Origin of the sequence: Mucilaginibacter sp. 3215, from assembly GCF_050433785.1 — a bacterium.
Classification (GTDB): domain Bacteria; phylum Bacteroidota; class Bacteroidia; order Sphingobacteriales; family Sphingobacteriaceae; genus Mucilaginibacter.
This window is the reverse complement of the sequence record NZ_JBNPWO010000027.1, coordinates 1-57,671: the sequence shown is the minus strand read 5'-3', so window position 1 is coordinate 57,671 and position 57,671 is coordinate 1. Positions and strand designations below refer to the sequence as shown.

The 57,671-nt window shown below is 42.1% G+C and carries 48 protein-coding genes (1 of these 48 running past the window's edge); 26 read left to right on the top strand and 22 right to left on the bottom strand.

Features of this window, described 5'->3' with window-relative positions; translation table 11 throughout:
- From ABIC84_RS26155 to ABIC84_RS26145, 3 genes are all read right to left on the bottom strand, one after another.
- Nucleotides 1–491, bottom strand: the 5' portion of a protein-coding gene (locus tag ABIC84_RS26155) for an L-threonylcarbamoyladenylate synthase (RefSeq protein ID WP_429265483.1). Its footprint begins 130 nt before the window's first position; 491 of the gene's 621 nt are visible here — the first part of the coding sequence; the start codon lies at nt 489–491; its stop codon lies off the left edge, out of view.
- Between the two features lie 122 nt (nt 492–613).
- Entirely contained in the window at nt 614–1,345 is a 732-nt protein-coding gene (locus ABIC84_RS26150) for a hypothetical protein (RefSeq protein ID WP_429265482.1), read from the bottom strand.
- Between the two features lie 196 nt (nt 1,346–1,541).
- Nucleotides 1,542–2,084, bottom strand: coding sequence for a YceI family protein (locus ABIC84_RS26145; RefSeq protein WP_090533071.1), 543 nt, complete (start codon nt 2,082–2,084; stop codon nt 1,542–1,544).
- 185 nt (nt 2,085–2,269) lie between these two features.
- Here ABIC84_RS26145 and ABIC84_RS26140 point away from each other — a divergent pair, with 185 nt between their 5' ends.
- Nucleotides 2,270–3,904 (top strand): FMN-binding glutamate synthase family protein, encoded by a 1,635-nt coding sequence (locus tag ABIC84_RS26140; RefSeq protein WP_429265481.1) that lies wholly within the window; start codon nt 2,270–2,272, stop codon nt 3,902–3,904.
- 138 nt (nt 3,905–4,042) lie between these two features.
- Here the strand turns inward: ABIC84_RS26140 and ABIC84_RS26135 are convergent, their stop codons facing one another.
- A complete protein-coding gene (locus ABIC84_RS26135) occupies nt 4,043–4,528 on the bottom strand; it encodes a nuclear transport factor 2 family protein (protein ID WP_429265480.1) in 486 nt (161 codons plus the stop codon).
- A gap of 319 nt (nt 4,529–4,847) precedes the next feature.
- Here ABIC84_RS26135 and ABIC84_RS26130 point away from each other — a divergent pair, with 319 nt between their 5' ends.
- The 3 genes from ABIC84_RS26130 to ABIC84_RS26120 all read left to right on the top strand — a co-directional run bounded on the left by ABIC84_RS26130 (nt 4,848) and on the right by ABIC84_RS26120 (nt 7,397).
- The gene (locus ABIC84_RS26130; protein ID WP_091174405.1) at nt 4,848–5,264 is read left to right on the top strand and encodes a hypothetical protein; all 417 of its coding nucleotides are present in this window, start codon (nt 4,848–4,850) and stop codon (nt 5,262–5,264) included.
- Nucleotides 5,265–5,315: 51 nt separating this feature from the next.
- Nucleotides 5,316–5,909, top strand: coding sequence for a penicillin-binding protein activator LpoB (locus ABIC84_RS26125; protein ID WP_429265479.1), 594 nt, complete (start codon nt 5,316–5,318; stop codon nt 5,907–5,909).
- 63 nt (nt 5,910–5,972) lie between these two features.
- On the top strand, nt 5,973–7,397 hold the full coding sequence (locus ABIC84_RS26120; protein ID WP_429265478.1) for a COG3014 family protein: 1,425 nt from the start codon (nt 5,973–5,975) through the stop codon (nt 7,395–7,397).
- Between the two features lie 335 nt (nt 7,398–7,732).
- Here ABIC84_RS26120 and phnN read toward each other — a convergent pair whose 3' ends face one another.
- Nucleotides 7,733–8,290, bottom strand: coding sequence for a phosphonate metabolism protein/1,5-bisphosphokinase (PRPP-forming) PhnN (gene phnN / locus ABIC84_RS26115; protein ID WP_426585987.1), 558 nt, complete (start codon nt 8,288–8,290; stop codon nt 7,733–7,735).
- Between the two features lie 89 nt (nt 8,291–8,379).
- Entirely contained in the window at nt 8,380–9,177 is a 798-nt protein-coding gene (locus tag ABIC84_RS26110; protein WP_429265477.1) for an endonuclease/exonuclease/phosphatase family protein, read from the bottom strand.
- A 277-nt stretch (nt 9,178–9,454) separates the two neighbouring features.
- Here ABIC84_RS26110 and ABIC84_RS26105 point away from each other — a divergent pair, with 277 nt between their 5' ends.
- Nucleotides 9,455–9,961, top strand: coding sequence for a GbsR/MarR family transcriptional regulator (locus ABIC84_RS26105; RefSeq protein ID WP_429265476.1), 507 nt, complete (start codon nt 9,455–9,457; stop codon nt 9,959–9,961).
- 71 nt (nt 9,962–10,032) lie between these two features.
- Nucleotides 10,033–10,404, top strand: a complete 372-nt coding sequence (locus ABIC84_RS26100; protein ID WP_426585993.1) for a hypothetical protein — start codon at nt 10,033–10,035, stop codon at nt 10,402–10,404.
- A gap of 77 nt (nt 10,405–10,481) precedes the next feature.
- On the opposite strand, the gene ABIC84_RS26095 is transcribed toward ABIC84_RS26100, so the two are convergent.
- Nucleotides 10,482–10,847, bottom strand: a complete 366-nt coding sequence (locus ABIC84_RS26095; protein ID WP_426585995.1) for a response regulator — start codon at nt 10,845–10,847, stop codon at nt 10,482–10,484.
- A 1,060-nt stretch (nt 10,848–11,907) separates the two neighbouring features.
- Nucleotides 11,908–12,264, bottom strand: a complete 357-nt coding sequence (locus ABIC84_RS26090; protein ID WP_274987560.1) for a response regulator — start codon at nt 12,262–12,264, stop codon at nt 11,908–11,910.
- Nucleotides 12,265–12,631: 367 nt separating this feature from the next.
- Here ABIC84_RS26090 and ABIC84_RS26085 point away from each other — a divergent pair, with 367 nt between their 5' ends.
- The 5 genes from ABIC84_RS26085 (at nt 12,632) to ABIC84_RS26065 (ending at nt 17,949) form a co-directional block, all read left to right on the top strand.
- Complete coding sequence (locus ABIC84_RS26085; protein WP_176628342.1) at nt 12,632–13,948, top strand: gluconate:H+ symporter; 1,317 nt, start codon at nt 12,632–12,634, stop codon at nt 13,946–13,948.
- Nucleotides 13,949–13,952: 4 nt separating this feature from the next.
- Entirely contained in the window at nt 13,953–14,774 is an 822-nt protein-coding gene (locus ABIC84_RS26080; protein WP_426585998.1) for an alpha/beta fold hydrolase, read from the top strand.
- A 106-nt stretch (nt 14,775–14,880) separates the two neighbouring features.
- Nucleotides 14,881–15,210 carry a hypothetical protein gene (locus tag ABIC84_RS26075; protein ID WP_426586000.1) on the top strand — a complete coding sequence of 110 codons (330 nt, stop codon included), beginning with the start codon at nt 14,881–14,883 and terminating at the stop codon, nt 15,208–15,210.
- Between the two features lie 176 nt (nt 15,211–15,386).
- Nucleotides 15,387–16,601, top strand: a complete 1,215-nt coding sequence (locus ABIC84_RS26070) for a hypothetical protein (RefSeq protein WP_429265475.1) — start codon at nt 15,387–15,389, stop codon at nt 16,599–16,601.
- 124 nt (nt 16,602–16,725) lie between these two features.
- The gene (locus tag ABIC84_RS26065; RefSeq protein WP_426586004.1) at nt 16,726–17,949 is read left to right on the top strand and encodes a multidrug effflux MFS transporter; all 1,224 of its coding nucleotides are present in this window, start codon (nt 16,726–16,728) and stop codon (nt 17,947–17,949) included.
- 241 nt (nt 17,950–18,190) lie between these two features.
- On the opposite strand, the gene ABIC84_RS26060 is transcribed toward ABIC84_RS26065, so the two are convergent.
- The gene (locus ABIC84_RS26060; RefSeq protein ID WP_429265474.1) at nt 18,191–18,598 is read right to left on the bottom strand and encodes a hypothetical protein; all 408 of its coding nucleotides are present in this window, start codon (nt 18,596–18,598) and stop codon (nt 18,191–18,193) included.
- 155 nt (nt 18,599–18,753) lie between these two features.
- Complete coding sequence (locus tag ABIC84_RS26055) at nt 18,754–18,912, bottom strand: hypothetical protein (protein ID WP_167516071.1); 159 nt, start codon at nt 18,910–18,912, stop codon at nt 18,754–18,756.
- Nucleotides 18,913–19,196: 284 nt separating this feature from the next.
- Here ABIC84_RS26055 and ABIC84_RS26050 point away from each other — a divergent pair, with 284 nt between their 5' ends.
- Nucleotides 19,197–21,086 (top strand): SPFH domain-containing protein, encoded by a 1,890-nt coding sequence (locus tag ABIC84_RS26050; RefSeq protein WP_429265473.1) that lies wholly within the window; start codon nt 19,197–19,199, stop codon nt 21,084–21,086.
- Between the two features lie 404 nt (nt 21,087–21,490).
- On the opposite strand, the gene ABIC84_RS26045 is transcribed toward ABIC84_RS26050, so the two are convergent.
- Together ABIC84_RS26045 and lpdA are read right to left on the bottom strand one after the other, a co-directional pair.
- Complete coding sequence (locus ABIC84_RS26045) at nt 21,491–22,330, bottom strand: MBL fold metallo-hydrolase (protein WP_429265472.1); 840 nt, start codon at nt 22,328–22,330, stop codon at nt 21,491–21,493.
- A gap of 113 nt (nt 22,331–22,443) precedes the next feature.
- Nucleotides 22,444–23,835 carry a dihydrolipoyl dehydrogenase gene (gene lpdA, locus ABIC84_RS26040; protein WP_426586012.1) on the bottom strand — a complete coding sequence of 464 codons (1,392 nt, stop codon included), beginning with the start codon at nt 23,833–23,835 and terminating at the stop codon, nt 22,444–22,446.
- A gap of 399 nt (nt 23,836–24,234) precedes the next feature.
- Between lpdA and ABIC84_RS26035 the strand changes: the two genes are divergently transcribed.
- Both ABIC84_RS26035 and ABIC84_RS26030 read left to right on the top strand, forming a co-directional pair.
- Nucleotides 24,235–27,576: a carboxypeptidase regulatory-like domain-containing protein gene (locus ABIC84_RS26035; protein ID WP_426586014.1), complete on the top strand. Its 3,342-nt coding sequence runs from the start codon at nt 24,235–24,237 to the stop codon at nt 27,574–27,576.
- 146 nt (nt 27,577–27,722) lie between these two features.
- Complete coding sequence (locus tag ABIC84_RS26030; protein ID WP_429265471.1) at nt 27,723–29,012, top strand: M12 family metallopeptidase; 1,290 nt, start codon at nt 27,723–27,725, stop codon at nt 29,010–29,012.
- Between the two features lie 68 nt (nt 29,013–29,080).
- Here ABIC84_RS26030 and ABIC84_RS26025 read toward each other — a convergent pair whose 3' ends face one another.
- Nucleotides 29,081–30,262, bottom strand: a complete 1,182-nt coding sequence (locus ABIC84_RS26025; protein ID WP_426586018.1) for an AIR synthase related protein — start codon at nt 30,260–30,262, stop codon at nt 29,081–29,083.
- A gap of 219 nt (nt 30,263–30,481) precedes the next feature.
- Here ABIC84_RS26025 and ABIC84_RS26020 point away from each other — a divergent pair, with 219 nt between their 5' ends.
- A complete protein-coding gene (locus ABIC84_RS26020) occupies nt 30,482–32,257 on the top strand; it encodes a chloride channel protein (RefSeq protein WP_426586020.1) in 1,776 nt (591 codons plus the stop codon).
- A 158-nt stretch (nt 32,258–32,415) separates the two neighbouring features.
- Here the strand turns inward: ABIC84_RS26020 and ABIC84_RS26015 are convergent, their stop codons facing one another.
- Nucleotides 32,416–34,590, bottom strand: coding sequence for a glutamine synthetase III (locus ABIC84_RS26015; RefSeq protein WP_091174334.1), 2,175 nt, complete (start codon nt 34,588–34,590; stop codon nt 32,416–32,418).
- A gap of 599 nt (nt 34,591–35,189) precedes the next feature.
- On the opposite strand from ABIC84_RS26015, the gene ABIC84_RS26010 reads away from it, so the two are divergent.
- The 3 genes from ABIC84_RS26010 to ABIC84_RS26000 all read left to right on the top strand — a co-directional run bounded on the left by ABIC84_RS26010 (nt 35,190) and on the right by ABIC84_RS26000 (nt 38,732).
- Entirely contained in the window at nt 35,190–36,797 is a 1,608-nt protein-coding gene (locus ABIC84_RS26010; RefSeq protein ID WP_429265470.1) for an ammonium transporter, read from the top strand.
- Between the two features lie 225 nt (nt 36,798–37,022).
- Nucleotides 37,023–38,063 carry a porin gene (locus ABIC84_RS26005; RefSeq protein ID WP_354484262.1) on the top strand — a complete coding sequence of 347 codons (1,041 nt, stop codon included), beginning with the start codon at nt 37,023–37,025 and terminating at the stop codon, nt 38,061–38,063.
- A gap of 72 nt (nt 38,064–38,135) precedes the next feature.
- Complete coding sequence (locus ABIC84_RS26000; RefSeq protein WP_429265469.1) at nt 38,136–38,732, top strand: DUF4468 domain-containing protein; 597 nt, start codon at nt 38,136–38,138, stop codon at nt 38,730–38,732.
- Nucleotides 38,733–38,872: 140 nt separating this feature from the next.
- Here the strand turns inward: ABIC84_RS26000 and ABIC84_RS25995 are convergent, their stop codons facing one another.
- The gene (locus tag ABIC84_RS25995) at nt 38,873–40,183 is read right to left on the bottom strand and encodes an ammonium transporter (RefSeq protein WP_426586028.1); all 1,311 of its coding nucleotides are present in this window, start codon (nt 40,181–40,183) and stop codon (nt 38,873–38,875) included.
- Between the two features lie 165 nt (nt 40,184–40,348).
- On the opposite strand from ABIC84_RS25995, the gene ABIC84_RS25990 reads away from it, so the two are divergent.
- Both ABIC84_RS25990 and ABIC84_RS25985 read left to right on the top strand, forming a co-directional pair.
- Nucleotides 40,349–40,471 carry a hypothetical protein gene (locus tag ABIC84_RS25990; protein WP_426586030.1) on the top strand — a complete coding sequence of 41 codons (123 nt, stop codon included), beginning with the start codon at nt 40,349–40,351 and terminating at the stop codon, nt 40,469–40,471.
- Between the two features lie 517 nt (nt 40,472–40,988).
- Nucleotides 40,989–41,825 carry an energy transducer TonB gene (locus tag ABIC84_RS25985; protein WP_426586032.1) on the top strand — a complete coding sequence of 279 codons (837 nt, stop codon included), beginning with the start codon at nt 40,989–40,991 and terminating at the stop codon, nt 41,823–41,825.
- Between the two features lie 516 nt (nt 41,826–42,341).
- Here the strand turns inward: ABIC84_RS25985 and ABIC84_RS25980 are convergent.
- On the bottom strand, nt 42,342–43,382 hold the full coding sequence (locus ABIC84_RS25980; protein WP_188832826.1) for a hypothetical protein: 1,041 nt from the start codon (nt 43,380–43,382) through the stop codon (nt 42,342–42,344).
- Between the two features lie 184 nt (nt 43,383–43,566).
- Nucleotides 43,567–44,049 carry a YybH family protein gene (locus ABIC84_RS25975; RefSeq protein WP_429265468.1) on the bottom strand — a complete coding sequence of 161 codons (483 nt, stop codon included), beginning with the start codon at nt 44,047–44,049 and terminating at the stop codon, nt 43,567–43,569.
- Nucleotides 44,050–44,265: 216 nt separating this feature from the next.
- Between ABIC84_RS25975 and ABIC84_RS25970 the strand changes: the two genes are divergently transcribed.
- On the top strand, nt 44,266–45,330 hold the full coding sequence (locus tag ABIC84_RS25970) for a cobalamin-independent methionine synthase II family protein (RefSeq protein ID WP_429265467.1): 1,065 nt from the start codon (nt 44,266–44,268) through the stop codon (nt 45,328–45,330).
- A gap of 190 nt (nt 45,331–45,520) precedes the next feature.
- Here the strand turns inward: ABIC84_RS25970 and bla are convergent, their stop codons facing one another.
- Nucleotides 45,521–46,387, bottom strand: coding sequence for a subclass B3 metallo-beta-lactamase (gene bla / locus ABIC84_RS25965; protein WP_429265466.1), 867 nt, complete (start codon nt 46,385–46,387; stop codon nt 45,521–45,523).
- Nucleotides 46,388–46,592: 205 nt separating this feature from the next.
- On the opposite strand from bla, the gene ABIC84_RS25960 reads away from it, so the two are divergent.
- A complete protein-coding gene (locus ABIC84_RS25960; protein ID WP_429265465.1) occupies nt 46,593–47,876 on the top strand; it encodes a serine hydrolase domain-containing protein in 1,284 nt (427 codons plus the stop codon).
- Between the two features lie 61 nt (nt 47,877–47,937).
- Here ABIC84_RS25960 and ABIC84_RS25955 read toward each other — a convergent pair whose 3' ends face one another.
- The 4 genes from ABIC84_RS25955 to ABIC84_RS25940 all read right to left on the bottom strand — a co-directional run bounded on the left by ABIC84_RS25955 (nt 47,938) and on the right by ABIC84_RS25940 (nt 52,267).
- Nucleotides 47,938–48,438 carry a hypothetical protein gene (locus tag ABIC84_RS25955; protein WP_429265464.1) on the bottom strand — a complete coding sequence of 167 codons (501 nt, stop codon included), beginning with the start codon at nt 48,436–48,438 and terminating at the stop codon, nt 47,938–47,940.
- Between the two features lie 186 nt (nt 48,439–48,624).
- On the bottom strand, nt 48,625–49,038 hold the full coding sequence (locus tag ABIC84_RS25950) for an Imm7 family immunity protein (protein WP_429265463.1): 414 nt from the start codon (nt 49,036–49,038) through the stop codon (nt 48,625–48,627).
- A 201-nt stretch (nt 49,039–49,239) separates the two neighbouring features.
- Nucleotides 49,240–49,677, bottom strand: a complete 438-nt coding sequence (locus tag ABIC84_RS25945) for a hypothetical protein (RefSeq protein ID WP_429265462.1) — start codon at nt 49,675–49,677, stop codon at nt 49,240–49,242.
- Between the two features lie 241 nt (nt 49,678–49,918).
- On the bottom strand, nt 49,919–52,267 hold the full coding sequence (locus ABIC84_RS25940) for an RNA-binding domain-containing protein (RefSeq protein ID WP_429265461.1): 2,349 nt from the start codon (nt 52,265–52,267) through the stop codon (nt 49,919–49,921).
- A gap of 693 nt (nt 52,268–52,960) precedes the next feature.
- Here ABIC84_RS25940 and purL point away from each other — a divergent pair.
- The 4 genes from purL to ABIC84_RS25920 all read left to right on the top strand — a co-directional run bounded on the left by purL (nt 52,961) and on the right by ABIC84_RS25920 (nt 57,467).
- Nucleotides 52,961–55,183, top strand: coding sequence for a phosphoribosylformylglycinamidine synthase subunit PurL (gene purL / locus ABIC84_RS25935; RefSeq protein WP_429265460.1), 2,223 nt, complete (start codon nt 52,961–52,963; stop codon nt 55,181–55,183).
- Nucleotides 55,183–55,572 (top strand): SMU1112c/YaeR family gloxylase I-like metalloprotein, encoded by a 390-nt coding sequence (gene gloA2, locus ABIC84_RS25930; RefSeq protein ID WP_429265459.1) that lies wholly within the window; start codon nt 55,183–55,185, stop codon nt 55,570–55,572. Before purL ends, gloA2 begins: the two co-directional genes overlap by 1 nt.
- A 624-nt stretch (nt 55,573–56,196) precedes the next feature.
- Entirely contained in the window at nt 56,197–56,919 is a 723-nt protein-coding gene (locus ABIC84_RS25925) for a tRNA1(Val) (adenine(37)-N6)-methyltransferase (protein WP_429265458.1), read from the top strand.
- Between the two features lie 56 nt (nt 56,920–56,975).
- Complete coding sequence (locus tag ABIC84_RS25920; protein ID WP_429265457.1) at nt 56,976–57,467, top strand: metallophosphoesterase family protein; 492 nt, start codon at nt 56,976–56,978, stop codon at nt 57,465–57,467.
- The last annotated feature ends 204 nt before the right edge of the window (nt 57,468–57,671 follow it).

The window sequence follows — 57,671 nt, the reverse complement described above, 5'->3', positions numbered from 1 at the left end:
TATTTTTCGTGGATCAGCTCCGGATCGGTTGAATACTCGATAATATCGTCGTCATCCCTGATAGATGTAGAAAGTATCGGATTGCCCAACACACGCACAATTTCGCGGGCTATATTATTGTCGGGCACCCTGATACCAACCGTTTTTTTGTTGGAGCTGAGCATTTTGGGCACCATATGACTGGCATTGAATATGAATGCAAATGGCCCCGGCAACGCTTTCTTGAGCACACGGAAAGTAGTATTGTCAATGGGTTTGATATAGTCAGAGATATGGCTCAGGTCATAGCAAATGAATGAGAAATTAGCCTTTTCGGGTTTGATATTCCTGATCTTGCAAATGGCCTCAATAGCGCGGTGATTGGTAATATCACAACCCAAACCATAAATGGTATCGGTAGGGTATATGATGAGGCCGCCTTTTTTTAACACCTCCACCACCTGCTCAATAGCTTTAGGATTGGGGTTTTCGGGATATATTTTAATTAACATAAGTATAAGAACAAATATAGCGCTACTTGGTTTAAAAACGAGGCTTGAACGCGCTTTAAATCATGTGTTTGCGATGATTATCTTATGATACTGAGAACTTAGTAAGTTTGGTATGAACGATATTAATAATTTGAGTACTGGAATGCCCGGGTCCTTTCCAGGTAAAAGTAATCAGTTATTAAATTGTCGAGTTCTTTTACTTTGTTAGATAACTCTTTTTTCAATTTGGATTTTTCATTTTCAGCAAAATCGTAGCTTGTGCTTAATTCATCCGTTATTTGTTGATCAAGAGCGCTGAGATATAATTTCTTTTGTTTAGTTATGTTATAAGTTCGCTCGTCGTAGCAATCATAAAAATCACCTAAACAGAGCGAGTATTCGGCATCTCCTAAAATGCGGGTATGCTGATGTCCGAAATAAGTGCCGCCCTGCGCTAAACCTCCAAAAATATAATTGATATCTCTGTAAATTCTGATCAACTTCTGTCGCCTAACTGTGTATTTTTTAGAGGAATGAGACTTACTCAGGAAGTAGGCATATAAAGTGTAATAAATGTCTTTTCCTAACTCACTATTAAAGTCGTGAGTCTTCCGATCGTTATAAGCGGTCTCCGGCGCATCGGGATATTCGCTTTCTTGAAATACGGGTTCTCGTTTATAAAGTTCCTGTAGTTCGTGTTTAGTAAACTTAAATTCGCGTTCGGTGTCTATAACAACGGTATCGTTATTTACTTTGAAAGGACTTTCAGCTCTACTTATATTTTTTGATTTGGCATACACTTTACTCTTGGGAGGCCCCGGTTTACATGCCGGTATAAGAAATAGTGATATTATCAATGCTAACAAATTTTTCATAAGGTTTAGCTACAGCTCTAAATTAACGATTTGTAAATATTATTCCCTTATAAAAACAAAGCCATCCCGATTAAATCAGAATGGCTTTGTTATTTAAATTTTAACCTGTTTGCCGTTTCAACAATGCCGTGTTGTTTGGATCCATTAACAACAGCGGCATTTTAAATGTTAAAACACAGCAACAGTATTAAAACAATTAAGCTTGTTTAGTAAACTGTATGTTGATTAACAATTTGATGTCTTCGCCAACTACAATTGAACCGGCTTCGGTTACGCCGTCCCAGGTTAAACCAAAATCTTTACGGTTAATTTTACCGCTGATTTCGAAACCTGCTTTGGTATTGCCATAAAAATCAGCAGCCGAGCCACCAAATTCTACGTCGAGCGTTACCGGTTTGGTTTGATCTTTAATGGTCAGGTTGCCTTTCAATTCATATTCTTCATCATCAGTTTTGGTGAATGAAGTTGATTTGAAAGTGATCTGAGGATATTTTTCAGCGTCAAAAAATTCGGCCGATTTCAAGTGCTCGTCGCGTTGTGTCTGATTGGTGTCAATGCTGTTGATATCTAAAGAGAAATCAATTTCAGCATTTTCAAAATCATCATTGTCAGTTAATAACTCACCGTTAAAGCTTTTGAAAAAACCACTCACGGTTGAAATAACCAGGTGTTTAACTTTAAATTGTACTTCTGAGTGCATAGGGTCAATAACCCATTTTGTTGCTGTTTCTGTTGCCATGATTTTTATTTCTTTTTTGTTGATACAAAGATAAGTACAAAAATAGATGTTTAAACATGTATTTTTACTTTGTGACTTTAAAACGACATTGAGTAAGTTTCTTAACCACAAATTTGCCCTATTGTTTAAATTATAAATCTATTTTTATCAAACTTAATAGCCGCTTCATATAAAATTAACTATCCATGAGAAAGCTCTTCGTTGTTTCGTTCTTTATCATATTCAGTATGCTTGCTTTGTGGACTGTCATCTGGCCACCCGCCGCATGGTCGTTCCTGTTCATGGGGCCGGTATATCTTATCGGCTTTTATGATATGGTACAACCCAAACATAGTATTGTGCGTAATTACCCGGTGTTTGGCCACCTGAGGTATTTGATGGAAGAGTTAAGACCTAAAATATACCAGTACTTTATTGAAAGCGATACCAACGGTACGCCTTTTAACCGTCAAAACAGGAGCGTAATTTACCAGCGAGCCAAAAAGGTTGATGACACCCGTCCCTTTGGTACCGAGCTTGATGTATATGATAACGGCTACGAATGGCTTAACCACAGCATCGCCGCTATTGATCACCATCAATTAAATATGGCTCCCCGCGTAAAGGTCGGCGGGTCATCCTGTACGCAGCCTTATATGGCCAGCGTATTCAATATTTCTGCCATGAGCTTTGGCTCGTTGAGTATGAACGCTATCCTGGCCCTTAACGGCGGTGCAAAACTGGATAACTTTGCCCATAACACCGGCGAAGGTGGTTTAAGCGATTACCACTTGCAACCAGGCGGCGATATCATTTGGCAAATAGGCACCGGCTATTTCAGTTGCCGCCATAAGGATGGTACTATGAACTACGATGCCTTTGCCGAACGGGCGGTGCTTCCACAGGTGAAAATGATCGAGATCAAGCTGTCGCAAGGAGCAAAGCCTGGTCATGGGGGGATATTGCCCGCTGCCAAGGTCACACCTGAAATTGCGCGGATCAGGCTGGTAGAGATGGGGGAGGATGTGGTTTCACCGCCATACCATACCGCATTCACCAATCCATTGGAGCTGATGGTATTTATTCAAAAGCTTCGGGATCTTTCAGGCGGCAAGCCAATCGGGTTTAAATTGTGTGTTGGCCATAAAAGCGAGTTTTTAGCTATTTGCAAGGCTATGGTCAAAACAGGCATTACTCCCGATTTTATTACTGTTGATGGGGGCGAAGGTGGCACCGGCGCTGCCCCGCTGGAATTTAGTAATTCGGTGGGGATGCCGTTGCGCGAGGCTTTGGCTTTTGTTTATGACGCACTGACCGGGTTCGATCTTAAAAAACACATCAAGCTTATAGCATCGGGAAAAGTAGCCACGGGTTTTGACCTGGTCAAAAATTTTGCCCTCGGTGCCGATATGTGCAACAGTGCCCGTGGTATGATGTTCGCCCTTGGCTGCATCCAGGCGCTGGAATGCAATACGAACACCTGTCCAACCGGTGTGGCTACACAGAATAAAAGCCTGATGAAAGGCCTGGTAGTGGATGATAAAAAGGTACGTGTGGCTAACTTCCACCGACAAACGGTGAGCAGCGCCATTCAGATGATAGGTGCCGCCGGTTTAAGCAAACCCTGCGACCTGCACCGTATGTATATTTACCGCCGTGTTAACCACAGTCAGATCCTGACTTATGGTGAGTTGTTCCCTTACATCCCCAAAGGCAGTTTGTTGAACACACCTTATCCGGCGTCGTTTGAGTTTGATATGGCCATCAGCAGCGAAAATACGTTTATGCCTGATTATAGCGGCATTACAAATGTTGACTATAGCAATGTGAGCTCGTATTGAAGAGATTTGAGGCTTGGTGATTAATCAAAAATGGCGCGATTGCCGGTTTAAGCACGAACGCCTGAACTGGCGGGTTATATTGCGAAAGCCCCACGCTTGGATAGGGATTGAAAACTCTTAACGGATCTGTTAGCATAACTAATGTCCTACACTTACCACCCTTGTCACTTTCCACAGCCCGTCCTTATACTGCCAAATGTGTACAAATTTAATTAGGCCGATTACCGGTTGTCCGTTTTCGGTACGTGTGAAACGATGCGTACCCATTTCAATAGCGCCGAAGCCGGGCACGGGGTAAACCTCAAGCGTTTCTTTAAGCAGGTCGCGGCGCAGGTCGGCGGCTTGTTTGTTCTCGAAAATTCCTTTAAAGCCGGCCATGGTGCCGTCATAGCCGGTTAAGCCCTTACCGTCATTATAAAATTCAACATCGGGTGCAAACAGTATTTTCAACACTTCTAAATCACGGCTGTTAAAGGCGTTGAACATTACACTATCCATGTGTGCGATGGTGTTAAATAACTGCTGGTCTTTGGGTTTAAAGGGCTTGGTTTGCGCGTTGGTAACGGAGGCAGATAGTATCGCAGCAAAGCCAATAATAAACAGGGTATAGGTTGATTTTTTCATGATATGATAGAGCGTCTAATAATTAATTTACGTGAAATAATTAAATAATGTCAATAGCAGAATGTAAGCTTTAGGCTTTGTGCGTTCTGCTTTTAGCTTTATATAAATGTATTTGAATATATCATCATGACGCGCCATGATGACCGATAGTGACAATAATAATACAGCCCATTTTCATGGTGAAAAAGCTGTATGGTGCTACTGCAGTTCATAATTAAGTAAAAATGCTCCCGATTAACATAATTTAACGGTTTATGCCCGGTGCCTCTGTAATATTTGGAGTGCATTTTACGTAACTTTACTTATTAAATTAAGCGCAATGAAAAGGAATATCTTTATGATAGGCTTGATGCTTTTAGGCGGTTTGTTTAGTGGCGCCGTAAAAGCCCAGGAAACTGCATCGCTGGTTGCCGATCAAAATCCACGCTACATGGAAAGCCAGGCAAAATATATCAGGGTTGCCGATACCCTGAACAGCCTGCACGGGGTAACCATACAAAATACTTACAAAGCTTACGATTGGTATGAAGCCAAACTGGAACGCCGCCGCCAAAACCGCGCGTGGCGGCATGAGGAACGCATGAACGGATATTATGATTATTCACCGTCATGGGGCTTATATGGCGGCTACTCTTATTCGCCATTTTTAAACTATGGATGGGGCAATCGCTGGGGCGGCTATTATGGTGGCCGCTGGGGCGGCCGTACAAGCATCGGTATCGGTTTTGGCTGGTAACAAATTAAGCAGCAATCAATCTAACACATCATAATTTATAATATACTACAAATGAAATTTAACAGGATTTTAACAGTTGCTGCAGTAGCAGTTTCAGGGATTTTTATAGCCTCATGTTCGAGGCAGGTTACACGCGTTAGCACCGACCAAACTATTGATGTTAGCGGCAACTGGAATAACAGTGATGCACGAATGGCAGCCGATGAGCTTACCGGCAAAATTCTAGGTGCTAACTGGATAGATACTCACCTTAACGAACACCAGGGTAAACGCCCGGTAGTTATAGTTGGCTTTGTACAAAATAAAAGCCACGAACATATTGATGCCGAAACATTCTTAACCGATATTGAGAGCTCATTCATCCAATCGCAAAAAGTACGTTTGGTGCAGGGCGGTAAAAAACGTGATGAGCTACGTGCCGAAAAGGCCGATCAGCAAACAAACGCTACGGTATCAAGCATGAAAAAATTTGGCCTGGAAAACGGTGCCGATTATATACTGCAGGGTTCAATCAATTCAATAGTTGATTCGCACAAACGCCAAAAAGTTGTTTACTACCAGGTAAATCTGGAGCTTACCAACATTCAGACAAATGAAGTGGTTTGGATAGGCGAAAAGAAAATTGCCAAATACGTTAAAAACTAAAGCTGGTAAACATCATTGCCCTGAACACGGTACGCCTGTGTTCGGGGCAGTTTGCATTTAATAATGATCAACTTACGTACGCATATTCTCCGGGTATTTTCTTTTATCGGGCTGATGCTTTTTTTATCGGCGTGTTCAACCTATAATCAAAGTGTTGCTCCTTATTATAAAAATGTATCGGCCGGTAACTATCCCCAGGCCGAGAAGGAGCTTGATAATAACAGCCTCATTCAAAAGCCCCGAAATAAGCTCCTGTACCTGATGGAGAAGGGGAGGATCTGCCATTTAAAAGGCGAGTACGAAAATAGTAACAACTACTTTAACCAGGCAGATCAGTTGCTTGATGAAGGTTTGACCAGCGCATCTGACGCCGCTGTTGGCGTTTTGCTTAATTCCGCATCGCAAAGGTATAAAGGAGAGGATTTTGAAAAGTTCATGATCCATTATTATAAGGCGCTCAATTATTTGTACCTGAATAAAACAGAGGATGCAATTGTTGAAGCCCGTCGTATTACTTTACAGGCTCAGGAACAGGGCGATAAGTATAACAATAAAGACAGCCGTTACTCAAACGACGCATTTTCGCTGACGTTGCAGGGGATGTTGTATGAAAGTAGCAACGATGTAAACAATGCATTTATATCATACAGGAACGCGGCGGAAATCTATCTTAAAAGTCCTGATAAAACTTATTACGGTACCCCGATGCCCGTTGAACTGGAAGAAGACGTGATCCGCACGGCAAAGCTGAACGGCTTTACAGCTGAAGCTGACCAGTTTGAAACAACCTTTGGCATTAAATATGAACCTGTAAAACCATCGGAAGGTGGTGAGCTGATATTTTTTTGGGAGAACGGCCTTGCCCCGGTAAAAACGCAGGTCGACCTGTTTTTTAGCCTGATCCGTAACAGCAACGGCGACTTGTTTTTTACGGATGCTGCCGGAGGCCTGGTAATTCCCTTTAATTACGACGGCGACAGGAACAGGGTGAACACCAAGTCGGTTGAAAGCCTACGGGTCGCATTTCCTAAATATGTTGCGCAAACGCCATATTATTCAAGCGCAAGTATCTCTGTTAATAATCAGGACGCGTCATTGGTAAAAGCTGAAGATATTAATGAGCTGGCATTTAAAACTTTGCAGCAGCGCGCATTAAAAGAGATGAGCGGGATCCTGTCGCGCCTTGCGGTGAAGAAGATAGCCGAATATTCAATACGTGCGGCTGCCAAAAGTGATGGCAAAACCAACGGGTTATTGGAAGGACTTGGTTACGGCATTCAGCTTTACAGCTTACTATCCGAAAAAGCCGATACCCGTAACTGGCAAAGTCTGCCGGCTTATATTTCTTATGCACGGATCCCTTTGCAAAAAGGAGATAACCAGGTACATATCACCCTCAAAAATGCCCAGGGCGCAACTGAAACAAAAACTATTACCGTACAAGGCACCGGCAGGTTGCAGTTTTATAATTATGCTACGTTGCGATAGCTGGCAGCAATTATTTGAGATTTGTATATAAACGAAAAAGCCATTTGCTGTTCAGGGCAGATGGCTAATTTATATTGATAGGGTTTAGGTTCGATATTTAAATACTTTTCTAAATATTTTTTAAAAATAGCTTTAATACTTTCTCCTTGAAATACCCCTTTTTCAGTATATTTCAGTGTTTTATGAGTCGCGTTCAAAAAAACTAAAATATCTACTCAATTACCAACGCAGTAATCTTTCGATGTATTGAACCATCAATAGTTTTCATCCGCATATAAGAGTGCCAAACCGGGTAGCGATTATTTGGTCCGCTCTTCTGTCTTTGTAAAGCAGGTTTAAGCCATTTGTTTTTCCGTTACCGAGATCAGATTTACCAGTTCGTTCCCGGCAAGTTCAATAGCGCCGTCATTCTGTATTTCGATGCAGTTTTCGAGATTGGTGTTGAGTTCGGCAGTGCGGGCTATACGATTGGCTATTTCTTCAGTGTTTTCCCGTCCTCGCCCAACCAGGCGACTTGCAATAGCTTCGGGACTCGCAGTTACTAATATCGCTATCAGATCGGGGTAGAGCCGTTGTGCAACGGGCAGGTATTCGCGCGATCCGTTAACCACCACATTAAAGCCTTTATTAAGCCAGTTGTTTATTTCCTGGCCTATGCCATAGTATTTATCGTGGCTGCCCCAGCTTAAAGCAAACATCCCGGCTTTGCTTCTTAATGCAAATTCCTCATTGGTTAAGCTAACGTGGTTCTCATTGCCAGAAAATGGCGGACGGGTGATATACCGGTGCGCAAATACCACATTTTCCGATCCGTTAATTTGCTTGCGGGCGTAATTCATCAAGGTGTCTTTGCCTGCTCCGGATGCGCCAATAACATAAAATAGCTTGCTCATGGTGGTTTTATATGGATGAAAAGGGCGTATTATTTGAACCGCTATATATTTTGAATGGTAAAATTACCGATTGACGGCAGGTTGTTAAGTCAATTTATTACAAGTGTTGTGGTGATGCCGAAATGATCGCTCGGGTACAAGCCGGTTTCTTCATCAGGCACGTTTAATACCACTGCCGAATCGATAAACCGCGGATAATTACCCGTACCAGGGAAGGGCAAAGTAAAGATCTGATCAACACATACCTGTTTGTTGGCCTTGTAATAGGCATCGGTGAGGCTGTATCTCGGTTCTGTACCATTACCTTCGGTATAACAGTCAGCAGCTTTAGATAATTCCCGGAAAGCCATAACTGCTTCCGAATCGGGTGTAGCATTAAAGTCGCCGCAAATAATGTGGTATGGCTTTGGGGTTTCCTCAATAACAAAACGCGCAAGGGCTTTGGCCTGGGCTTTTCTTAGGCCTTTATGCTGCCCCAGGTGTGTGAGATGGGTAGTGGTAACAGTAACTGTTTTTCCCGATGGCAGGTTTACGTTTACCCGGAAAGCTTTGCGGTCGTTATCTTCGGCTACTACAGGTAAATCAAAACTCCCGGTTTCGGTAACCGGGTAAACTGATAATATGCCCAGGCCCGATGTACTGTTAACCACCCCGCCTTCAAACAGGCGTTTTTTCGATCGGCCGGGTAAAAAACAATAGTTCATATTTAATTCGGCAGCCAAAAATTTCAGGGTATCGGCATTCGCTTCTTCGCTGTAAAAACATTCCTGGCAAGCTATAACATGAGGTTTTAGTTGTTTAAGTTGTTTGGCAAGTATGCCCATGCGCACCCGATACTCGCCATCGCATTTCCATGTATTTATGGTGACAATTTTAACATTTTCCACTCAGGCAATATCAGCAATCTAAATTATACAATCAACATTCGGTAATTATTAGCTTATAACACCGGCCTGACGAGGAGTCTGCTGGTTAACCCATGTAAAATCTACAGTATAGAAGTTCCAATGAGTGTGGCAAAAAGCAAAGTGTTTAGGGTAAACAGGTTAATAAGATTGGTGGATATTTATTTTACCTTTTTAAACAAAGTAAATGAAGCGCATTGCCCTCTAACCTAAATTTTCATTTTTTTTTGAAAGTTTAAAAACTTATTTATATTTGTGCATGGAATTGGCAGAGGCAAAGTTAAAGTTCATTGAGGCCTGGGGTAAGCTGGGGTCGGAGTGGGGGATTAACCGCACCATGGCACAGGTACATGCTTTGCTGATGATCTCGCCGGAGGCTTTAACTACTGAAGAAGTGATGGCCGAGTTGAGCATATCACGCGGTAATGCCAACATGACCCTGCGCGACCTCATTGACTGGGGTTTGGTTGAAAAGCAGCATAAAACCGGTGAGCGTAAGGAGTTTTTTTACGCAGAGAAAGATGTGTGGACTATTGCCCGCCGTGTTGCCGAAGAACGCAAAAAGCGCGAGCTTACACCAATCATTAAAATACTTGATCAACTTGCCGGGGTGAATGGCGATGCAAAAGATCCGGCTTATAAAGCATTTAAAACCACGGTTACTGATATAAATAAGCTGGCTAACAATGTGAACAAAACACTCGATACCATGCTCAAGGCCGAAGAGAACTGGTTTTTTGGTTCGATACTGAAAGTGTTTAAATAATTTTTTTATAAATAAATTTCAATTTTTACTGAAAATTCTAAATAATTAATAATAACTAAATCTTTAATATTATGAACTACTTTATTTTAACCTATGTCATTTATCTGTTGGCAAGCATCGCATTGACAGTATGGGTGGCCAAAGTACTGTTTAAAAACGGGCGTATATTTTTAGTGGATATTTTTCACGGCAACAGTGAACTGGCCGATTCTGTGAACAAGCTGCTTGTAGTAGGCTTTTACCTGGTAAATATAGGTTATATGAGCCTGGCCTTAAAGGAGTATGGCAGTATTGCCAGTATGCAGGTAGTGGTTGAGGTATTGAGTTATAAAGTGGGCTGGATAATTTTAATATTGGGCGGTATGCATTTCCTAAACCTTGTCATTTTCTTTAAGCTGCGTACCCGCGCTAAACGGGAAAATGCATTTACTATAAATACTTAGTTTTTAGTTTTGTTTTGATTTGACGGGGTAGGTGAATATTGGCCTGCTCCGTTTTTTTGCCCGGACATTACTGTATATCAAGCGGCACTTCTTAACTGCCTGTTTATACTATTCAGCAAAACATCAATATCAAAAGGTTTGGCTATAAAATCATCGGGCGAACCGGCTTGGCTGAGTATACCCGGATTATGGCTTGCCGAAATTAATATTACTGGTATGTTTTTAGTTTCCTGCTGGTTTTTAAGGGTCTTGCAAAGTTCACGGCCATCTAAATTGCCCAGCATAATGTCAAGCAAAATTAAATCGGGTTCGTGTTGCTTTATCCGGTCAAACAAGTTTCTGCCTTCAGTTAAGGTATCAACCTCATAGCCCGAATCTTCCAGTATATATTTTATGATTTCTAAAATATCTTTGTCGTCGTCCACCGCTAAAATCCGTCGCATAGGTAATTTGTTAAAAAAAGTATCAGCAAAAAGTCAATGGCGATATGGCTTTATACAATATCGAGAAACATTAAGCAATTTTTATACCAAGTATTAGACGTAACTATTTTAATTCAAATTTGGATGTTATGCGGTTTTATAACTAACGCTCTTTAATTCTGTACTTATAACGATATACAATAAGTATATTATTGTATACAAATAAGGTAGGGCTCTAAAATAACAGCGTAAGGGAGGATATAAACGCAGATTATTCGCGTTTATTTGAAGTAACAGGATATCAATACACCGAAATTGGTTAATTGAAAATTATTTGATGAAAACGTGAGCCGACTTTTTGCACTTTGCGCAAAAATATTTCCTGACCGGTATAAAAAACAGGACGTTTTTCAAAAACCAACTCCTTCGCATCTGGAAGTGATAAGGGGCTCCGCATTTTGAACAATAATATCTTTTCTTTGACTTGGCTTCGTTTTCTTCCACAAACTTAAAATAACAGGCAGCCAAAATACAATATCTATATTATTGGTAAAGAAGAAAAAAAAGGAAAAGTACTTTTAAGTAAGTATTGATTTCTTTTTATGAAACTAATTATCGTAATATGTATCTCTTGCGTTGGCATTTGTAACACATGTACCTCTTTAAAGGGAGAAAAAACAAAACTTTTTTCACAAAAAAGCCTCTGGGCACACGGTTATCAAGCTCTGATTTGCACTTTGGGCATACCGCCGTTTTTTTTACTTCCGTTTTCTCGTGTTGATTTATTGATAGTACCATAATACAATCGGGGGCTTATTGTATTTAACTAATTATTTTGCTTTAACGTACAAACAAAGTTAAAATAATTACCAATATTTCAACCGTGCTGTTTAAGTATTGATAATTAAATCAATTTATGCGTTAAAAATGTGCTGTATTTATATTGCAGGAAGCTTTAAAGCGCTTTCTTTGCTTTTTTTATAATTATTATCCCGGTTTGGCAGAATAAAGGAATGAAATAAAGGTTAAATGGATAGTGCAAAGGGGAGGTAAATTGACCGATGAGGTCGGGATTACGTTTTTAAAGCAGGTTATTAACCTTTTCAACAAGTTCGGTCAAATCAAATGGTTTGTTGATTATTGCGTCACACCCGTAGCTGATGAGCTCATTTTCATTGTTCACGTAGGCCGAGAATATAATAACAGGAGTATTGCCAAATTTAGGGTGTACTTTTATGTTTCGGCAAATTTCGCCGCCATTAGTACCAGCCACCCGGTAATCAAGTATAACAAGATCCGGTTCAAAGCTCTCAATCAGCGGAAGTACATCGGTGCTTATTGATGTGCTTTTAACTTCAAATTGTTCATAAGTAAGGGTCTCATGAACAATATCAAGTATGTCTTGATTGTCGTCCAATACTAAAATACGCTTTACCATAATAAAAGTTAAAGAAATAAATGCCGAAAAGGTATTAAAGTATGCGTTAAAATTACAGTATCCTGTAAAATAGTGGTTTGGGTTTAATCTTATCGGATAAAACTTTAATGCAAAATTAAAACTATTTTTTATAAAATTAATGAAACAATGTTATAAATAACAACATGTTGTATGTTAGTTACACAAATCCCTTATTTTTAAGTGCAAAACGATAAAATTAAAAGGCTTATAGATGATTGAGACCGGTTATCAAAGCTTTTACCATATAAAAATCCTAAACTCAAATTTTGTTATTACTTTAGTTGGCATCAGCAGGTGCCCTATATTGAGGTTGCACGCCCGCTGGCCACACATAACCTATAACTTAATGGTACTGTTAACTATCTTTTTTTGTATTGTTTTACTGGTTTTGCTGGTGAGCCTTGTAAAAATAAACCCTTTTATTGCCTTTCTCATCGTTTCGATAATTGCAGGTTTGTTATTGGGCATACCCATTAATAAGGTAACCGCTTCCGTTCAAAAAGGCATGGGTGATATTTTAGGTCAGTTGCTCATCATTATTTGCCTGGGCGCTATGCTGGGCAAGCTGGTTGCTGTGAGCGGAGCTGCGCAAAAAATAGCAGGTGTACTTGTTGCCGCCGTAGGCGAAAAATATATTCAATGGGCGCTGGTGGCAGCCGGGTTTATTATAGGTATTCCGCTGTTTTATGGTATTGGCTTCGTGCTGATGGTCCCACTTATATTCTCTGTAGTTTACAAGTATAAACTCCCGGCTGTGTATATAGGCTTACCCATGCTGGCTTCGCTGTCGGTAACGCATGGTTTTTTGCCCCCGCATCCATCGCCATCGGCATTAGTGGCCTTGTTTCATGCTAATATGGCAACCACCTTTATTTACGGGCTTATGATAGCTATTCCGGCTATTATATTGGCGGGGCCGGTTTTTGCACAATTTCTTAAAAAAATACCGTCAGAGCCGCTGGCTACTTTCAGGGCTGAAGAATTACCTGCCGAAAAGCTGCCCGGCGCGTTCAATAGCTTTTTTACAGCTTTATTGCCGGTTTTGCTTTTAATGCTTACTGCGTTTTTTCCCTACCTTAACATACAGGATCCGGGTGTAGCAAAGTTTATCACATTTCTTGGCGATCCATCAATCGTTATGTTAATAGCGCTTATGGTTGCCACCTATACTTTAGGTGTAAAGCAAGGTAAAAGCATGGGCCAGCTTGCAGGCAATTTTACTGATGCGGTGAAGGATGTGGCCTTGATATTATTGATCATAGCAGGATCGGGCGCCTTTAAGGAAGTTTTAACCGCCAGCGGTGTAAGCAGCCAGATAGCAGCGCAACTACAATCGTTTAATTTGCCGCCGCTGTTATTAGGCTGGGTGATAGCCGCTATTATCCGTGTTAGTTTGGGCTCGGCAACAGTTGCCGGACTAACGGCTGCAGGCATTGTTGCGCCGCTGGTTTTGCAAAATCATATTAATCCCAATTTAATGGTATTATCCATCGGGGCCGGTAGCCTGGCATTTTCGCACGTAAACGATTCGGGTTTTTGGCTATATAAAGAGTATTTTAATTTAAGTATTAAGGATACTATAAAATCGTGGTCGTTAATGGAAACGCTTGTTTCTGTTATAGGGCTTGCGGGAGTAACCGTTATTAACCTGTTTATTAAATAAAAATATGCTTGTTATCAAAAAACTATCGGCAAGTTTAGCTCTGTTAATTTTTATGCTGATTACCGGCAATTGTGTATTAGCCCAGCCGGTTACTGCCCCGGGCAGCTATTATAGCTCGTTTGATGGTGTTAAAATCCATTATGAAGTGAAAGGCGATGGCTTTCCGGTGATACTGGTACATGGTTTTTCGGGTACAGGCGAAGGCTGGAAAAAAGGAAAGCTTTATAATGATCTGTTAACGAATGGTTATAAAGTGATCATACTGGATCAGCGGGGCAACGGACTGTCGGACAAGCCCCACGATGATGCGGGTTATGCAAACGATGCCGAAGCTAAAGACATTATGGGCCTGGCTACAAGCCTGGGGCTGAAACGATATGATATTGTTGGATATTCCCGCGGTTCGATCATCACTTCGCGCGTGTTTGTGCTGGATAAGCGGGTTCAAAAGGCGGTAATGGGCGGCATGGGCGATGCTTATACTAACCCCGAATGGCCGCGAAGGGTTCACGCTTATAAGGCTTTAATGGGCGATACCAGCTTTCATGATGTTGATGGGATGATTAAATATATCCACAGTAACCCTTTTGATGAACTTGCTTTAGCCTATCAGCAAAAGTGGCAGCCATCAACCAGCAAACAGGAATTAGCCAGGGTAAAAATCCCGGTACTGCTCATAGACGGGATCGAAGATCATGATAACGGCGACGAGGTTGCTCTTCATAAACTCATTCCCGGCTCAAAGCTGGTTCACGTTCCGGGCGATCATAACAGCGCCAGCCGCACTTCCGAATTTTCAAAAGCTGTAATGGCTTTCCTGAAATAACCATTGTTGGTTAATGTTCAGTTATTGAATTTTTGTGCAGCCATTTTCGATAATGGTCTGTTATTTGCATGAGTGTTTATGTTAACACTTATAAATACATACCATTATGAAAAAGCTAAAGATATATATGTGCTTTTTAATTGGCCTGATGCTATCCATTAGTATCACAACCAATGCACAAACCACAAAGAAAAAGGGGATAAGTAAACAAGGCAAAGGCGCAATCATAGGTGGAGCCGGCGGCGCGGTTGCGGGCGGGCTTATTACACATAGTGCAGGCGGCGCTTTAGTTGGCGGTGCGCTTGGTGCCGGTGGCGGTTATATTATCGGCAATGAGGCTCGCCGGCGCGAAGAGAAAAGGCAGCGTGCTGCCCGAATTGCCTGGCGCAGGGCACATCCCCATCACCATTATGCCACAACTAAAACAACCAACTAAACAAACAACCTATCATTAATTTAAATGGTTGTTATAAGGGCCTGTAGGTTTCAATGCTTACAGGCCTTTTTTATTTAAATTAAAATTTAGCTAAATTGAAGCGATTGCCCTGTTTTATCCGTTATTAAACTTATTAACAGCCAAACAGCAAGGCAAAATTTTTCGTTTAAAGTACGATGGTAAAAGGGTTATCTGTAATAGTTTTATGTTTAATTCCGGCAATGGTGCTGGCACAGCAGCCGGTTGCAGATACCATCAGCATAAAAAAAGATACAGTACCGCAACGGGATGTTATTGACATTGTACGTTCGCTTTTTAAAATAAAACCCCGGCAGCAGGCAACTGAGCGAAAGAAGATCTACTTTTCTGTTTTTCCCACCTCAACAACCGACGGGCGGAGCGGCGGAAAAGCATTGTTTACTTCAACAACAGCTGGGTTTTACCTGGGAGATGAAGCTACTACTAATTTATCAAGCTTTACTTTTACCCCCTATTTTAATCTGAAGGGGAGGTATGGCTTGCCTATCCGGTCAAATATCTGGCTTAATAATAACGAGTGGAATATACAGGGCGATACCAGGCTGATGGTTTATCCTCAATATACATGGGGCCTGGGAGGTAACCAGGGTCCCGAAGATAAGTTCCTGGTAAATTATAATTACCTCCGCTTTTATCAAAGCGTGTTAAAGCAGATAAAGCCATACTTGTATGCCGGTTTAGGCTATAATCTTGACTATTACATGGATATTGAAAGCAACGGCGATCAAAACCTGCGTAAGTTTACCGGCTACAAATATGGCACCGCTGCCGATCAGGATGCTTTTTCATCGGGCATAACGCTCAATTTATTGTACGATTCGCGCAAAAACTCTATCAATCCACTACCCGGAGCTTATGCCAACATAGTTTACCGGGTTAATGCCAAGGCTTTTGGAAGCCATACCGACTGGAGGTCACTATATATTGATATGCGTAAATATGTGCAGTTGACCAACTCGGGGCCTAAAAATGTGCTGGCTTTCTGGGCCTATTACTGGACAACACTTACACCCCGCACACCTTATCTTAACCTGCCAAGTCTTGGCTGGGAGCCTTATCAGCGATCGGGCAGGGGATTTCCGCAAAGCCGTTACCGGGGCGATAGGCTGGTATATTTTGAAACTGAATACCGCGGCGATATCACCCGCAATGGTTTATTGGGCTTTGTGGTGTTTGCTAACGTAAACTCCGTCACCGAGCCCGAAAACCATGCCTTTGTATACTGGCACCCGGCCGCCGGCACAGGCCTGCGTTTTAAGTTCAATAAAAAAGCAGGAACCAATATCAGCCTCGATTATGGCGTGAGCAAAAACTTTTCATCAATAAGTCTTAATTTAGGCGAGGCGTTTTGATGCTTCGGTTCATAGGTTATGGATCATGGTTCATAGAATTTTAGCATGACCATTATATATTGTGTGCCCATTCACAGCTATGAACTATCAACCATGAACCATCAACTAACTAACACACACACGTATGACCAAACAAAAATATACCGTTCTGATCCTCATATTGGGTTCGCTTACGGCTCTTGGCCCTTTTTCTATCGATATGTACCTGCCGGGCTTTAAAGCCATAGCCAGGTACCTGCATACAAGTACCGATGAGGTAGCACTGTCATTATCAAGCTATTTTATTGGTATTGCTGCCGGGCAATTACTTTATGGACCTTTGCTCGACAGGTTTGGCCGTAAAAACCCATTATACTGGGGGCTTGGGCTTTACATCGTGTCATCAATGGGATGTTTTTTTTCTTCATCGCTCGAAATGCTTATTGCTCTGCGTTTTTTTCAGGCGGTGGGCAGCTGTGCGGCAAGCGTGGCAGCTATGGCTATGGTGCGCGATTTGTTTCCGGTTGAGGACAATGCCAAAGTATTTTCATTGCTGATCCTGGTACTCGGTGCCTCGCCAATGCTGGCCCCTACTGTAGGCAGTTATATTACCGCGGCTTTTGAATGGCAGGTCATTTTCCTGGTGTTAACTATTATAGCGGTACTCATATTGCTGGCTGTAATATTCTGGCTCCCCGAAAGCTATCAGCCCGATCCTGCTTATTCTTTAAAGCCCGGGCCAATTATAGGACATTTTATAACGGTTTTAAAGGATGCGCAGTTTGTAACTTATGCCATAGGCGGCGCGTTCGCTTTCGCGGGTTTGTTTGCCTATGTTTCATCATCACCCATTGTGTTTATTGAAGGTTTTAAAGTAAGCGAAAAGCAGTTCGGCTGGATCTTTGCCGGACTTTCGGTAGGGTTTATCGGTTCAAGTCAGCTAAACAGTGTGCTTATAAAAAAATACAAAAGCGAACAAATGATAGGCGCATCACTTATTTTAATGGTGATTATCTCCACGGTTTTTTTGGCGGGTTCATTAAATCATTGGTTCGGGATAGGTGGTACTATAGCCATGATATTTGGAGTGTTATGCTGCGTTGGCATTTGTGCGCCCAATACATCAGCATTATCCCTTGCTCCCTTCTCTAAAAATGCGGGTTCGGCTTCTGCAATATTAGGCGCATCGCAAATGGCCGTGGGGGCTTTATCATCTATAGGTATCTCTGTAATAAAACAACATAGTTCGCTGCCTATGGCGGCGGTTATGGCGGCGTCATCAATTTTGGCACTCCTGATTGTTTTTATTGGCAAGCGGTTTATAAAAAACAAGGTTGAAGCCAGTGGAGATGTTGTTGCGGCACATTGAACCTTGATTTTAGGATTACAGGATAGCTTGATTTCGCGCCGTTGTTGGTGTCACCAACAACTTCCTATTCGTTGCTTTTATTAATTACAAGCTAATTCAGCATTGCAATTGCATAGCGCAGAGTTGTTGGTGATAACACCAACAACGGCGAAGGATTACAGGATTCGCTTGATTTTAAATTACTTGTAAGTGCAGGCCACAAGGCACAGCCTTGTGGCCTGCAAGCAAAGAATTAACTGATTTAAAATTTGCTTGCCCGCAAAGCTGTAACCTTTGAGCCTTCGGGGCCGGTACTTTCAAAAACTATCTTATTTTCGGTTAGTTCCGAAACGTAAAAAACGAAATTGCGGGTTTTGCCATCAGGGAGTTTTTCGGTTACATTCATGTTGCTGCCATTCAGCGTAAAAGAGCCGTGCGACAGGAACTTGCCTCCCCACACAATCAGGAATTTCATTTCGGGCGTAAACTGAATATAAGGTACGTTGGCATCCAAGTCGGCTTGTTTTACGGTATCGGGCGGACTGGCATTTGGATGCTCTATTTTTATATATTTCCATTTACCGGTAAGCGTCCTAACCGAAACTTCAGGTTTACATGATGCGATAAAAAGAACCACAACAGCAAACAATAAAAGGCCTTGTTTTATCATAACAGAAAAATGTTTGGATAAAACTATACAATTGCTTTTGAAATTGAAAGCGAAGGCTTGGTCTTTAGTCTAAAGCCGTAAGTCTTAAGTTCAAAGTACAGAGAAGAGGGAAACAGACTTAGGACTTCCGACTTAAGACTTTCGACTTAAGACTATTATTTCTTCGTGCCTTTCCTGGTACGCTCTTCGGCTTGCTTCACTTCGTCTTTTTCACTTAGCGGGCCTTCGGTTTTGATCTCTTTAGCTTTCTGTCCACCCGCTTTTGCCGGACTTATCCTGGTACCTTCTTTTTTGATGTCTTTGGGGATACTCATAGCGGTAATGTTAAGTATTCATTAAACAATAGGATACTTATTTAACTATGTCTGTTGAAAAATGTTTCTTAAAAACGTTATAAAATTTACTTTCTGTGTATCAATTAATTACATGTACTTGACGGAGACTTTAAAATATTTTTAAGATTTTTCGTAACAAAGTATAATTGCAACTGTCTTAATGACACTATATAGCCAAGGTACTCTTCCAGGTAAGCTATAAGTATTGTGAGGGCCCGCACCTTAAGGGTTCCGTTAAAAAAATCAAAAACAATCTTTAAAAAATGGACAATCTAATTGTTAGTCTGTGGTGGGTTATACCCGTCATAGTGTTATTGCTGATGTACAAATTTGTTTTGCGCGTGTTTTGCGGCATGGTTATCGTTCCGGACGACCGTATTGGGTTGGTGATCAAAAAGTTTGCCCTTACAGGTAACAGCCGCCTGCCCGATGGTCGGATCATTGCCACCAAAGGCGAGGCTGGTATGCAGGGCCGTGGCCTTGCGCCGGGCTTATATTGGAAAATGTGGCCATGGCAGTATGCTATTATCATGCAGCCCTTTACCATTATTGAGCAAAACAAGCTTGGCCTGGTAAAAGCAAAAGATGGTGCCTCGTTTGATACCGGCCGTGTGCTGGGTAAACCGGTTGATTGTGATAAGTTTCAGGATGCGGTAGCATTTTTGGATAATAATGGTCAAAAAGGCCCGCAGGCAGCTTTCCTTACACCGGGTAGTTATCGCATCAACACATTTTTGTTTGATATTGAGATGGTGCCTATCACCCAGATCCACGAAAACAAGGTAGGTATTATTACCACTTTGGATGGCGAGCCGCTGAACAAAGGCGAGATAGCCGGCGAATCAGTTGCAGGACATAAAAACTACCAGGACCCAATCGCTTTTATCACCGCAGGCGGTCGCAAAGGTTTGCAGGAGGATGTGATCCTGGCCGGTACCTATTACCTCAACCCCTGGTTTGTGAGCGTTGAGCAGGTCGATATGATCTATATCCCAATTGGTTATGTAGGTGTTGTGAACTCGTTCGTAGGCCCGGAGGGTAAGGATACCAGTGGTGATAATTTCAAACATGGTAACATCGTGAAACGAAATGAAAAAGGGGTTTGGGACGAACCGCTCGATCCCGGTAAGCACCCGGTAAACATCTATACCCATGCTGTTGAAATTGTACCCACAACCAACATCGTGTTAAACTGGGCAGATAGCCGCACCGAGTCGCACGAACTGGATAAGAACCTTTGTACCATTACGGTAAGGTCAAGCGATGGTTTTACTTTTAACCTGGATGTGTCACAGATCATCCACGTGCCACGCAACGAAGCACCGAAAGTGATAGCAAGGTTTGGTAAAATGAAAAATCTGGTATCGCAGGTATTGGAACCAACCATTGCCAACTATTTCCGTAACTCGGCCCAAAAAAGTGATGTGATCGGCTTCCTGGCCAACCGTATCCAAAGGCAAACTGATGCCCGCGAACACATTGGCCGCGTACTGGAAACCTACAACGTAATTGGTGTGGATACCCTGATAGGTGACATAGTACCTCCGGCAGCGCTGATGAAAACCCTTACCGACCGTAAACTGGCCGAAGAGGAAAAGGTTACTTACGAGATACAGCGCCACGCGCAAATTGAACGTAAAGAATTTGAAAGCGCCCGTGCCGGTGCCGATATGCAGCCTGAGGTAGTAAAATCAACCCGCCAGGTTGAGATTAACACCCAGATGGCCGCTTCAAGGGTTGCCGCTTCAAAAGGTGAGGCAGAAGCTAAAACCATCAACGCAAAAGCCGATGCCGAGGTAAGGATTACGATAGCCAAAGCCGATGCCGAAGCAAAAACAGTGAACGCCAAGGCCGACGCTAACGCCACAGAGGTGAATGGTATGGCCGAAGGTGCCAAGATCAAGGCCATTGGTTTATCAGAAGCCGAGGTTACCAAACAAAAAACCGAAGCCATGGGTACCGAGCAGTACGCCATTGTACGTGTAGCCGAAGCTTTGGCTGCTGCAGGCATCAGGTTAGTGCCTGAGATACTGGTAAGCGGTAAAGAGGGCGGCAGCGGTGGTATGATTGATGCCCTGATAGGCACCGAAATGCTCAAAAAACTGCAGATCGAAAACCAGGGTAAAGGCGGCGCCACCACTAAAGGCGAATAATTGAAATAGATGCACAAAAATTAAAGGTTGATTATGTAATCCCTTCAAATTATGCATCATGACAAAGGTTTGTGATTAGAGATTTTTGAGGGAGAGTACAGATAACTCGAAATCCTAAACCTTTTGTGAAAGAGATCAACGGTTAGAGGTTGGTGGTTAGTCGCTCCCTCCGGCCAAAGATAATACGTTCTTTATACCTAAACCTTTTTTAAGTGATCAGGGGTTGGAAACTATGGATTGGTTGCTGCGATAGTATCCGGTTTTATAATTCAACCGCACTGATTTAATTGACGAGGCTTTTAACCTAAACCGATCAATTGAACAAAGGCATCCGCGAGGGATGCCTTTTGTGTTTTTTGAGTTAAAGAATCAACGGAATCATCGAAATCAAAACTAATCAACGGTTAAAGGTCACTAAGTTTAAAAGTATCCTTAACCCTGATGCCTTTTTCTGTTTGCTGTAAAGTGCAGCATTCATTAACCGGGTCATGCTCAAAGTACAGTATGTATTCTTTTTCCAGGGCCTCGTTTAAAGAGAGCTTTTTCTCGGTAAGTGTTTGCAGTGGAAACATATCGTAGGCCATGACGTAGGGGATAGGCAGATGCCCGATAGATGGCAGCAGATCGGCCATATACAGGATCTGTTTCCCTTTATAATTAATGAGCGGCAACATCATGGATTCGGTGTGCCCGGATACAAAGCGGATCTCAAAATCTTTCATAAAGTTAATGCCGTTTTCAGTATCAACAAATTTTAGCTGGCCGCATTCCTGTATAGGGATGATGTTTTCTCTAAAAAAGGAAGCTTTTTCCCGTTCGTTAGGGTTAACTGCCCAATCCCAATGTTTGGGATTACTCCAGTAGGTGGCGTTTTTAAAGGCAGGGAGCAGGTTTTCACCCTCGCGTACAACAGCACCGCCCACATGGTCAAAGTGCAGGTGGGTTAAAAATACGTCGGTAATATCATCGCGATGAAATCCAAGTGAAGCCAGTGAGCTATCCAAACTTGCGTTACCATGAAGATAATAGTGGCTGAAAAACTTTTCGCTTTGCTTGTTGCCTATGCCGGTATCAACTAATATCAACCTGTTTTCATGTTCAACCAGCAGGCAGCGCATGGCCCAGCTGCAAAGGTTGTTTTCATCGGCGGGATTGGTTTTGTTCCAGATGGTTTTCGGAACAACGCCAAACATAGCCCCGCCATCTAATTTAAAAAAGCCGGTATCGATAGTATGTAAGTTCAAAGTCGTACGTTTTAAGTCTTAAGTCAAATATATTATAATAAAAAAGAAGCCCGAAGTTTTGAACTCATAAATATAAGGTCAGAACTTCGGGCTTAGAACTTAAGACTTTCGGCTTACAAGTGGATACACTCGCCGTAAGCTTCGGCAGCAGCTTCCATTACGGCTTCGCTCATGGTTGGATGTGGATGTACCGATTTGATGATCTCATGACCAGTAGCTTCCAGTTTGCGGGCGGTAACTACTTCGGCAATCATTTCGGTAACGTTGTAGCCAAGCATGTGAGCGCCTAAGAACTCGCCGTATTTGGCATCAAATATCACTTTTACAAAGCCATCTTTAGCGCCGGCAGCACTTGCCTTACCTGAGGCTGAGAATGGGAATTTACCAACTTTAACTTCATACCCAGCCTCTTTAGCTGCTTTTTCGGTATAACCAACAGAAGCAACTTCTGGGGAGCAATAGGTACAGCCCGGAATGTTGTTATAATCAAGCGGGTGAGGGTTTTGACCGGCAATTTTTTCAACGCAGATAATACCTTCGGCAGATGCTACGTGAGCAAGGGCCTGGCCTTTAACAATATCGCCAATGGCGTAAACACCTTCCACATTGGTACGGTAAAAATCATCAACCAATACTTTGCCGCGATCGGTTTTAACACCGTTTTCTTCAAGGCCGATGCCTTCAAGATTGGTAGCGATACCTACTGCAGAAAGTACGATCTCGGCTTCAAGAACTTCGGTGCCTGTAGCTGTTTTTACAGTTACTTTGCACAAATCACCGCTGGTATCAACCGACTCCACATTGGAGCTGGTCATGATGTTGATGCCCTGTTTTTTAAGAATGCGGTTTAATCCTTTTGATACATCCTCATCCTCTAAGGGAACAATATTATCTAAAAACTCAACTACGGTAACTTTTGTACCTATTGAGTTGTAAAAATAAGCAAACTCAATACCGATAGCACCCGAACCAACTACAACCATTGATTTAGGTTGCTGCGGCAATACCATGGCCTGGCGGTAACCGATAACCTTTTTACCATCCTGTTTAAGGTTAGGCAACTCACGCGAGCGGCCGCCTGTTGCTAATATAATGTGTTTTGCACTGTAGGTTTTAGCTGAGCCATCTGCGGCTTTAACTTCAACAGCGCCTTTGCTTTTCAATTTACCAAAGCCAACAAGAACATCTATCTTGTTTTTCTTCATCAAAAACTGAACGCCTTTGCTCATGCCATCGGCAACGTTACGGCTTCTTTTAACAACTGCGGCAAAGTCAACTTCGCCGGCACCGTTAATTTTAATACCGTAATCGGCACTATGGTTAAGGTATTCAAAAACCTGGGCGCTTTTTAACAAAGCCTTGGTTGGGATACAACCCCAGTTTAAACAGATACCACCTAAAGATTCTTTTTCGACAATGGCGGTTTTTAAACCAAGCTGGGAAGCGCGGATAGCAGCAACATAGCCACCCGGACCAGACCCAATAACAATTACATCGTAATCCATATTATTATTGATATACTTTAATTTCGTTTCAAAGGTAAATAAGCTGCGCGGATTTTTGTGGTTTTTCCGCAGCCCCCTATTTTTTGAATGCCAAAGCTAAGGAAAAGGGCTGAAACCAAAAAATGTACTGCCGGTATATATTACCTGCCACGCGTTATTTATATCTGCGCTGTGTCATAAAAGCAAAGGGCGTAAAGCAACCGTTAGAGCCGGATATGATTTAAACCATATTATTTGTAATATTTTCATTGTTTTTGACGATTGTTTTATGGTTTTTATACTTATAATGTAAAATGTTGATAAATATATAATAATTGTTAACGTTAACTTAACATTGGTAATTAGTTCATTAATTATCTTTGCGCCAATTAATTAAACGTATAATTAAAAAAGCAATTTATGAGGAAGCATTACCTTCTTTTATTACTTCTCATCGGCTTTTCGTTCTTCACTGGTAAGAGCGTATTAGCCCAGGGTGTAACCACCGCCAGCATTAACGGTACCGTTACCGATGCTAAAGGTGCTATTCCCGGTGCAACCGTAACAATTACACACATCCCAACAGGTACGGTGTATTCAACTGTAACCCGTGCCGACGGCCGTTACAACATCCCTAACTTAAGGGTAGGCGGCCCCTACACCTTTAAAGTGACTTTTATTGGTTACGCAAATTATGTTCAGGAAGGTATTACCCTTTCAATTGGTCAGGATCAAAGGATTGCTGCCCAGCTTGCTGATAACACTACCTCGTTAAAAGAAGTAACTGTTAGGGGTACTGCAGGTAAAGTGATCAACTCATCACGTACCGGCGCCCGCGAAACTATCAGCCGTCAGCAAATTGAAAACCTGCCAACTGTAGCACGTTCATTATCTGATTTCACCAAATTAACTCCTTCTGCTAACGGTTTATCATTCGGTGGTCGTTCAAGTACTTTCAATAACATTACTGTTGACGGTGCATTGTTCAACAATTCATTTGGTTTATCAGGTACTTTAGGTGGCCAGACAAGTTCTCAACCTATTTCGTTAGACGCGATCGACCAGATCCAGGTTGATATCGCTCCTTACGACGTACGTCAGGGTAATTTTACCGGTGCCGGTGTAAACACAGTGGTAAAATCCGGTACCAACGAAGTAAAAGGTACTGCTTATTACTTTGCACGTGGTTCAAAATTGCAAGGTTACCACGTTGGCCCAACCAACCTTAATGTAACTGATGTAAACTACCATACAGATGGTGTTGCCGTGGGTGGCCCCATCATCAAAAATAAATTGTTCTTATTTGTGTCGGGCGAACAGGAAAGAATCACTACTCCACCGTCGGCAGTTTATGTTGCTGGCCGGACTGGTTTAAGCGGTGCTAACGTATCTAACGTACAGGCTTCTACACTTGACCTGATCAAAACGAAACTGGCCGGTTTAGGTTACAATCCGGGCGATTATGAAGGCTATAAATATCGTACTTCAAGCAATAAGTTAACTGCTAAATTGGATTGGAATATCGACAAAAACAACACCTTAAGTGCTAAATATTTCTATCTGAAATCATTTAAAGACCAGCCTGCAAGTAATTCAGGTATCAGCAACAGCGATGGTAAAACATCTGTTGGTTATGGTACTACCCGCGCTCCGGGCCCTAATACTTTACCTTTCTACGGTTCTGGTTATACCATCAACAATAACTTCAACATCGGTATTGTTGAGTTAGATAGCCGTTTCAGCAATAAAGTTTCAAACAAGCTTACTGTTGGTTACTCAGCTTTGAGGGATTTCCGTAGCTTCCTTGGTAGCTCATCAATACCTATGGTCGATATAGGCAACGGTACAAGCGATGACGCAGGTAACGTATTAACTCCGGCTTCTGCAACAGCAACCAGCTTTGGCTCTGAACTTTATACTGCCGGTAACTTGTTAAATACCAATATCTTCCAGTTTTCTGATGATTTAACCATCTTCTCTGGTAAACACGAGTTCACTATCGGTACAAGCAACCAGATCCAGAGCTACACGAACGGTTTCGCTCCTGACTATAATGGTTTATATACCTATAATTCAGCATCTGATTTCTTGAATGACAAACCTGCTGCTGCTTATACTTTACGTTACTCGGCAGTTGGCAGCGGTTTCCCTTATGCTAAAATCAAAGCTTCTATTTACAGTGTTTACGTACAGGACAGGCTTCATTTAACTGATAACTTCCGGTTAACTTATGGTTTAAGGGCAGATTATGATCAATTTCCTACTACTTTGGCCGCAAACAGCAATGCCGCTGCTTTAACTTTCCAGGGTGGTACGCATGTTGACGTTTCTAAATTGCCTAAAAACAGGATCCAGCTTTCTCCGCGTGTTGGCTTTAACTGGGACGTTAATGGCGATGGTTCAACCCAGTTGCGTGGTGGTTCTGGTTTGTTTACCGGTTCGGTTCCTTTCGTATGGATTTCAAACCAGGCTTCAAACAACGGTTTGCTATTCGGTTCAAAAACTGTTACCAAAGCTAACGACCCAACTAACCCAAGCTTAATTTTCAAACCAGACGTAAATGCTTACCGCCCGTCAAATGCAGCAGCAAATACTTCATACGAGCTTGACGTTGCTGATCCCAACCTGAAATATCCAAAAATTTGGAGAACTAACTTAGCTATCGATCAGAAATTACCTGGTGGTATCGTGGGTACTATCGAAGGTGCTTATACCAAAGATATCCGAGCTATCTATCACCAAAACTTAGTATTGTCTGATAGCTATACAACTCTTCCAGGTGTTGAAGGTCAAATTCAGTACACTTCTAAAAATACAACTAGTCCAACTGCAACTAACCCAACTACAGCACAAAATCCATTTATCAATGGTTTGTACTACATGAGAAATACTCACAAAGGCTTCTCATACTTCATTACTGGTCAGTTACAGAAAAGCTTTACAAATGGTTTTGCTGCAAGCGTAGCTTATACTTATACCAAATCGAAAGATGTTAACGACGGCGGTTCAACTGCAAGCACTATCTGGAGCACCAGGTATGTTGCGGGTAACCCAAATACTGATAACCTTTCAAATAGCTCATACGTACAGCCAAACCGTATCATTGCTACTGTATCATACCGTAAACAATACGCTAAAAACTTAGCTACCACAGTTGGTTTAGTATTTGAAGCAGCTAACAGCGGTGCTATCTCGTACATCACAGCTAACGATCCAAACGGTGACGGCGCCACTAACGACTTGATGTATATCCCTAAAAATCAGGGTGACATTATCCTGGTTAAAGCCCCTGCCGGTACCAATGGTGTTGCTGATCCACGTACCGCTGGTCAGATATGGAACCAGTTGAATAACTTCATCAACCAGGATTCGTACTTAAGTGCACACAGAGGCCAGTTTGCTCAGCGTAACGGTGCTATCTTGCCAACTTACAAAAGGTTAGATTTGCACTTTGCTCAGGACTTCATGATCAAAGCCGGTAAAACTAAAAACACTTTAGAGTTTACTTTCGATGTAATCAACTTTACCAACTTATTGAACCGTAACTGGGGTACTTACCAAGTATCATACAGCGGCTTCAACAATGGTGCAACCACTGTGTTAAGGTATATGGGTAAAGATGCTACCACTGGTCAGGCAACTTATTCATTCCCTTATCTTGATGCTAATAACCAGATCCCTGTTACCAAATCATTCCAAAACGATATCAGCTTAGCTTCTCGTTTCCAGGGACAAATTGGTGTAAGGTATATCTTTAACTAATAACTACAGTTAAAAACATATTTAAAGGCCCCAGTCGATTTGACCGGGGCCTTTTTTTGTTAATATTAAATTTATATTTTTTTTATTTGGTATTTATAAATAATAGTTAATTTCAGCTTAATTAATAATTACTTAAATCTTATCAAATGAAAACAGAAAAACATCTCTCCCTCTGGGGTTTCTTCGCTTTGTTAATCCTCGTCTTAGGTTCTTGTAAAAAAAGTGAAGTAAGAAAGTCAGCTCAAAATGATAGTGCTCCCGAAAAAGCAAACAACCAGGTGATCATTCCTCAGGCCCATCCGGCTGATATGGGAGAATACGTTACCTATTATATGAATGATGGCTCGACGGTAGTCCTGCAAAAAGTAAATGATGAATACATTTTAGGTGGTGATATAGTATTATCTGCAAACCAGCTGAAATATATCCAGAACCATAGTTCAACAAAAAAGCTATCGGCGCAAAGTACAGTTAAAGAGCATAGCACCTTTACCTCTAATTTTAATTTATTGTGGCCTGGTGGCAAAGTTTATTATACTATTAATAACCCGGTAAATCAGGGTACTATTAACGCTGCGATATCTTACTGGAGTTCACACACCCAGCTTCAGTTTATTCAAAGGACCAACCAGGCAAACTATATCGTTTTTTCAGGAGCGCCCGCTCAGGGATCCGGCGATTCGCAGCTTGGAATGGTAGGAGGTCCACAACAAATCAGGTTGATAAATAACGTTGATTTTGGCGGGGTTCTTCACGAAATTGGGCACGCTATTGGTTTGATGCACGAGCAGGCCCGAACTGACAGAGGTGCCTATATTAATGTAAATTATGCAAATATCAACAGTAACTGGCGCCCGCAGTACGATACTTATCCCGGACTTAGCGGATATCAAATCGGACTTTTTGATTTCGATTCGATAATGTTATATCCTTCTGATAATCCAGACGCCCGTATAAATGGTAACACGGCTTTTCAGATGACTAAATTAGATGGAACTGAATTTTTCCAACAAAGATATTACCTGTCTGCTGGCGATATTGCCGGTGTGAATTATCTTTACTTTAACAGCTTGTTTGCTAAATTAAGATTCGTTCCTCTGGGCGATCAGATAGATAATGAATATACCGCACACCATGAATATACTGTATATGTTGATTTTTTCCAGGATGCGGCTTGCACAATTCCTAAAACTATTACCTCCCCGATAAGGCTCAATATAACTGAGGGATCCTTAGTTTATTACGACCCTTACCGACCTACGGAAACGATTACTAATTTGAATTATAATATTTCTCCGGGGGTAAATTCAATTCAGTTATATAGCGATATAATAACTCAGGAAATGGGCTTTACATATGATGGTACAGCTACCCCTGGATCCTATATTAAAAGTTATGGAATTGCCGGAGGAATAGGTTATATAGGCAGATATTGATAATAGGTTGAAAATGACTAAGGGTTATTGGCGGATTGATCTGCTAATAACCCTTTTTATGATAATTTTTATTTGTACTCAAACACTCCAAACTCCGATGTCACGGTTACTTTTTTAGTATCTGCCTTTTCTACACGGCCAATGATCTGTGCATCAACACCAAAGCTTTTTGAAATATTGATCAGGTCAGCAGCTATAGCTTCAGGCACATAAAGCTCCATACGGTGCCCCATATTAAATACCTTGTACATTTCCTGCCAGCTGGTTTTTGATTCCTCGTGAATGAGTTTAAACAGTGGTGGTACAGGGAACAGGTTGTCTTTTATAATATGCAAACCTTCTACAAAATGCAATACTTTGGTTTGCGCGCCGCCGCTGCAATGTACCATGCCGTGAACCTGGCTGCGATAGCCATCCAATATCTGTTTAATGATAGGGGCGTAGGTACGGGTCGCGCTTAAAACAAGCTTGCCTGCCGTTACGGTTTCACCGTTGCCAATGTCAATTGCATCGGTAAGGTTTTTACTGCCCGAAAAGATCAGCTCGTAAGGGATGGCCGCGTCATAGCTTTCGGGGAATTTATCGGCAATAGTTTTATTGAAAACATCATGACGGGCAGATGTAAGGCCGTTTGAGCCCATGCCGCCGTTGTATTCTTTTTCATAAGTAGCTTGACCGTATGAGGCAAGGCCTACAATAACGTCGCCGGGTTCAATGCGGTGGTTGGAAATCACATCTTCACGCTTCATACGGCAGGTAACTGTCGAATCAACAATGATGGTGCGTACCAGGTCGCCCACATCAGCAGTTTCGCCGCCGGTTGAGTAAATGCCGATGCCGGCCCCGCGCAGTTCGGCTAAAATTTCTTCGGTACCATTAATGATAGCGGCAATAACTTCACCGGGAATGAGGCCTTTATTGCGGCCGATGGTTGATGACAGCAGGATGTTGTCAGTAGCGCCAACACAAAGCAAATCATCAAGGTTCATGATGATGGCATCCTGGGCAATACCGCGCCATACAGAGATATCACCGGTCTCTTTCCAGTAAGTATAAGCTAATGACGATTTAGTGCCCGCGCCATCGGCATGCATAATATTGCAATACTCAGGATCGTTGGTTAAGATATCGGGTACTATTTTGCAGAAAGCTTTGGGGAAAATGCCTTTGTCGATATTTTTTATGGCATTATGAACGTCATCTTTGGAGGCTGATACGCCACGCTGATCATATCTTTGCGAAGAAATCATGGGCAAATATAATGCTATTAACCTTAATTTTAAGAAAGAGTGCTACTCCTTATACGGAGTTTAAATTATGAGTGTGACCTGATTAATAAAATTGACCGAAATTGTGTTTCTTTGTAAGAAAATCGACTAATACACGTCATTAGTCTGTTTTATCAGCTTAATCGGAAACAATTCGCGCTCATAACTCTTCATCAGCAGAATTGGTAGTATATACTTCTTATGTTAAAAACGCTTTCCTACAAAATAAACCGCTGGCGGTTAAAACGTAATAGTCAACGTAACTTTTTAATTTATTGCAGCGTGTTTGTAGGTTTTATGGGCGGACTGGCCGCCGTTGCCCTTAAGTTTTTAGTGCATTTAATGGAAGAGTTAAGCCGGAATATCTCTTCGCACCTGTATTATCATATAGCCTATGTGTTTTTACCTGCAATAGGCATTTTGGGTACGGTGCTGTATCAGCACCTGATCAATCGCGATAAGATTGAAAAAGGGATAGGTAAGGTGCTCATCAATATCAAAAAGAACCGCTCAAACATCAAAGCCAATAATATTTATTCGCATTTAATAACCAGTTCATTAACCATAGGTTTCGGTGGCTCGGCAGGGTTGGAGGCGCCTATTGTTTGTACGGGTACAGCTATCGGTTCAAATGTAGGTAAGTTTTTTAAGCTTACACCCTATGAAAAAACGGTATTGTTGGCTGCAGGATGTTCGGCGGGTATAGCTGCGGTATTTAACAGTCCTATTGCCGGGGTGCTTTTTTCGCTGGAGATATTAATAGGAGAGATTACCATTCCCACTTTTATACCTTTATTAATAGCATCCGCTACGGGAGTTGTGGTTTCCAAATTATTATACTCGGGGCAATTGTTCCACCTGGTTACCGAAGGCTGGGCAATGAACGCCCTGCCATTTTACGTGCTGCTTGGCATATTAAGCGGATGGATAGCGATATACATATCCAAAGTAGGGGGTAAACTTGAAGGGGGGATCCTAAAAAAACAAAACCGATATGTGAGGGCAGTTGGCGGCGGTGTGATATTAGGGCTGATCATTGCTGTGTTTCCTCAATTGTTTGGCGAGGGATATCATTATCTCACCGAAATTTTAAATGGTAATATCAATGTATTAAAGGAAGAAAGCTTTTTTGCCAACTGGCTTTCCGAACCGCTTGTCATGTTGTTATTTATAGGGGCACTCGTGTTTACCAAGATCATTGCTGCGGGTATTACCATTGGTGCCGGTGGCAATGGCGGTACATTTGCACCCACGGTATTTACCGGCGCTTTCCTGGGCTTGTTTGTGGCTTACGGGGTTAATCAAACCGGGCTGATACATTTAAATACGGTTAATTTTATTGCGGTAGGTATGGCTGGCGCGCTGGCCGGTGTATTGCATGCCCCGTTAACTGCCATATTTCTGATAGCCGAAATTACCGGTGGATATGTGCTTTTTATTCCGCTCATGATCGTATCAGCAATGTCATACATCATATCACGTTATTCATCGCCCCATAATATGTACTGGAGCCAGCTGATTCATCATAACAATATTCATCCGGGGCAGGATTATGGCATGCTTAACAGTATAATGCTTGATAGCATCATAAACCGCAAATATACCCCGGTTGATAAACAAATGCCGGTTGGCGAATTTTACCAGGTACTGGCCAAAACCGATGCTAATATTTTCCCGGTGCTTAAAGGGGACGGGAGTCTTGAAGGTGTTGTATTGATAGACGACATTCGCCGGCGCCTGTTCAATAAAGATATCGCGGATGAAAATATAGCCGATATCATGATTGAACCACCGGCTATAATTGATTATGATCAACCGGCCAGCAGCGTTATGGACACCTTTGATGCCATTGACGTATGGCAGTTACCGGTGGTAAAAGATGAGGTTTTCATTGGCTTTATATCCAAGTCGGCATTGCTATCAAAATACAGGGCTGTGATTATTGAACAGCATAAGGCGAGTGATTTGTTTGCGTAGGAATAACTAAAAAAATGTCATTGCGAGGAACGAAGCAATCGCATGCTATACAGAGTGGTCACGCTTCCGTGCGATTGCTTCGTTCCTCGCAATGACATGATAATACGAATGCCGCTAACGTTTAACATCAGCGGCATTTGTATTTTAAAATCAAAGTTCTATTTAATAAACAACAACTCCCTGAATTTAGGCAGTGGCCATTGGCGGTCATCAACCAGTTGCTCCAGTTTATCAACGTGGTAGCGGATAGGCTGGAAGAATGATTTTACCTTTTCATCGTAATCAATAGCGCGCTGACGAAGGTCGTCGATAACGTTAGCTTTTTTGCGCTCGTTAACCATTTGCTCGGTATTGGTTTTAATGAAGTTCACATGCTCTGAGATCCTGTTAATGATGTCAAGCTGCGAAGCATAAGTTGCTTTATCCAGGCCAATATCTTTTAGTCCTTTTACATTTTCAATCAGTTTGCTTTGATAAGCAATTGCTGCCGGAATAATCACGTTCATCACCATTTCGCCAATTACGCGGGCTTCTATCTGTAGCTTTTTGTAGAAAGCATCAAGTAAGATCTCGTGACGTGCATGCGCTTCACGCACGGTGAACACGCCGGTTTCGGCAAAAAGATGTTCAGACTTATCGTTTATTAAAGCATCCAGCGCTTTTGGTGTGGTTTTAATATTGGGTAAACCTCTTAGCGCAGCTTCTTTTTCCCATTCTTCGCTATAACCATTTCCCTCAAAGCGGATGTTTTTTGATTCTTTGATGTACTTTTTGATCACCATTAATAAAGCCAGATCTTTTTTCTCGCCTTTTTTCATCAGCTTATCTACATCGTATTTGAATTTTTTAAGCTGATCGGCAACGATAAGGTTAAGAATGGTCATCGGGCTGGCCGAGTTGGCTGATGAACCTACTGCGCGCAGCTCAAACTTGTTACCGGTAAAGGCAAAAGGTGAGGTACGGTTACGGTCGGTATTATCGGGTAAAATTTGCGGAATCTTAGGGATGCCCTGCCATAACAGGTTTTCTTCTTTGATTTTTTTGCTGATGCGGGATGTTTCTATCTCATCAAGCACGTCGCTAAGCTGGCTGCCCAAAAATATAGATATAATGGCCGGAGGGGCTTCATTGGCGCCTAAACGGTGGTCATTATTAACTGATGCAATGGATGCTCTTAACAGATCAGCATGCTCGTGTACCGCTTTTATGGTATTCACAAAAAAGGCCAGGAACATGAGGTTGTTTTTAGGCGTTTTGCCCGGCGATAACAGGTTTTTGCCGGTATTGGTTATCAGCGACCAGTTATTGTGCTTGCCCGAACCATTAAGACCTGCGTATGGTTTTTCATGAAGTAATACCTTAAAGTTATGGCGCCTGGCAACACGGTCCATCAAATCCATTAACAGTTGGTTATGGTCGATGGCGAGGTTAATCTCTTCATATATCGGTGCACATTCAAACTGGGATGGAGCAACCTCATTATGGCGGGTTTTAAGCGGGATGCCTAATTGCAATGCTTCGGCTTCCATATCCTGCATGTAAGCATACACGCGCTCAGGTATCGAGCCAAAGTAATGATCTTCCAACTGTTGGTTTTTGGCCGACATATGACCGAATAAAGTGCGGCCGGTTAAATAAAGATCGGGACGGGCATTAAATAAGGCCAGGTCAACCAAAAAGTATTCCTGCTCAATACCTAATGATGCATTTACTTTTTCTATGCCTTTATCAAAATAATGGCAAACATCAACGGCCGCTTTATCAAGCACGTTCAGTGCCTTTAATAAAGGTACTTTATAATCAAGCGCTTCGCCGGTGTACGATACGAACACTGTTGGGATACACAGGGTACGCGCCATTAAAAAGGCAGGTGAAGAAGGGTCCCAGGCAGTATAACCGCGGGCCTCAAATGTATTACGGATGCCGCCGCTCGGGAAGCTTGAGGCATCAGGTTCCTGTTGTGCAAGGGCGTCGCCCGAAAAACGTTCTATAGCGCCGCCATCTGCAGTGGGCTCAAAAAAAGCGTCATGTTTTTCGGCCGTAGTGCCGGTAAGCGGTTGAAACCAGTGTGTATAATGGGTTGCGCCTTTGCCTAAAGCCCAGGCTTTCATTGCCGAGGCTATCTGTTCTGCCAGGTCGCGCGGGATCGGCTCACCTTTTTCAATTGAATTTACAATTCCCTGGTAAGCCTCTGATGAAAGGTATTCTTTCATCTTCTTTTTATCAAAAACATTCGATCCGAAATAATCGGAAATTTTTGGTGAAGGCGGTTTTACTTCAGGGATAGTTCTTGAAAGTACATCCTGTAAGGCTTTAAAACGAATATTGGACATATTTTATGAGGTTTAAATAAAGGTTAGTGTTCAAAAATATAACTATCCTTTAAAATATCGGGCAAAATTAAGTGAAATATAACATACCACCTAATCATTAAAAAACTGATATAATTTAAAGGAAAGTCTTAAATCTTCTAAAAGGTCTGCCTGAAATCAATAAAATCGTGTTTTTTTAATGTTTTTGGGCAATTTTTTGCTTTTAAAACTGATTAATTGGTATTTTAAACTGTAAAAATTAGATTTTTCAATTTTTTTAATGATGAAAATGAATTTATATTGAAAATATCATTTTTAAATGTTTAAAAAATGACATTATTAGAGCCTTATTTTTGCAATTTTCATAATTTTTTAATTTTTTGCCATTAATTTATCATTAATAATTTGTTATTCTTAAAAATACTACCTAATTTCAGAAAATAATTTACGAAAACACACCAATTATTATGCTTTTTATAAAAAAAATGAAAAAGATTAGAGGCGTGATTGAGGATTTGGAGGTGAAAAGTGTTTTGTAATTCAGGATAGCAATCAAACTAAATTTAAATACAACAATCAAACTAATTAATTTTTAAAAAACAATCAAACTAAATTAAACGATGAAAGTAGGTTCTACAAAACACAACTTCCTAAGTGCAGTCCGACAGCTGACACGTGAAAAATGGGCGCTGGGAGCAACCATTTTTACAGGGAAAATGATTGGCTTATTGCTGGTGTTTGCCGCAATGATGGTTTTGCCGGGTGTATTTGGCACAAAAGCTAACGCTGCCGAAACGTACACCGCCCATGAAACAGCGTTAATTAACACGGTTAATACTGTTTGGACACTGGTTGCTGCCTTTTTGGTATTTGGTATGCAGGCGGGTTTCGTTATGCTCGAGGCTGGTTTCGCCCGTAAGCGCGAAACAGTGAACGTGCTGATGGAGTGTATTTTTGATACTTGTCTTTGTGGTTTGCTATTTTACGCTATAGGTTATGCCTTTATGTTTGGCAACGGTAACGGCTTTATTGGCTGGGGTGGTGCTGATGGCAAAACCTGGTTCTTCCTTCAAAATACACCTGAAACTTATGGTTCAACCGGTATCCCGGTATTGGCACATTGGATTTTCCAGTACGCTTTTGCTGATACCTGCTCAACCATCGTATCTGGCGCTATGATCGGTCGTACCAGTTTCCGTGGCGATATCCTTTACAGTATCGGTATTACCGGCTTTATCTATCCTATTATCGGTCACTGGGCTTGGGGTCCGGATGGTTTCCTTGCTACCATGGGAACTTCGGGATTCTTCAAATCAATAAGCGCTCAGCCTTTCCGTGACTTTGCAGGTTCAACAGTAGTACACACCATTGGTGGTGTGGCTTCTTTGGCAGGTGCAATGGTATTAGGCCCACGCTTGGGTAGGATATTTGCCCGCGATGATAAAGAAAAAGGCGGTTTGCCTCCAGGTCACAACTTATTGGTTGCTGCTGTAGGTGGTTTCTTACTTTGGTTTGGTTGGTATGGTTTTAACCCTGGTTCAACGCTATCAGCAATGGATATGCAGGGCATAGGCCGTGTTGCTGCAAACACTACGCTTGCTGCCTGCGCTGGCGGTTTTACTGCTATGCTTGCTGCCTTATGGTTTGGCCCAACAAAAGGCAAATTTGATTTGGCCTTTACTATTAATGGTTTCCTTGCAGGTTTAGTTGCTATTACCTGCCCTTGTTACTGGGTTAGTCCGTTTGGCGCTATCATGCTTGGTGCTATTTCAGGCTTCATTATCTTCGGCGGTGTTTACCTTATTGAGTGGTTCCGTATCGATGATCCGGTTGGTGCAGTATCAGTACACGGCTTTAACGGTATCTGGGGTACTATTTCATTAGGTTTATTCGCGTCAGGTCAATATGGTGCTACAGGCCCAACAGGTGCTGATAACTCTGCTCCGGTAACAGGCTTGTTTTATGGCGGTGGTTTTGATGTATTAAAAGCTCAGCTGATCGGTAGCCTTACTATTACCCTTGCAGTATTCGTGGTTTCATATGTAATGATGTTTGTGATCAACAAATTAGGCCATCCATGGAAATTACGTATCGAAGAGCATGGTGAAGCAGGTGCCGGTGGTATCGACGTATTTGACCACGGTATCGAAGTTTACCCTGTTCAGGATGATGAGATTAGCTTAAGCGGCCTTTTTGATAATGGCGCTAAGGTTGCTTCTGAAGCCTAAATAGCTCGGTACAGTACCTGAGAAAGATATTTGATGCCTTGTGCGGTTGGTGAAGTGGGATGTTTTGATTGACGTTGCCGTTGCCAGCCGTACAGGGATTTTTTATGCCGGCACATAAATGATCCTTTTAATTACAAGGTGTTGATAATCAAATAGTAATAGCGTGGTTGCCCCCAAAAATAACAATTAACAAATAGTTTATCAATTCACAATTAAATCGTTATCATGAAAAAAGTATTTCTACTCTTCTCATTATTTTCAATTGCGGCCTTTACGGTTAAGGCCCAGGACACTGTTAAAACAACCTCAGATTCCCCTCTGGTGATCTACGGTTCGGTAGATACCTATTATAAATATGATTTTTCTGATAAGGGTTCACAAATCCCTACCAGTTTTGCAAGCGATCATAATTCAGTATCAATTGGTATGATTGACCTGGGTTTGAAGAAAAAAGTTGGCAAAGCGGCTTTTGTTGGTGAGCTTTCATTTGGTCCGCGTGGCCAAAGCCAGTCGATCCCAAATGGCCCCGATGGTGATTCATTCCACATTCAGAACTTGTACGTGTCATATGATCTAACCGATAAATTAAACCTTACAGGTGGTTATATGGCTACCTTTATTGGTTATGAGGTTATCAGCCCGGTAGGTAACTTTAACTATTCTACTTCGTATTTATTCACTAACGGTCCGTTCCAAAATCCTGGTGTTAAATTAACTTACGCGTTCAGCGATAAGGTAAGTTTAATGGCCGGTATTTTTAATGATACCTGGAACTATTATACTTCAGCACATAAGGTAAATACTTTCGGCTCACAGTTGTTCGTGTCTCCTGTAAAAGGATGGACTGCTTATCTTAACCTTGCTACCGGAAGCACTTCAGGTACCGAAGTTGATTTAACAACTGCTTATCAAATTACCGACGCCTTTAAACTGGGCTTAAACGGTGCTACTTATTCGGCTCCGCATGATGGCGGTGGTTTTAGCGGTGTTGCTTTATATCCGCAGTTGGCTGTGTCAAAAACAGTAACTTTGGGTTTAAGGGGCGAATATTTCAAAACTAAAAAAGGTGAATTGGCAACTTTTGGCCCCCCTCCGGGCGAAAATGTTAAGGCATTTACCTTTACCGCAAATATCAAATCAGGCCCGCTTACTTTCATTCCTGAAATCAGGTTAGATCACGGCTCGTCTACTTCATTCATTAACCACTCCGGCGATCCTTCAAAATCAGCCGGCCAGTTTGCTGTAGCTGCTGTGTACGCGTTCTAAAAAAAATTAATTTAATCTATTTTTATCGCGAGCCGTTCCGGGTTTATCCGGAACGGCTTTTATATTTGTTAAATGAAAAAGATACTATTAGGCTTTGTTGGTCTCCTTTTTTCGTCAGGCGCTTTTGCGCAGAAGGATTCGCTGGCTTTTGATGAAAATAACAAGTATATCTATTATAAAACGGCAGAGCAGCCCGGCGCTATAGCTGATACGCTTTATGACAGGGGCCTGTATTTTTTTAAGAAGGCTTATCCGGCAAAAGTGCTTAAGTTGACCAAGGCCGATAAGGATGGCAATGCGCTTACCGGTGCCGGGGCTTTTTTGATTAATAAAAAGGGTTTAATGGGTAATAGTGAAGGTGGCGAGATAGCTTATACGCTTAGGATAGAGGTGAAAGATGGTAAGTATCGTTATTGGCTGACTGATTTTGTGTATCAGCCCTATCAGCGGAACCGTTATGGTAATGTTGAATTAATGCATGGAAAAGATGTTGCCCTTGAAAAAGCATCGGAAAAATTATCAAAGGCTGATTTTAATGCTTGTTTAAACCAGGTAGCGATTAACAGTAAGCACGTGGGCGATAATTTGAAAGTTTATATGCTCAAAACTTCGTCGCTTGAAAAACATGACGTGAAAAAAGTGAAAAGGGTTTCAACCAAGGAATGGTAATTCTCTTGATTTTGCAGTTGCAGGTTTGCAGCGGGCAGTAACTAATGCGCAAGATGAAATAAAAGAGCCGCACGCTGTAAAGAGTGCGGCTTATTTTTTATGTTGTTAATTGGGTTTAATCAGGTAGGGGTAGGATCTGGTTACAATTCCTCGTCGTGCTGGCTGATATCAAGGCCCGCGAGTTCTTCTTCAGGTGTTACACGTAATGTGCTGATCATGTCGGTGATCTTTAATAAAACAAATGAGCCAAAGAAGGCAAAAGCCGATACGCCTACAAGTGTAATTAAATGAATAATGAAGAGGTGGGTTTCGCCGTAAAATAAACCATTGCCGGTTGTATTGGCGGAGTTTACGTTTTGGTGTGCAAATACACCGGTTAATAACATGCCTACCATGCCGCCTACGCCATGGCATGGGAATACATCGAGGGTATCATCAATGCTGGTTTTTGTCCTCCAAATCACAACCAGGTTACTTACAACTGCTGCTACGATGCCGATAATTAATGAATGGGGAATAGTTACATAGCCCGCTGCAGGGGTGATAGCCACCAAACCTACAACCGCGCCGATACAGGCACCTAATACACCTGGTTTTTTACCGCGAAGGATATCAAAGAACATCCAGGCCATAGCTGCTGCAGCTGATGCCGTAGTGGTTGTTGCCAAGGCAGTTGCGGCCAATGTACCCGAACCTAATGCCGAACCTGCGTTAAAGCCAAACCAGCCAAACCACAATAAGCCTGTTCCTAATAATACATAACTGATCCGGGCCGGATTGTGTGATGTTTCATTACGGCCCTTTAAATATATGGCTGATGCCAAAGCTGCCCAGCCTGCACTCATGTGCACCACGGTGCCGCCGGCAAAGTCAAGTACGCCTTTTCCGAAAAGGAAGCCTTTTGGATGCCAGGTGGCGTGAGCTAATGGTGCGTATATAAACACCATAAACAGGCAAAGGAAGATAACATAAGAGTTGAAGCGGATCCTCTCGGCAAAAGCGCCGGTGATGAGGGCTGGGGTGATAACCGCAAATTTTAGTTGGAACATAGCAAATAGTATCAGCGGGATAGTTGGGGCCAGTTCCCAGGTGGCGTTGCCTAATGTGCCTTTCATCATAAAGAAAGTGCCGGGATTACCAATAAAGCCACCAAACTCATCTTCGCCAAAGGCAAGGCTAAAGCCGAATATTACCCATATAACAGTAATTACACCCATACAAACAAAGCTTTGCAGCATGGTTGACAATACGTTTTTTTTGCTCACCATACCACCATAAAAAAATGCCAGGCCAGGGGTCATGATCAGTACAAGGGCGGTACTTACTAATAGCCAGGCGGTATCACCTGTATCAATTTTGCTGTCTTTAATGGTTGTAAGTGTAACTGAAGGGTATAGAAGGGCTAATACAATTACAATTAAAAGTATGCCGAAGGGTATGAATTTTTTCATGTTTTGGGTTTAAGGGAGGAAAAATGAAGATTTGAATAATACTGCCCAGTATCCAATCAAAAATACCGGACAGCATTAAAACTAAATTTTTTTAAAAAACAATAAATCCTGCATGCTTAATCAGAGCATGAGGGTTGGTTTATTGTTTTTTGCCTACCAAAAATCGTGAAACGGAAAAAGGATGAGTTTACGGAACCGGGAGAGTTTACTCGTATCCAGTCCGCAAATGAAATCAAGGTATTTAAATTTAATGGCGTAGCCGCCGAGCGTTGCTACAAAGGCCTGTAAAGAATGTGCACCCCTATGTTGGTGTATATTAATAGCGGGCGTGAGCGCATTATTGAGTGTGAATTCAAAATTTAACGGGCGGTGATGCGGTATTGTCGCGGATACCGTGGTTTTTTTTGTGGTTTTGTGGTAATAATGGTATAATTCACCCTTAGCGGACGCAGTGAATCCGCTAAAGAGTAAAAAAAATAAGGCGATAAGTTTATAAAGCCTGTTAACCATATCTAAAAGTAATAAAAAAATAAAATAACTGCACTTTTTTTTAAAATATTTTAAGTTTTTAATGATTTATATATAAAAATTGTGTTTAAATGAATGTTTTTGTGCTGTTTTTGTTTAATTGATAAAAAAAATTGGTTTGGTTATTGATTTTTGAACAGAATATTATGATTTGATGGTTTTTGTGAGAAAATGAAAATTTGATGAAAAATTAGACGAAATTTTTTTCGATAAATTTAGTTTTATACAAAATATAATATAAGTATATCCGTTATAATTGAAATTTAATTCTGAAACTATGCTTATCACCAAATTTGATTTGTACAATGCCGAGTGGCTCGACCTTGTATTTGACCATCGCAACAAAAATTACGGCGCTTATGAATTAAGACAAAGCTATGGGCGTACCATGACAAAATCCATGGGGATCGCCTTTGCGGCAGTAGCCCTTTTATCGGCTGCAACCATTATTTTTAAGGCAAAGCCGAAGCCAATTGATAATAGGCGGATAATAGAAGTAAAACTTGATCCTTCCATCCCCAAACCACCTGTTGAGGCTAAACCCAAGCAACCGGATGCTCCTGCTCCAATGGAGCATCAAAAGCCGGCTGCCCCGGTTGAAGCAAAAGGATTCACCACGCCGCATATAGTTCCAACTGATCCGCCAACAGACCCGCCAACTATTACCGATTTGAAAGATGCAGCTATTGGGCCGGCTGATGTAAAAGGAACTCCTGGGGGAAACACTGTTATTGAGCAGCCTCAGCAAGGGGGAGGTGGCGGTGGCGCCGGAAAAGGAGAGGAGGTTGTTACTGATTTCGGTGGGCTTGAGGTTATGCCCGAACCTGTTGGCGGGGCTGCAGCCTGGGCTAAGTTTTTGCAAAAAAACCTACGCTTTCCGGGAGCCGCACAAGATGCGGGTGTTTCAGGCAAAGTTCTTCTGAGTTTCATTATTGAAAAAGATGGCACTTTATCAAATATAAAGGTGGACCGTCCAGCAGGCTATGGTTTTGATGAGGAAGCTTTACGTGTACTTAAATTAGCCAAAGCCTGGAAGCCGGGCGTGCAAAACGGCCAGAATGTACGGGTTAGGTACAGTATCCCGATAAGCTTTCAGTTAGCGACAGAAGAATAGGTAATAATTTGCTGTGTGTTTTTAATTAAATGTGTGTTATATAGTAGCTAACTGTTTCGGCCCCGCTTACGCGGGGCTTTTTTTTATCCATCATGCCTCCCGGAAGTTGTTTAAGAACAGATAAAACATTTTTGGTAGAGACGCATAATTGCGTCTCCCATAGGACAAGCCGGTTTGTAGGTCATTAAGTTCAGGAATTTGCATGTGGGAGACGCATGTGATGCGTCTCTACATAAAAAACAAAATTCGTCATTGCGGGTAGCCACCCTGGGGAACCCGGAAAAAGTTGCGGTGATGTATAAAATAGGTTTTAGTGATGGTGCGCGGGAGCCGCGTTAGTGATAGGAGCGGATACCGGCCTTGTGGCTAATGCCTGTGCAGTATGAGCGTATAGCACGGCCGCAGGCAACGCCCATACATATAATATTGACCAGGAGAACGCATTTAATGATCAGTAATTTACTGTCGCGTTATTTAAGTAATGAAGTAATGGTGCCTTTTTTTATAAGATCTTCATCAGGCTGTTTTTAAAAAGCCTCTTAATACCTCATTATATAAAGACTGTGCCGAAACTATCGCCGAGTATTTTCCACTTTCCGTTATTACAATAAAGGGATCTTCATTGGCGAACAGGGCGTTTGTTTGTTGCTCATTATCCCAGTTTTTGTCTATCTGTTTTTTTATCAGTACCGGCTTAAATAAATTATCAAGGTGTACGGTGCTGATATGCTTTGCGCCGCCCGTGCTTTCAATAGTTTGGCCAAGTTCGTTCTGTAAAAGTTGCTCGGCTAATAATTCGTTAGGTAAACCGGTGGTGTTTGAAAATGCCATCCAGGCGTGGCTTAGGGCAAGTATACCCTGCATCCAGGGCGGTGGCGGCGGCGGAGGATAATAACTGGCAGGCGGCAAGACGGCTAATGGACCTAATAATGCCCATTGCGCGGCAGCCGCACGGGCGGCATAAAAGGTTCTTAAGTATCGCGGGTCTTCTTTTAGCAGCTGTTCCAGCAGGTCGCCGGGACGGGCCCAGCCTAAATAAGTTTGCTCTCTTGCTTCGACAGTTGCTACAAAAACAATTTTATCGGGCTTTTTTAGGCGGTCGGCGCCGGCCAGCAAAACTAATAACCGGGTTTCCCACCAGGCATGGCCATCTTCAAGGTCGATCACCGCGACGCCCGAAGAGGTGGCCGCGCGCAGTGTTTCGAGGATATTGGAGGTGCCGCTATCTGCAACATACTGTCCCCGTACCCCAATATTGGCGGGTACGGTAAAACCCGAATTTGACAGTTGCTGGATTTTTGAAAAGTCGATCTTGAGGTCGCCATAGCCTATGCTACCCCCGCGCTCAATAACTACATTGAGGATTGCGAGGACGATAGGGAGCAGGCTAAGGATAAAAATACCGATCAAAACGGTGTTATTGGCCGAGTCGGCAGGCCAGCCTGTATAAACACGGAGCACCCCCGTGAGCAGCAGAAGTACCAATAAAACAACAACGGCGGTAATGATACTCACCTTTGGCGTAAACGGCCAAAAACTATGATCGCGCGGTTTCATTTATTTCGCCAATTGTGCTTGTGTAAATTCTAATTGCTGGTTGGTATGGTTTTATTGTTGTTAGATGAATGAAATTATATATAAATTATTGAAAAGCAATGCGTTAAATCACGTTTTAGGTGTACGGTTTTTACGCGAATGTAAAAAGCGGCGTTATTTTACTGACAGCTGAGCCTGAACAGAATTATTTTGCAACTTCAGGAGCCGCCTGTGCCATTTCCCTTATAGAAACCCAACCGTAAGGGCTGTTTTTATACCTTACAAAAACGGTCATTGACCTCCCCCGGCCTACAGACGGCTTGTCGCCATTTACCGGGGTTGCCCTGAACGCGAATATGCAGGTTTCGATAATGGTGTTGCCATTAAAGGCGGTACTTTCAACCTGGTTCTGGATTAATTCCATCCTGGATGTACGGAACATGGCCGTTAACTGCCGGGCCAGCTGCGCGCGACCGGTAACCACATTGCTACCGCCAAAATATTTAACAATATCGGGATGGTGCAGCGCTACTATAGCCTTTACATCACTGTGAGCAAAAGCCGCGGTAAAAGCGGCCTTGGTTTTTTCAAGAGCATGTTTGTCGGCGGCAAGGTTATCACTTTGGGGGGCTGTTGAGCAGCCGCAAAATATTAAAGCGATGAAAATAAGGTAGCGTAATATTTTCATACCGGTTATTGGTTTTTGATAACAAAATAGCGAATGTTAACGGTATGGGTTTTGGGAATTGATGATTGTATTGGGATAATTGACGAGATGTAGGTTGGGAGGGATGAGAGGGGCGGATATTGATATAGCGTGCATTGAATCATTATAATTTATTTACCCATAATACTTTACCATAGGTTTCATTTGTTAACTTTATGAATCAATCTTAACCTATATATGAAAATACTTACCGAACCCATCGGGAGCATTCCGCGCCCGGTTTACTTGCAACAAGCCATGACAGCCTTTGCAGGCGGACAAATTAAAGCCGACGAATTAAATAACCTGTTCGATCGGGCTACGCGCGAAACTATTCAGGAACTGGAAGCAACAGGTTCGCCCGTGATTAGTGATGGCGAGCAATCAAAACCAAGCTTTGTTACTTACCCAATGCAGGGTTTTAAAAACTTTGCCGCTGATGGCGTGGTGATCCCCTTTGCTGACGGGCATACCCGCCAGTTACCCAAACTAACCGCCGGCCCATTTCATTACACTACTTTTGCAAATTCATACCTAAACCAAGCCAAAAAGTATGCTACTTTGCCGGTGAAGCAGGCTGTTATTTCCTGCTCGGCCATGAGCCTGCTTTATCCGCAGGAGGGCATCGACGGTTATTCGCGCGATCAGTTCCTTACCGATTTGGTGAACGATGCGGTGTATGATATCCGCTCATGCCTTGAAAGTGGCGCTTATAATGTACAAATTGATTTTACCGAAGCCCGCCTGGCCATTAAGTTAGATCCCAGCAAACAACTGCTATCGGCTTTTATCGACCTCAATAACCAGGTACTTGACCGCTTCACTGCCGAAGAACAGAAGAAGATAGGCGTACACACTTGCCCCGGCGGTGACCATGACTCAACCCATAGCGCCGATATTTCTTATACGGAACTGCTCCCGCTGCTGTTTAAACTCCACGCCGGTAATTTTTACCTGGAATATGCAGCAGAAAAGGATAAGAAAACGGTGCTTAATGCTATTAAAGAAAACCTTGGAGCAGACCAGCGGGTATTTCTTGGTGTTACCGATGTGATTAATCCCAAAATAGAAACTGCCGAAGAAGTAAGCGACCTGGTCCTGGAAGCTGCGCAGGTGATTCCTGTTCAACAACTGGGGACTACCGACGATTGCGGTTTTTCGCCATTTGGTGATGATACTTCAACTGCGAGGGAAATTGCTTTTGCCAAGATCCGCGCCAGGGTTGAGGGGACTAAGTTGGCGGAGAAGGTATTGGGGAGGTAGAAGGTTTAAATATCTGATACTGGTTCAAGTTTAGCGGTAGCATAACCCGGACCTAAAACAATGTAAGCGTCCTGCTTGCGGTTTAAGTTGATATTTTTTTTATGGATTTGGGTTAAGCTGAAAGCTTAACCCATTTTAGGACGATGTTACGCCGTTGCTAAACTTTGACCAGTAAACGATTCTTCAAAAATTATTTTACCGCTATTTTCTTATCATACTCAGCCTGCAGTTCATTTATTTCATCGTAATAATTCTTCTTATCAGCAAAAACCATCGGATTATAAGCGCTGCCGGGCTTGTGTTTGCTGAGGAGATCAAATTGGGAACCATGGGATGCAACCCAGATATCAAATTTTAAATCCTTCATTGCTTTTAAGGTATACGCATAGTCTTTAGCGATGTTAGGGTAAGAAGGTATATCTGAAAACTTTTTATCGGTAACGATAGTGGGCATGTTGGCGATCAAAACCCTGTAGTTTCGTTTATTATCTTTTGCATCAAATAAATAGCTGCAGGAACCTTTGGTATGGCCCGGATGGTGAAGTATAGTTAGTTTCATGTTACCCAGCTTAATACTATCGCCGTTGTGTAAAATACGGTCTGCTTTTACAGGCCTGAATGTGCGCACATCCCCTTTAAGATCATAATCGGAAAGACCGCCATCGGCTGCTACCGCCGCGTCGCCTTCATCTACCATCATTTTGGCTTTTGTGATCTTCTTTATCGCCGCCATAGCGCCCATGTGATCAAAGTGTGCCTGCGTTGTTAAAAGAATTTTTGTGTCTGAAATCCTGAATCCCAGGGTTTTGATATTTGCTGTGATTTGCTGTTCGGAAGACGCAAGCCCGGTATTGATCAGGATATTGCCTCCGGAAGTGGTGATGAGATAACAAGCCAGATCGGCAGTGCCTACATAATAAAGATTGCCTGCGATTTGAAAAGGCGGAAAGGAGCGGGTCCATTCCGGGTGCTTTGCTGCTGATGGTTCCAGTACCCTTTGCGCCTGGACTATTAAAGCGTTGCAGAAAAATAATAACAGGATAAGCGTTCGTTTCATTTCATCAATCTTTTAAAGGTGAAAGGATTTATTTATGCGCGCATGGTGATGCAACAAAAATGCAACAAACTCGAAAGTATTTGCAACATACGCGTAAGTGTTTTTTTTACCGGTAATGTAGCTTTGTAAGCTAATTGCATGTGCGTTATAGCCCCGGCAACAAAGCCTGCAATTTACACTAAACCTAATATCCATTAAATACCCTATGAAAAACACTTATCCATCCGGGCTTTATAGCCTATCGTTTAATGCTTTGAAAATCAGTAAATTAATTGCCATTGCAGGTCTACTGCTTTTTGCCGCTTGCAAAAAGGATGCGCCGTCTGTAACTAAAACAAACAATGGTACAGATACAACCGGTAAAGGAACAGGTACCGGAACAGGAACAGGTACAGGTGGAGGAACGGGTATCATTATTGATACCCTAACCCCCAGCAAAGTTGCTGTTGCCGCTTTAGATGATGAGGTAAATACCTTTATGACTACTTATGATGTACCTGCGGTATCCGTAGCGATTACCAAAGGCGAAAAGCTGGTTTACCTGAAAGCTTACGGCGTAAGCGATAAATCTAAAGGTACCAAAGCTGTTATTAGCGACCGTTACCGGTTGGCCAGCTGTTCAAAACAATTCACGGCGGTTGCCATCATGAAACTGCTTGAGCAGGGCAAAATAAAACTATCGGACAAAGTATTTGGCGATGGCGCTATTTTAGGTAAAACCTATGGTACTAAAGCCTATGGCTTACACATTGCCGATATTACGGTTGATGAATTGCTGCACCACACCTCGGGCGGCTGGGGGAATGAAACAGATGACCCGATGTTCAGTAACCCGACAATGACGACGGCACAGCTCATCACCTGGACTTTAGATAACCGCCCGCTCGATCATGTACCAGGTACCAAGTACGACTATTCTAACTTTGGATATTGCATATTGGGGCGTGTAATAGAAAAAATTACCGGGCAAACCTATGCTGAAGCTGTAAAAACGTTGGTTTTAACTCCAATCGGAATTACGGATATGACCATTGGCGGTAACACACTGGCCGATAAACAGGCCAAAGAAGCTACCTATTACGGTCAATCCGGAGAGGATCCTTATGCTTATAATATTACGCGGATGGATGCGCACGGGGGCTGGGTTGCTACCGCTGCCGACCTGGCCAGGTTCCTGGTTTATATTGATAAATTCCCCGTAAGGCCAGATATCCTTACCCCGGCTTCGCTAACCACCATGTATACCGGCTCAACGGCCAATGCGGGTTATGGATGCGGCTGGGCCATTGCAGGCGATAGCTATTTTCACCAGGGAAGCCTGCCGGGTACGGCTACAGAACAAGCCCGTTTGGGTAACGGGTTTAATTTTGTGATCCTGACCAATACACGCAGTTTCAAAGCTAATTTCGATTTTGCCCTTGATCAGATCTTCTGGAAGGCGTTCGCCAAAAATCCAACCTGGGCTACAGGGGATCTGTTTCTTAAATAGTAATAGTTAATAGTTAAGTGGTTACATCCCCTCGCCGGTTGGGAGACCGGTGGGGGATGACTTATTTTTGCTTCAGTTTTGCAAAGAAATCGGTAATAGTGCCAATAACCGCGCATGGCGAATTGGCCGGGCAGTTACTAACTACGGGAACATAAAAAATCCTTCGGCTACCGGCCTGCCCGTCGGGGCTTATCTCTACAACGTAGGTTTCCTCACTGATACCGCCGCAATTACACTCCTGCTTGTTGATGTTTTCGAAATTTTTTGCGGTCAGCTTGCTCATGAAGTTGTTCATGGCGGCATCAGCTATGTATTTACCGTTTTCGACTGATAAAGGTTTGCCTATTTGCGCATGAGGTACTTTTTTAAAGTAATAACACTTAGCTGCCAGAAGTGTTATAGCCTTAACCTTATGGTCTTTTTTGTGGTGCGGATTGTACCGGTAGATGATAACCTGCTTTGAATTTAGGTTTGATGGAGATTGGCTGGCGGTTTGAGCAAACGAGTTCCCGGTGCTTATGATAAGCAAGGCTGTTGATATTATTTTTATGAATATTGACATGGGTTAAGCCTTAAACACTTTTGCCAAGAATCTGCCGTGCCTCTATGCCTGCGGCTGTCTTAGTTATGTTCGATTTGGTAATTGGTTGAATAAAATTAGGGAATGGCAATTGTTTTTGTTGCTGTAAGGTCACGGGTACGCCACGCTTTTTGCCGGCGCTGCATATTTGCGCTGGTAGGGATTTAGTTAGTCGTCAATTGAATTATCTTCAATTACAGGATCACACGGCGACAACAATATGTCTTCGTGTTCTGTGATGATGCCCTTCGCTAATCTAAAAACCCTGTATTTATTCCAGAAAGCTTCATCTTCCGGGAGTCTAACATACAACAATCCATAACTTGATGGAGCTAATTCTGCCACCTTTTCATAAATTTCGATCACAGATTCAAGATAGCCCAATCTATGATTATGACTGCCGCCGATGAAATAAACAAATGAGCCATTCATTCGTTTAAGTTCAATGAATTGATTATGAATATCAAAGTCAGTGATTAAAGGTTTCATCATTTCTTGAAATTGCTCCAAATTGTTTATCACAGAGCGTTCTTTAAAAGTAGAATCTAATTCCACTGATATCCACCCATTAAATTCAATCATTTCATTAATATTTTAATTGTCAGTTTTACTACATACTCTTTCGAATGCGGTTTGCTACCGCAAAGCTATAGAAAAGGTAACTCTTTTTTTGCTTAAGTACTCTTCGTCTTGTTTGTGACCTAAACGGGGGCCACAAGCGAGGACACTTGCGGCAGCGGGGGATTGGCAATTGTTATTGTTAGCATCTTATTTCACAATAAATCAAAATTTCAAAATAAATAACCACTTGTGGTCTTTCTTTTTGAAATAATAGATTATACGACGCTGACTGTTTAGTGAATCATATGCTATCGTATCAGCATTAATTTTCATTAGGTTTTTGCCAATGATTTGGCATTCCAGTTTGGGTTTTAGATCAAAGGCTTCAAAGAAATCCCGGATCCTGGAAAACTCTTCTCTTTTATATTCAAGCCAGCCTTCGGATTTTAAAAAACTAACGCTATTGAGCGAGCCATCTTTGTCAAAGTTTTCGATACTTTTTATATGGTAATTATTCTTTTTGTATCTTATTGACTCATTTAAAGGAGGTTGTGGAAAAATTTTTTCTACCACAATAGCTGTTGTTCGCTCTTTAACCTGAATCTTATGCGGTTCGCCGAATAAGATGATTGTTAGCAGAAATATCAAATGGTTTTTCATCCTTTGGTTTGTTGGTACCCTGTAGCTTCATGATATGCTAAGTTATTTAAAATGCTTTACAAAGTCACGAGTACACCACGCTTCTTGCCTGCGCTGCATACTCGCGCCAGTTGGGGGGAATGGCAATTGTTTTTGTTGCTGTAAGGTCACGAGTACGCCACGCTTTTTCCTGCTGCTGTATATTTATGCCGGTAGGGTGGTTTTGTTTGACATGTGATAAGCAGCTAATATTACTTGTATCTTATCTCAGTGGGCTAAATAAATCTATTAGTTCAGTTATTCTAGAGGAAAATTGATTTCTTTCATTTTCACTGATCTCTGGAAAAATAATTGCTAATTTTAATATGGGGATTACTTGATCCCCCATTATTAATACAGATTGAGTGTTTGAAATTTCATCCCACATATAGGTAACAAACCAGTAAGCAATTTTCGAAGACGTAACTCCTCTTAAAAATGTATCCAATGAATCTTTTTTACCGTCTCTTTTAACCCTTGTAGTATAAGATTCAACTAATTCTTTCGTCGAACTAGGTGATTTAGAACTATATTTTGCAAATAGATTTAAAGCTCTATGTGTTAATCCTATGTTTCCAGATGCGTGGTCAAAAATGGCTTTAACGAAAAAGATTATGTCATCACTAGATAAATGACTTTCACTATCTTTATCAATTGCAAGGTTCATTCTTGTGATGCCAGCCCCAAAGCTTCCAGTTAGATATGTGATTTTTCCATCGAGAAACTTCAATGATGTAAATAGTTTGGGGCTTATCTCTATCTTTTCCTTGGTAACAGTTTGGAGAGCGCTTTTAACAAGTTGAAGAGCATATTTTAAATTCTCATTTCGTCCCTCTAAAATACTCGCGCTTTGAAAAAAAACCTCAATTTGCTGGCTTTTAGGGAGAAAAATTGCATCAGGATTTGTAAGTAGCCTTAATGAAGATGATGCAATTAATTTTTTCTTAAAATTACCATCTTGATTTAATTTTTCAGTAAGAAAATCAGTTGTTAGAGGAAGGATAAAAAAGGATCGTTTTTCGATATCATTGTGAAAGAAAATAAGGCCAGCGTTTTCTAATTCATTCATTCCACTGTCGACTTCTTCTATAGATTTTCCTAATAAAATTGAGACGTTATTGGTATTAGCATTTTCTCCTAAGAAGGGAACACAAAGTGCAACTTCTCTCCCAGTAACGCTCAAGCTGTCATACATAGTGGAAAAGCAAAAATGAAGGAATTCTTTTTTTGTAGAATTGTTCTTCCTTATTTCAGATGAGACCTCTTTTAAATTCTTAAATTTATTTACCATTGAGGCTGCCCATTTTATAGCTAGTGGCAGATAGCCGGTAGCATTTAATATTTCATCAACCTCTTTATTTTCTTCGATATATTTATAATATTTATAAGATTCTAACTCTTCGTATAAAAGACTTCTTGCATTGGTATGACTCATTGCCGGAACAGGTATAGGTCTCGCACCAATATCTCTCATAATCCTACTAGTCACTAGTACTTTAACGGGCTCAGGGACTTCATCTTTGAGAAATTTCCACACCTCGTTATCTTGTATTTCTTCGATGTTATCAAGAAAGAGAATACCAGGTATTCCTTCCATTTGACTTATTATCTCTTTTTTAAGCTCATCACTGTCTTTATTAGTTATATCTAAATCAAATACTTCCGCGATATCTTCCAATAATTCAGTCAGACCTGAAAAGCCAGCTTGCCTTGTTACTATTCTATCATGCCAAATCTTATTTTTAGCTGATGTCGAAACGATAAACATATATTTACAGGAATCTCCATTGCCGTAAATCTTTCTTAATGTTTCAATTGCTAAAGCTGATTTTCCAACTCCCCCCACTCCATCTAATGAAATTATAAAATGACGACTATTTAAAGCTGCAATAACCTCTGTTATATTTTCATCTCTCCCGATCAATCGACGATGGTGCGGAGAGAGTAATCTATAAAAGGGCTTATCTACTTCATACTGATAGGCACTTATATGCTTAAAAGAGGCATCTAGAAAAAGCCTCTCATAATCTGAAGGCTCACGACAGATTTTAGTTTCATCACCAATTCTTATATAATAATCATCCTTTTTTATAAGGAGTTTTCCTTTTACTTCTGGCCCGTTTGTATGTACAGGAACCGGCTGTCCGCTGCGTTTGGGGATAAATATCAAGTAGATTACTTTATTATTGATAGAAATAGCAATTTGTTCTTGAAATATATTTACAGTATTTCCTACATATCTTTTTAATTTGTTTTTTAACTTAACGGAGTCTACTATTTTAGCTTTGTATATCCCCTTTACTATGTAATCGTTATTTATTCCAAAAATAATGCATCCTCCCTGTGAGTTGTGAAATGCCAAAACAATTGTCGCCAGTTTGGCTAAGCCTTCTTGACTATCTAAATCGATATCTTCTTTGTAATCCCAAAACTCTGTTTCGTTTTTGTTTTTTGCATGAGTTTTGTCTTGAGTTAGTAATACACTTGAAAAATCATGATGAATGGATGAGTTCTTTATAGATTCTAGAATACAGGATTTTAATGTATTTCTCATTCCGTTTATATTGTCCATGGCTATTATTTAGGCTCAAGCAAGATAAAAATATATTACTAATTACTTAACATAGCGTGAATGTTTGTTTTAATATATGCCAAATATTAACTATTGTCTTCCCAACTGGTGCGAGTATGCAGCTCTGGCAAAAAGCGTGGCGTACTCGTGACTTTTATGTCAATGATAAATACGGCAAAAATCAAATGTGATAATTTAACAATTTTAAACCTTAATAATGGTGTCGCTATTCTGTCAGTACCTTTTGCAACTAAAGCGCTGATTGCAGAAAATCTCCAAAAAATCATAAAAAATGAATGAAATAAATGGAAGATGAAAAATCGATGGTTTGATCCCTTTTTTACTCATTATAGTTTTATTGGCTGATTATGAGATCTTTAATAGTGTTTTAGGTAAAATGGTAGTTATCTGATTATCAACGTGTTTCAATAAAAAGATGTCCCGCGTTTTCACACTCAAAATTTGGAACATCCTCATTTTTAAAAAAAGACGCCGGAGATTTTTTTATTTTTTTTTCGGGAATCAAAAAATTGGGACAGCCACTTTGTTACAATTGAATGCCTCAACTTATACAAATATGTGCTCATACCTTTCGCCTTTCAGCTTTTACCTTTCACCTAAACCTAAACTCCCTTTCACCTTTCCTGCTTTTTTCATACTTTTGCGCATCCTTTCAAATAAAACAATATTACATTGGAGCACCAGGAATTAACCACCGTTGAAACCGCTAAAGATCTGGGCCTTTTACCCGAAGAATTTGCACGTATAAATGAAATATTAGGGCGTGTGCCCAACTTTACCGAGCTTTCTATTTTCTCGGTTATGTGGAGCGAGCACTGCTCATATAAAAATTCAATTACATGGCTTAAAACTTTACCAAAGGATAGTCCGCGGATGCTGGCTAAGGCAGGTGAAGAAAATGCCGGTCTGGTTGACCTTGGCGACGGCATTGGCTGCGCCTTCAAAATCGAATCGCACAATCACCCTTCGGCCCTTGAACCATACCAGGGTGCCGCGACAGGCGTTGGCGGTATTAACCGTGATATTTTTACCATGGGCGCAAGGCCAATCGCCCAGCTCAACTCATTACGTTTTGGCGACTTAAGCCTCGACAAAACCAAATGGTTAGTTAAAGGAGTAGTTAAAGGCATTAGCCACTATGGTAACGCTTTCGGGATCCCAACCGTTGGCGGCGAATTATTTTTTGACGATTGCTATAATGTTAACCCGCTGGTTAATGCTATGTCGGCCGGTATTGTTAAGGCCGGCGAAACCGTTTCTGCTACATCATACGGTGTGGGCAACCCGGTTTATATAGTTGGTTCGGCTACAGGTAAAGACGGGATCCACGGTGCCGCCTTTGCTTCTAAAGATATTACCGAAGATTCGGTAAACGACCTTCCCGCCGTACAGGTAGGCGACCCTTTCCAGGAAAAACTGTTACTGGAAGCTACCCTTGAGGTTATTAAAACAGGTGCCGTTGTTGGTATGCAGGATATGGGCGCTGCCGGTATCATATGCTCAAACTCAGAAATGAGCGCCAAAGGCGAGCACGGTATGCGTATCGATCTGGACAAAGTGCCAACCCGTCAGGATAACATGAAACCTTACGAGATCCTGCTTTCTGAATCACAGGAACGCATGCTGATCGTGGTTCATAAAGGCAGAGAAAAAGAAGTTGAAGACATTTTTGATAAATGGGACCTTAACTGCGCCATTATTGGTGAAGTTACTGATACCAAACGTTTGGAGTACTTTATGCACGGCGAAAAAGTTGCCGATGTGCCTGCTGACGACCTTGTATTAGGTGGCGGTGCCCCGGTTTACCAACGCGAATACCGCGAGCCTGCATACTTTGCCGAAAACCAGAAATTTAATATCGACGACGTTGCTGAGCCTGCAAATTTGGTTGAGGTTGCCGAGCATTTGGTTGGTCATCCTAATATTGCTTCAAAACATTGGATAACCGATCAGTACGATAGCATGGTAGGCGTACAAACCATGACGGCCAATCGCTCATGCGATGCTGCCGTTGTTGCCGTAAAAGACACCGACAAAGCTATCGTATTAACTACCGACTGTAACTCTCGCTACGTATACGCCGACCCTTACAAAGGTACCGCTATAGCCGTTGCCGAAGCTGCACGTAACATTACTTGCGCCGGTGGCGAGCCGGTGGCTATTACCAACTGCTTAAATTTTGGTAACCCTTACATTCCTGAAGTTTACTGGCAGTTTGTAAGCGCTATTAAAGGTATGGGCGATGCCTGCCGCAAGTTTGAAACCCCTGTTACCGGCGGTAACGTGAGTTTCTATAACCAGTCGGCCGATGGTGGTTCGGTGTTCCCTACGCCAACTATCGGCATGCTGGGTGTGATGGACAATGTCGATAACATCATGACTGCCGATTTCAAACAGCCAGGTGATCTGATCTATCTGATCGGCGAATCGGTTAATGATATCGCTTCATCACAGTACCTTGCTTCATGGCATAAAGTAACCAAAGCACCTGCACCGCATTTCGATATCGATAAAGAGTACGATATGCAGCAAACCGTTAAGGAACTGATCAAACACAAAGTGGTTGAATCGGCCCATGACGTTGCAGATGGCGGGTTATACATTGCCCTGTTAGAGTCGGCCATGCCTAACGGTCTTGGTTTTGATATAGCTACTGACGATAGCATCCGTAAAGATGCCTTCTTATTCGGCGAAGCACAAGGCAGGGTAGTGGTAAGCGTTGCACCCGAGGAGGAGGAACGTTTTGTAGAGGTAATGGCTACCAGCGAGGTTGAGTTTACCCTGCTGGGTACTGTAACCAACGGTGGTTTAACTGTTGATGAAGAAGCCTTTGGCCATGTTACCGACTTGAAAATGGTTCACGCTAACATCCTTCACGGTATTTTAGGCGAATAATGTTAAAACTTAACCGGGTACATCATATAGCTATCATCTGTTCGGATTATGCAAAATCCAAACGGTTTTATACTGAGGTACTCGGCTTAAAAATAGTTCGTGAGGTTTACCGCGAACAACGACAATCATACAAACTCGATCTGGAAGTCGGCGACCTCTACCAGATCGAGCTTTTTTCTTTCCCCGATCCCCCTGCACGTCCCTCACGTCCTGAAGCGGCAGGTTTACGTCATTTAGCTTTTGAGGTTGATGATCTGGGTGAGGCGGTAGCGCATATCTCTTCTTTTGGAGTTGATATTGAACCTATTCGTGTAGATGAAACTACGGGCAAACGCTTTACATTTTTTGCCGATCCGGATGGTTTGCCGCTGGAGTTGTATGAGATCTAATTTAGGTAGTCGTGCCGAATTTATTTCGGCATCCCACAGGACAAGTCTGCTTCGTTTTTAAATAGATTTTGTTGGTATTAACAATCATTGGCCCGCTCAATTGCCGCGGGGTGGCTTTGTTCTTTTGTCTTGATACAAAAGAACCAAAAAATCAAGTCAGCAGATAGGCTTCTCTGCGCACAGGCCTCTGCCCTGCAAACCGGGCAGAACCACGAGCTGCAATTATTTTGCCCTACCCGCGCGTGGCCAATGCTTCTGCAAAAACTTGCTATGCCCCTGCAGCCGCACAAGGCCAACATTGTTCTGCCCGCTTTCGCCCGAAGCCTACCTGCTGACGAGGAGGGGAAGAGATTCAGGACAGTGAGAGCCAAGAAATAAGAAAAGAAATTACGACTTCATGAAAGGATGGATCTTTGGGCAAATAAAATAATGTTATAAATCCCAAAACGAAAGCGGGTAAAGGCCCGGCAAAAAAGCGGGCCAGGGAGTATGGCCTGTGGGTTGAAGCTTTTTTTTGCCTTGATGTTTGGTTACTTTGCATCTAAGGTAAAGTAACTGGCCCTCGCCCGGCCAAGAGGGCGACGATGTAAGTTATTTAGCAGAAATGTAGTTTATTCCCAACCAATGGATAACTTCGCCCTCATGTTCCGTTTCAAACAATTCAGCGTTGACCAAACCGCTTGTGCCATGAAAATCAATACCGATGGGGTATTGCTGGGCGCTATGGCCGGCGAAGGAAATCCGCTAAGCATACTTGATATTGGCACCGGAACCGGCGTAATCGCCCTGATGCTTGCGCAGCGTTTCACGAATGCCAAAACAGATGCGGTTGAAATTGACGAACAGGCCGCTGCAACCGCGAAAAGCAATTTCAGCAATTCGACCTTTGAAAACAGGCTTACGCTTTACGGGAAAGGGTTCGAACGGTTTTTTGAAGATCATCCTGAAAAAAGATATAACCTCATTGTATCTAATCCACCATTTTACATTAACTCCCTGCAATCGCCGGGAGCAAAGACCAATCTGGCCAAGCATGCTGATGAAGGCTTTTTTGAAAGATTGATCATATCGGTGGCAAACCGGCTCACAGAGCAGGGTAGTTGTTGGCTGATACTGCCTGTAGATACTTCAGCACTGGTGAAGAACCTCTCCTTACAAAGCGGACTCCATCTGCAAAAGGCAATCGGCATTCACTCCTTTAAGAATGATGCCGCACACCGGGAAATTCTTGCTTTTGGAAAAAACGACACGCAGACGATAGCCGATAAATTTGTGATCTACAGCGAACCAAAAGTATACACAGAAGCATACCGTGAAATGTTAAAAGATTTCCTGACGATATTTTAACCCCTATCTTGATTCTTGCATCTTAATTCTTACCTCTTACTACGTATCTTTATCCCATGACCCGCATAGGCCTAATTTCTGATACTCACAGTTACCTCGACGATGCCGTTTTTAAACATTTTGAAAACTGTGACGAGATCTGGCATGCCGGCGATTTCGGCACCATTGAACTGGCCGGCAAGCTTGCCGCTTTCAAGCCGTTAAAAGGCGTATATGGCAATATTGACGATAAAGATGTACGAGTTGTTTACCCCGAACATTTACGCTTTAAATGCGAAGATGTAGATGTATGGATGACCCACATCGGGGGCTATCCCGGTAGGTACAGCCAAAATATCAAAGCCGAGATTTATAGTAATCCGCCAAAGCTTTTTATCACCGGGCACTCGCATATTTTAAAAGTGATGTTTGATAAAAAGATCAACTGCCTGCACATGAACCCTGGCGCAGCCGGGAAGCAGGGCTGGCACAAGGTACGTACCCTGTTAAGGTTTAACATTGATGGCGATAAGATCCAGGACTTACAGGTGATTGAGCTGGCAGGGTAGGAAATAAAAAGCTTTGTCATTTTGAATGAGCCGAATGGATTTGAGCATTGGGGCGAAAGAGAAATCTTCTACGCCTTGTAAAGCAACGATGCATGGCTTAAAGCATGAGGTATAAGATCGTATGCATGAAACAGTTAAAGAAGAGTTCTTGAAAAAAAGGTTGTAGATTAAAGTAAACAACTAAGAACAAACACTTTAAATCAA

Bases quoted from the DNA above. Each gene is read 5' to 3' on its own strand.
- ABIC84_RS26150 (WP_429265482.1), bottom strand. From the start codon at position 1,345: ATGAAAAATTTGTTAGCATTGATAATATCACTATTTCTTATACCGGCA.
- ABIC84_RS26145 (WP_090533071.1), bottom strand. From the start codon at position 2,084: ATGGCAACAGAAACAGCAACAAAATGGGTTATTGACCCTATGCACTCA.
- ABIC84_RS26140 (WP_429265481.1), top strand. From the start codon at position 2,270: ATGAGAAAGCTCTTCGTTGTTTCGTTCTTTATCATATTCAGTATGCTT.
- ABIC84_RS26135 (WP_429265480.1), bottom strand. From the start codon at position 4,528: ATGAAAAAATCAACCTATACCCTGTTTATTATTGGCTTTGCTGCGATA.
- ABIC84_RS26130 (WP_091174405.1), top strand. From the start codon at position 4,848: ATGAAAAGGAATATCTTTATGATAGGCTTGATGCTTTTAGGCGGTTTG.
- ABIC84_RS26125 (WP_429265479.1), top strand. From the start codon at position 5,316: ATGAAATTTAACAGGATTTTAACAGTTGCTGCAGTAGCAGTTTCAGGG.
- ABIC84_RS26120 (WP_429265478.1), top strand. From the start codon at position 5,973: ATGATCAACTTACGTACGCATATTCTCCGGGTATTTTCTTTTATCGGG.
- phnN (WP_426585987.1), bottom strand. From the start codon at position 8,290: ATGAGCAAGCTATTTTATGTTATTGGCGCATCCGGAGCAGGCAAAGAC.
- ABIC84_RS26105 (WP_429265476.1), top strand. From the start codon at position 9,455: ATGGAATTGGCAGAGGCAAAGTTAAAGTTCATTGAGGCCTGGGGTAAG.
- ABIC84_RS26100 (WP_426585993.1), top strand. From the start codon at position 10,033: ATGAACTACTTTATTTTAACCTATGTCATTTATCTGTTGGCAAGCATC.
- ABIC84_RS26095 (WP_426585995.1), bottom strand. From the start codon at position 10,847: ATGCGACGGATTTTAGCGGTGGACGACGACAAAGATATTTTAGAAATC.
- ABIC84_RS26090 (WP_274987560.1), bottom strand. From the start codon at position 12,264: ATGGTAAAGCGTATTTTAGTATTGGACGACAATCAAGACATACTTGAT.
- ABIC84_RS26085 (WP_176628342.1), top strand. From the start codon at position 12,632: ATGGTACTGTTAACTATCTTTTTTTGTATTGTTTTACTGGTTTTGCTG.
- ABIC84_RS26080 (WP_426585998.1), top strand. From the start codon at position 13,953: ATGCTTGTTATCAAAAAACTATCGGCAAGTTTAGCTCTGTTAATTTTT.
- ABIC84_RS26075 (WP_426586000.1), top strand. From the start codon at position 14,881: ATGAAAAAGCTAAAGATATATATGTGCTTTTTAATTGGCCTGATGCTA.
- ABIC84_RS26070 (WP_429265475.1), top strand. From the start codon at position 15,387: ATGGTAAAAGGGTTATCTGTAATAGTTTTATGTTTAATTCCGGCAATG.
- ABIC84_RS26065 (WP_426586004.1), top strand. From the start codon at position 16,726: ATGACCAAACAAAAATATACCGTTCTGATCCTCATATTGGGTTCGCTT.
- ABIC84_RS26060 (WP_429265474.1), bottom strand. From the start codon at position 18,598: ATGATAAAACAAGGCCTTTTATTGTTTGCTGTTGTGGTTCTTTTTATC.
- ABIC84_RS26055 (WP_167516071.1), bottom strand. From the start codon at position 18,912: ATGAGTATCCCCAAAGACATCAAAAAAGAAGGTACCAGGATAAGTCCG.
- ABIC84_RS26050 (WP_429265473.1), top strand. From the start codon at position 19,197: ATGGACAATCTAATTGTTAGTCTGTGGTGGGTTATACCCGTCATAGTG.
- lpdA (WP_426586012.1), bottom strand. From the start codon at position 23,835: ATGGATTACGATGTAATTGTTATTGGGTCTGGTCCGGGTGGCTATGTT.
- ABIC84_RS26035 (WP_426586014.1), top strand. From the start codon at position 24,235: ATGAGGAAGCATTACCTTCTTTTATTACTTCTCATCGGCTTTTCGTTC.
- ABIC84_RS26030 (WP_429265471.1), top strand. From the start codon at position 27,723: ATGAAAACAGAAAAACATCTCTCCCTCTGGGGTTTCTTCGCTTTGTTA.
- ABIC84_RS26025 (WP_426586018.1), bottom strand. From the start codon at position 30,262: ATGATTTCTTCGCAAAGATATGATCAGCGTGGCGTATCAGCCTCCAAA.
- ABIC84_RS26020 (WP_426586020.1), top strand. From the start codon at position 30,482: ATGTTAAAAACGCTTTCCTACAAAATAAACCGCTGGCGGTTAAAACGT.
- ABIC84_RS26015 (WP_091174334.1), bottom strand. From the start codon at position 34,590: ATGTCCAATATTCGTTTTAAAGCCTTACAGGATGTACTTTCAAGAACT.
- ABIC84_RS26010 (WP_429265470.1), top strand. From the start codon at position 35,190: ATGAAAGTAGGTTCTACAAAACACAACTTCCTAAGTGCAGTCCGACAG.
- ABIC84_RS26005 (WP_354484262.1), top strand. From the start codon at position 37,023: ATGAAAAAAGTATTTCTACTCTTCTCATTATTTTCAATTGCGGCCTTT.
- ABIC84_RS26000 (WP_429265469.1), top strand. From the start codon at position 38,136: ATGAAAAAGATACTATTAGGCTTTGTTGGTCTCCTTTTTTCGTCAGGC.
- ABIC84_RS25995 (WP_426586028.1), bottom strand. From the start codon at position 40,183: ATGAAAAAATTCATACCCTTCGGCATACTTTTAATTGTAATTGTATTA.
- ABIC84_RS25985 (WP_426586032.1), top strand. From the start codon at position 40,989: ATGCTTATCACCAAATTTGATTTGTACAATGCCGAGTGGCTCGACCTT.
- ABIC84_RS25980 (WP_188832826.1), bottom strand. From the start codon at position 43,382: ATGAAACCGCGCGATCATAGTTTTTGGCCGTTTACGCCAAAGGTGAGT.
- ABIC84_RS25975 (WP_429265468.1), bottom strand. From the start codon at position 44,049: ATGAAAATATTACGCTACCTTATTTTCATCGCTTTAATATTTTGCGGC.
- ABIC84_RS25970 (WP_429265467.1), top strand. From the start codon at position 44,266: ATGAAAATACTTACCGAACCCATCGGGAGCATTCCGCGCCCGGTTTAC.
- bla (WP_429265466.1), bottom strand. From the start codon at position 46,387: ATGAAACGAACGCTTATCCTGTTATTATTTTTCTGCAACGCTTTAATA.
- ABIC84_RS25960 (WP_429265465.1), top strand. From the start codon at position 46,593: ATGAAAAACACTTATCCATCCGGGCTTTATAGCCTATCGTTTAATGCT.
- ABIC84_RS25955 (WP_429265464.1), bottom strand. From the start codon at position 48,438: ATGTCAATATTCATAAAAATAATATCAACAGCCTTGCTTATCATAAGC.
- ABIC84_RS25950 (WP_429265463.1), bottom strand. From the start codon at position 49,038: ATGATTGAATTTAATGGGTGGATATCAGTGGAATTAGATTCTACTTTT.
- ABIC84_RS25945 (WP_429265462.1), bottom strand. From the start codon at position 49,677: ATGAAAAACCATTTGATATTTCTGCTAACAATCATCTTATTCGGCGAA.
- ABIC84_RS25940 (WP_429265461.1), bottom strand. From the start codon at position 52,267: ATGGACAATATAAACGGAATGAGAAATACATTAAAATCCTGTATTCTA.
- gloA2 (WP_429265459.1), top strand. From the start codon at position 55,183: ATGTTAAAACTTAACCGGGTACATCATATAGCTATCATCTGTTCGGAT.
- ABIC84_RS25925 (WP_429265458.1), top strand. From the start codon at position 56,197: ATGGATAACTTCGCCCTCATGTTCCGTTTCAAACAATTCAGCGTTGAC.
- ABIC84_RS25920 (WP_429265457.1), top strand. From the start codon at position 56,976: ATGACCCGCATAGGCCTAATTTCTGATACTCACAGTTACCTCGACGAT.